The sequence below is a fragment of the uncultured Nocardioides sp. genome, assembly GCF_947489365.1.
In the GTDB taxonomy this organism is placed as follows: Bacteria; Actinomycetota; Actinomycetes; order Propionibacteriales; family Nocardioidaceae; genus Nocardioides.
Map to the genome: position 1 here is coordinate 230,687 of NZ_CANLDB010000006.1, position 54,872 is coordinate 285,558.

Sequence of the window (54,872 nt, forward strand, 5' to 3'; positions counted from 1 at the left end):
AGGGCCGGGGACAGCGAGTCGGCCGAGGCGGTCCGGGCGCGGACGACGAACGATCCGCTCCGCGAGGGTGCCTCCCGGACGAGGACGTCCGAGCCCTCGTCGGCGCGACCCTGGCCGGTCTCGTCGGCCGCGGCGCTCAGCGAGAACGCCGCGGTCAGCGACGCCGCGATCCCGAGCGTCGCGGTGACGGCCACGAGGCGCCGTCCTGCGGTGCGTGTGCTCCCCATAGGGGACCTCCAGTCTGGTGTGGCGCCCGAGGCGCCCGGTCTCTGCAGTACGAGCCGCGCCCCCGGGGGGCGGCTGTCCGGGGACACCCTGCCACGGCTCCTGCCCCGGATACCCGAGGTCGGGCGCGTCAAACCCCGGTGTCCACCGATCGCCTAGGATCGACTCCGGTGCGCCGGGAAGTCTGGTCGGCATGATGCCGCCGACCCCGCACGAGGGAGCTCCATGACCGAGCCCGACCACCGCCCGACCTCGAAGCAGCGCCTCCTGACCCGCGGGTCGTGGCTGGAGGACTCCCGCATCGCTCACGTGCTGCGGACCGAGACGGCGGGCGGCGTCCTGCTGATCCTCGGCGCGCTGGTCGCGATCGTGTGGGCCAACACCCCCTGGGGTGACCTGTACGAGGCGGCTCGCGACGTCACCGTCGGCCCCGCGGCGCTCCACCTCGACCTGTCGATCGGCACCTGGGCGGCCGACGGCCTCCTCGCGATCTTCTTCTTCGTGGTCGGGCTCGAGCTCAAGAGGGAGTTCGTCGCCGGCGACCTGCGGGACCCCCGCCGTGCGGCCCTGCCGATGGTGGCCGCGGTGGGCGGCATGACGGTGCCCGCCCTCATCTTCGTGGCGTGGAACCTCGGCGCGGACGGTGACCTGCGGGGCTGGGCGATCCCGACCGCCACCGACATCGCGTTCGCGGTCGCGATCCTCGCGGTGATCAGCACGCACCTGCCGACCGGTCTGCGGACCTTCCTGCTGACGCTGGCCGTCGTCGACGACCTGCTGGCCATCACCATCATCGCGCTCTTCTACACCGACGAGCTCGCGCCGCTGTTCCTCCTCGCCGCCCTGGTCCCCCTGGGTCTCTTCACGCTGCTGGTCCAGAAGCGGGTACGGCACCCGCTGCTGCTGATCCCGCTCGCCCTCCTCACCTGGGGCCTGGTGCACGAGTCCGGCGTGCACGCCACCGTCGCCGGCGTGCTCCTCGGGTTCGCCGTACCGGTGCTGGCCCGTGACGGCAGCGGACCCGACCACGGCATGGCCACCCACTTCGAGCACCTGGTGCGCCCGATCTCCGCGGGGATCGCGGTCCCGGTGTTCGCCTTCTTCGCCGCCGGGGTGTCGGTGGGCGGCCTGTCGGGACTGATCGACTCGGTGCGCGACCCGGTCGCGCTCGGCATCATCACCGGCCTCGTCGTCGGCAAGGTGGTCGGCATCGCCGGGTCGACCTGGCTCCTGGCGCGCTTCACGAAGGCCGACCTGGACGACGACCTGGCGTGGACCGACGTCATCGGCATCTCGATGCTCGCCGGGATCGGGTTCACCGTGTCGTTGCTCATCGGCGAGCTCGCGTTCGGCCAGGGCAGCGAGCGTGACGAGCACGTGAAGGTCGGCGTGCTGCTGGGGTCGCTGACCTCGGTCGCGCTCGCCTCGGTCGTCCTGCGCCTCCGCAACGGCGTCTACCGCAGGATCGAGGAGCGCGAAGCCCTCGACGAGGACGCCGACGGGGTACCGGACGTCTACCAGCGCGGGACCTGACCGCGCCCGCCACGGCCCACCTTCTGTAGGGTCGTGGCCGCACCACCGCCGCCGACTTGAGGACGCAGATGGCACACGCACCGGCTCCGGACACCGAGCCCACCATCGGCAAGCTCGTCGCCGACGTCAGCAGGGACGTCTCGACCCTGGTCTCCAAGGAGATCCAGCTCGCGAAGTCCGAGCTCAAGGTCTCCGTGACCAACGGCGCCGTGGGCGTCGGCTTCTTCGCCGCGGCCGCCTTCATCGGCGTCCTGGCGATCATCATGCTGTCGGTCGCCATCGCCTACTTCATCAACTGGAACGGCGACGGGCTCGCGCTGCACTGGGCGTTCCTCATCGTCTTCGGCGGCTACCTCCTGATCGCGGCCCTGCTCGGGCTGCTCGGCCTCCGCAAGGTCAAGAAGGTCCGCGGCCCCGAGCGCGCCATCAAGCAGGCGCAGGACACCAAGAAGGCGCTGACCAACCGCTCGTAGCACTGTGTGTCGTCTCCGACTCGCCCACTGAGTCAGGGACGACACGCAGAGGTGCGACGGCCGTCGCGACAGGGTGCGGGAGCTCGTGGCTCGGCCGTGGCCGGCCCCGCACCTCGATCTCCGGGCGGGTCAGCTGGTGCAGGTGCCGGTGTCGACCGGAGAGCCGTTGCTGACGCCGGTGGCGGCGGAGGCCGCGACCTGGTCGGCGGTCAGCGCGTAGCCGGTGTCGGCGTCGTTGACCGACGCCGCGAAGACCATGCCGAGCACGTTGCCGGTCGAGGACACGATGGGGCCGCCCGAGTTGCCGGGGCGGACCAGCGCGCGCAGCGAGAAGACGTCGCGGATGACGGTCCCCTCGCCGTAGATGTCGGGCGAGCGCAGCGACTGCTGGGCGCGGACGCGGCCCGGCTGGACGTCGTACGGGCCGTCCTCGGGGTAGCCGAGCACGGCGACGCCCTGGCCGCGGCGTCCCTCGGTGCTGAACTCCAGCGTCGGCCGGTCCTGGTCGTCGAGGGCGAGGACGGCGATGTCGAGGCCGGGGTCGTAGAGGACGACGTCCGCGGCGACCGTCGTGTCGCCGACCTCCACCTCGGGGTCGTCGACGCCGGCGACGACGTGGGCGTTGGTCATGAGCCGGTCGTCGGCGTACAGGAAGCCGCTGCCCTCCACGCCGCGCCCGCAGTCGTTCTGGCCGCGGACCTTCAGCACGCTCTCGGCGGCGTCCACGACGTCGGGGTCGGTGAGCAGGCGGCGCGGACCGGGGCCGACCTCACGGATCTGCTCGTCGGCGAACGGCTCGAGGTAGCGCGGGAAGAACGTCGTCCCGACGACGCCGTTGAAGGCCTGGAGCGCCTGGCCGGCCTGGCTCGGCAGCACGCGGTCGACCTCCGAGAGGATGGTCGAGTCGCGCACCAGCGGGGTGACCGCGCCGATGCGGCTGCCGGTCACCGCGAGGCCGAGGGCCCAGGCGACGACCAGGACCGCGGCGGCGGAGAGGACCGCACCGCCGACGGCGTCCAGTGCCCGGGCGGGCTGCCAGGTGACGCGGTCGCGGAGGCGGGCGCCGGTGTACTGCATCGACGCCTGGCCCAGCGTCGCGCCGAGGATGACGATGAACAGGGCGCCGAGCGAGACCCAGAGCGAGGGGTCGGCGTCGCCGAGCGCGATCGGGGCCAGCACGATCCCGAGCAGGCCACCGAGCAGCAGGCCCACCGTGGCGAAGGCGCCGGTGATGAAGCCCTGCCAGTAGCCGGAGAGCGCGTAGGCGCCGAGGAGGACGACGAGCAACCAGTCCAGCAGGTTCACCGTGCCTCCTCCGCCGGGCTCGCGCCGATCGTGCCAGACCGGACCGACGGTCCCGGCTCACCCCCCGTCGGCCTGTCGTCGGCGGGCGAGGCGGGGGCCTCGTGGCCGAGCTCGCGCAGCGCCCGCGGGCTGAGCCGGACGCGCTCGCCGTCGGGGACCATGTGGTCGGGGAGGTCCTCGACGACCGAGTCGTCCCAGGGCCGGGTCCAGCCGACGTGCTCGAAGGTCTTGGCCAGGATCCCGCCGGTGAAGCCCCACAGGACGACGTCGCGGTCGGGGCCGATGTGGAACGCCGGGCCCTGGAACCCGCTCGGGTGACGCACCGTGTAGCGGGTCGCGGGGTCGAGGAGGTGCGCCAGCGACTCCCGGTGGATCGCGTGGACCTCGGCGGGGCTGCGGACCTCCAGCGGCCCGGGGGTGTGCCAGTAGGCCAGCACGGGGGTGACGGCGGCGTTCGACGGCGGCATCCACAGCTCGGGCAGGCGGCCGAAGACCTCGACGCCGTCGGGCTGGAGCCCGATCTCCTCCCACGCCTCGCGGAGGGCCGCCTCCTCGACGGTCTCCCCCGGCTCGAGGGCGCCGCCGGCGAAGGAGACCTGCCCGGGGTGGGAGCGCATGCCGTGGGCGCGCTCGGTGAGGACCACCTCGGGGCCGTCGTCGCCGTCCGCGAACAGGACGAGGACCGCGCAGGGCCGCGCGTTCTCGCCGGGCGGGACGGTGAAGCGGGTGAGCTGCTCGGCGGTCATCGTGCGGGCGCCGTCCTCGATCGGGCGGAGCCAGTCCGGGATCACAGGCTGGTCCCGAGGTGCTCGTCGACCAGGTCCTTGAGCTCGTCCGGCGAGTCGATGATGACGAACTCCCGGTGCGCCACCCGGCCCTCGGCGTCGACGAACATGAGGAAGGGGATGCCGGCCAGCCGCGGGAACGGTTCCTGGCCGTCGACCGCCCCACCCGGGTCGGCGAGCTGCGGGTACGTCGCGCCGGTCTCGCCGAGGAAGCTCATCGCGTCGTCCACCTGCGGGTCCTGGTAGTCGATGCCGAGCACGGACACCTCGTCCCCGTAGCGCTGGTGGAACTTCTCGAGCTCGGGCATCTCGTCCCGACAGGGCTTGCACCACTGGGCCCAGACGCTGATCACCAGCGGGCCGCGCAGCTCGGACAGGTCGACCGAGGGGCCGCCCCCGAGGCACTCCAGGGTGAGCTCGGGCAGCTCCCCGTCGCCGTCGTCGGTCCTCGGACAGTCCTCGATGCCGGCGGCCTGCTTGGCCTCGCGCAGCGCCGGGGTGTCGACGTCCACGTCCGGAGGGCCCATCGCGGGGATGGACCAGTTGCTGCCACCGTCCTCGCCGGAGCAGGCGACGAGGCCCGCCCCGACGACGGCGAGGACGGCGACGAGGACGGCGACCCGGCGTACGGTCCGGCTCACGCGGGGCCCTGGGTCTTCACGAGCTTCTGGGCGGTCTCGGCGTCGGTCGGTCCCTCGCCGTACGACGGGCACCAGCGGGCGAGCGGGCAGGCGCCGCAGGCGGGCTTCTTCGCGTGGCAGCGGCGGCGGCCGTGCCAGATGACCTGGTGGTCGAGCTTCACCCAGTCCTTCTTCGGGAACAGCGCGCCGACCTCGTGCTCGACCTTGACCGGGTCGGTCTCGGTGGTCCAGCCGAAGCGGCGGGCGAGGCGCCCAAAGTGGGTGTCGACGGTGATCCCGGGGATCCCGAAGGCGTCGCCGAGGACGACGTTCGCGGTCTTGCGGCCGACGCCGGGGAGCTTGACCAGGTCCTCCATGCGCGGCGGGACCTCGCCGCCGTGGTGCTCGACGAGCTGCGCCGACAGCTTGAGCATCGACTCGGTCTTGGCGCGGAAGAACCCCAGCGGGCCGAGGATGCCCTCGAGCTTCTCGCGGTCCGCGGCCGCCATCGCCTCGGCGTCCGGGTAGGTCCCGAAGAGCACCGGCCGGACGGCGTTGACCCGCCGGTCGGTGGTCTGCGCGGAGAGCACGGTGACGCAGAGCAGCTCGAAGGGGTTCGCGAAGTCGAGCTCGCAGTGCGCGTCGGGGTAGGTCTCCGCGAGGACCCGGTTCATCTTCCGGGCCCGGCGGACCAAGGAGGTGTCGGGCACGGCCCCAGGGTACGGAGTGCGCCGAGGGGCCTCAGTCCACGACCCGCGAGCCACGCCGCAGCCACCACCGGGCGGCGCCGCGGACGTCGGGGCGCTCGTGGGACAGCCAGTCGGCGAGGACGGGGTGGCCGGTCATGCCGGCGCAGTAGATCGCCGCCGCGGGGAAGCCGGGCTGCGACGTCTCCGCCGCGAGCACCTCGGTGGGCACCGGGTGGCCCGCCGACCCCGCGATGCGCAGACCGGCGGAGCGCAGGTCCTCCTCGCCACCCGGGGCGATCCAGCGGTCGACCTGGGGCAGGACGGTGCCCGGCAGCATGCCCGGCAGCCGGCGCAGGATCCGCGCGCGCAGGACGCCGTCCTCCTCCGACTCGGCCATCGCGGCCAGCTCGCGACCGACCTCGTGGGCGAGGTCGGGCAGCCCGCCGAGGAGCATGTACGACGTCACCGCGTGCGTCTCCCGGGGACTCACCGCGGAGTCGAACAGCAGTCGGGCGAGCATCGGGTCCGCCGCCGGTAGGCCGATCCGCGCGGCCACGGCCTCCGCCCGGCCCCGGCAGTGCAGCCAGTGCGCGTTGGTGCGGCTGCGGCTCCAGTCGCGGACGACCGGCTTCGGCGCGAGGGTCCGCGTCAGGTGGACGTCGACGGCCCGCCAGGCCCCCGCCGGGACGAGCCGCAGGAGGTGGCTGAGCCACTCCCAGCGCGTCGACTGCGGGGTGGACGCGTCGAAGCGGCGGGCGAGCTCGGGCAGGAGCGACGTCCAGAAGTCGGGCTCGCTCGTGACCGCGGCGGACGCCTCGACCCCCAGCGCGCCGGCCACGACCAGGCGGTCACGGTCGGACTCGAGCAGCTCCAGGAACCACGCGATCGCCTCCGGCGTGTGGCGCTCGCCGACGGCGCTCACGAGGTCGGCGATGGCCTGCACGTCCGGGTCGGCCACCCACGCCCGGGCGCGGTCGATCACCAGGCCGCCGTACCCGCCGCAGCGCAGCAGTGCCAGCGCCTCGTAGCGGGCGACGTACCCCAGGCCGGCGGAGCGCGACAGCTCCCCGATGAGCCGCACGACGAGCGACGAGGCCATCGAGAAGGGCAGGCTGATGCCTCCGTGCACGGCCATGAGGCGCGCCCACCGCAGCCACTCGCCGGCCCGGGTGGGGATGCCGTCGTCCAGCAGACGCTCGGTGAGGGCCGACAGCACCGCCGGGTCCGGCGGGGGCCCGGGCGTGGCGCGCTCCTTCGGGCTCACCGTGGGGAAGGTGCGGCACAGCACCTCGACGGGGGCGAGCAGCTGGCCCTCCCGCAGGCCCAACGCGCGCTCGCAGGCCAGGACCACGTCCGCGTCGCGCAGCGTCCCGGCCTCCAGCCGCTGGACCCGCGCGGTCGGGTACTCGGTCGCCCGGGCCATGTCGTCGATCCGCCGCAGCGCGGTCCCGCCGTACAGGCGCCGAGCGGTGCGCATCAGCCAGCCCATCCGGGCGGCGACGTCCGGCAGGGCCCCGTTGAGAGGACTCTCGTCCTCGTGCTGGTTGGCGCTGCGACCGGCCGCCATGCGTCACCTCCCCCGACGACACCGGCCCCATACCGGTGTCTCGTGCACGCGACACCGATGATGCGCCACCCAGGTGCGCCCCGCCAGCCCCGCCGGGCGTTCGCCGGACCCGGCGGGCGCTGGATAGGATCATGAGAAGAGTCATACCGACGGTCGGTCCGATCACCGGGCCGCGTGAGTGGAGGCAGCGTGAACCACGACGTACTTCGTCAGGCGCCGCTGTTCAGCGCCCTGGACGACGAGGCGGCCACCGCGCTGCTCGGCAACCTCGCGGAGAGCACGCTGTCCCGCGGCGAGGCGCTCTTCCACGAGGGTGACGTCGGCGACAAGCTGTACGTCGTCCTGGACGGCAAGGTGAAGCTCGGCCGCACCTCCTCCGACGGTCGCGAGAACCTGCTGGCGGTCCTCGGGCCCGGCCAGATGTTCGGCGAGCTGTCGCTCTTCGACCCCGGCCCGCGCTCGGCCACGGTCACCGCGGTCACGGACGCGCGCTTCGCGTCGCTGTCCCACGAGGACCTGCTGCGCTGGCTCGAGGGTCGCCCGATGGTCGCCCGCGGCCTGCTCTCGCAGCTCGCCGCCCGCCTGCGCAAGGCGAACGACGTCGTCGCCGACCTCGTCTTCTCCGACGTGCCCGGCCGTGTCGCCAAGGCGCTGCTGGACCTCGCCGACCGCTTCGGCCGCACCGCCGACGACGGCGTCCACGTGCACCACGACCTCACGCAGGAGGAGCTCGCCCAGCTGGTCGGCGCCTCCCGCGAGACCGTCAACAAGGCGCTCGCCGATTTCGCCTCGCGCGGCTGGCTCCGCCTGGAGCCCCGCTCCGTGGTGATCATGGACATCGAGCGGCTGGGGCGTCGGTCGAGGTAGGTCCGCTCAGCGACGGGCGACCGGCATCCCCCACGCGAGCGCCGGGACGGCGACCGCAGCGACGAGCACGTGCATCACCATCAGCGCGCCCACGCCGAGGGCATCGGCGCCGGGTTCGCCGCTGACGAGCAGGAGCGCGTCGGGCACGAGGCTGACGGTGACGACGGTCGGGACGAGCCAGGTCAGGACCGCACGCGGGTCCCGCGCCCGCCGGCGTACGACGGCCCACCCGACGGCGCCCGCGAGGACGCCGACCGCGGTGGCGACGACGTAACCCGGCGCCTGCAGGGGCGCGAAGTCGGGCGAGGCGCCGAGCGCGGCCGCCGCGAGGGCGACGAGGGTGGTGACGACGGCGCCGGCCGCGACGGCGGCGGCGATGCCGGCGACGACGCGGCCGGTCGTCGTGGTGGTCGGGGTGCTGGTCTGCTGGAGAGTGGTCATGCCGACCAGCCTGGTCACCGTGGACGGCGGGCGCGTCCGACGCGGGGCGGTCCCGGCCTACGCAGATTCGCGTATGAGGGACTGCCCTGTCCGACTCCTCAGCGACCCTCAGCCAGGTACGCCAGCTGCGCCCGCACGGACAGCTCGGCGGGCACCCACAGCGAGCGGTCGACGTCGGCGTACACGACCTCGACGACGCGGCGCGGGAGCCCGTCGTCGTCGGAGTCGGCCGGCTCCCCCAGCTCGCGCAGCGCGGCCTCGACCTGGCCGAGGCGGTCGCGGCGGTGGGCGGCGTAGAAGTCGAGGACGCCGGCGGCGTCGTCGAGCACGGGACCGTGGGCGGGCCAGACGACGTCGACCTCGTCCTCGGCCAGGGCGCGCATCCTCGCGATCGAGTCGAGGTAGGGGCCGAGCACGCCGTCGGGGTGCGCCACCACGGTCGTGCCGCGACCCAGCACCATGTCGCCGCTCAGCAGCGCCCGGTCCGCGGGGACGACGAAGGAGACCGAGTCCGCGGTGTGGCCCGGGGTGGTGACGACGCGCAGGGCGAGGCCGTCGACCTCGATCTCCTCGCCGTCGCGCAGCGGGTCGCCGCCGTGGCACCAGTCGGGGTCGAGGGCGCGGACGGTGCAGTGCTTGCGGTCCGCGAAGGTGGCGGCCACCTCGGAGTGGTCGAGGTGGTGGTGGGTGAGCAGCACGAGGGCGACGTCGTCCAGGGACTCGGTCAGCCTCTCGAGGTGGCCGTCCTCGAGCGGGCCGGGGTCGATCACGACGCAGCGCTGGGCGCCGGGCTCGCGGAGCACCCAGGTGTTGGTGCCGTCCAGGGTCATCATCGAGGGGTTTGGGGCGAGCAGGCACTGCGCGCGCTCGCCGAAGGTCCCGCCGGCCCAGGGCTGCGCCTCGGCGCTCACGCCTCCACCCCGCGGGCGGCGAGCAGGTCCTCGAAGCCCGGCGGTGAGGAGAGTCGCCACTCGCCGTCGACCTGCACGGCCTGGGGCATGAACATCTCGACGGTGCGGTCGCGGGAGCCGGCGAGGACGGCGTCCGGGCCGTCGTACGCGTCGGCGTCGAGGACGTTGAACCAGGTCGGCGGCATCATCCCGACCTCGCCCTCGTCGGCCATCCGCAGCGCCTCCGCGGTCGGCACCCACATCACCTCGGACGACTCGGTGGAGACGTCGCGGGTGCGCTGGCCGTCCGGCAGGCGGGCGGCGAAGAACCAGGTGCGGTAGCGCCGCGGCTCGAACTCGGGGGTGCACCAGGCCGACCACGTGCCGAGCAGGTCGGTGCGCATCACCAGGCCGCGGCGCCCGAACAGCTCGGTCAGCGACACCTCACGGCCCTCCAGGGCGACCCGGTCTGCCTCCCAGTCGTCGCCCGAGGTGTCGGCGACGACGGAGTCGTGGCCCTCGCCGGCCAGCAGGACGCCGGACTCCTCGAACGTCTCCCGCACCGCGGCGCACACCAGCGCCCGGGCGAGGGGCACCTCGACGCCGAGGTGGGTCGCCCACTCCTGCGGCGACGGTCCGGCCCACCGCAGGTCGCCCTCGAAGTCGCGGGGGTCGACCCCGCCGCCGGGGAACACGCACATGCCGCCCGCGAACGCCATCGACGTCTGGCGGCGCAGCAGGTAGACCTCCGAGCCGCCGGCAGCAGCAGGGCGCAGCAGGACGACGGTCGCCGCGTTGCGGGGCTCCGCCGGCGTCGCCTCGCCGGAGGCGAAGGCGGCGGCCTGCTCGACCAGCTTCTGCGGCAGCGGCGGGCGTCGACCCGTCGACATCAGCCGACCTCGACGACCAGCTCGACCTCGACCGGCGCGTCCAGCGGCAGCACGGACACGCCGACCGCGGAGCGGGCGTGGACGCCGGCGTCGCCGAAGGCCTGCCCGAACAGCTCGGAGGCGCCGTTGGCGACCTGCGGCTGGCCGGTGAAGTCCGGCGTCGAGGCGACGAACACCACGACCTTGACCACCCGACGCACCTGGGTGAGGTCACCGATCACGGACTTCACGGCGGCGATGGCGTTGAGCGCGCACTGCTGGGCGCAGCGCTGCGCCTCCTCGAGCCCGACCTGGGCTCCCACCTTGCCGGTGAGCAGCAGCTCGCCGTACTGCATGGGCAGCTGGCCGGAGGTGAACACGTGGTCGCCGCTGCGGACCGCCGGCACGTACGACGCGACCGGCGCGGCCACCTCGGGGACGGCGAGGTCGAGCGCGGCCAGGCGCTCCTCGGGGGTCGTCACGACTGGACCGGGCGCTTGAAGTAGCCGACCAGGTTCTCCGGGTTCATGCCCGGGGCGACCTGCACGAGCTCCCACCCGTCGGCGCCGAAGTTGTCGAGGATCATCTTCGCGTTGTGCGTGAGGATCGGGGCGGTCAGGTACTCCCACTTGGTCATGGCGGTCACTATGCCGCACGTCATCCCGGGGGTGGACGCCTCGCCCGCCGTCCCGCCCTACCGTGGTGCGGTGGACCCGACCGCCCCGCTCACCCCGGTGCGCCCACCGCGGCGGCTGTCGCCCCGCGCCCGGGACGTGCTCGACCGGACGCTGGTCCTCGTGCTCCTGGCGCCCCTCGGGCTGGTCTTCGTCGTCATGGGCACCGAGCTCGTCTGGCTCGGCCTGGGCCTGCTGCAGATCGCCCCGCTGTGGTGGCGGCGCACCCACCCGGTCGCGGTCTTCGCGGTCGTCGTCCTCGGCAGCGCCCTGCAGGTGCTCGCGATCGACACCCCGCTGTGGAGCCAGGTGGCCTGGCCCGTGGCGCTGTACTCGGTCGCCCGCTTCGGCGGTGCGGTCACCGGGTGGGTCGCGCTCGGCGTCAGCCTGGTCGCGTCCCTGGTCGCCGCCGTCGACTGGCTCTTCGACCCCGCCGAGCTGACGGTCGGCAACGTCGTCCCGATGTTCGTCCTGGTCGCGGCGATCGTCGTCACCGCGTGGACGTTGGGCACGCTCGGCCGGGTGCGGGCGGCGTACGTCGACGGGCTGCTGGAGCGCAACCAGCGGATCGAGCGCGAGGCCGCCCAGCAGGTTGCGCTCGCCGCGACCGAGGAGCGCACCCGCATCGCCCGCGAGCTCCACGACGTCGTCGCGCACAGCCTGTCGGTGATCATCGTGCAGGCCGACGGGGCGCGGTACGCCGCCGAGCACGACCCCACGGTCGCCACCACGACCCTCGGCGCGATCTCCCGCACGGGCCGCGAGGCCCTGACGGACATGCGCCGGATGCTGGGGCTGCTGCGCTCCGGGGACACGGGGACGGCGCCCGTCCCCGACCTCGGCGAGCTGCGCCGCCTCGTCGACGAGGACGGCGTCGAGCACCGGCTCACCGGCCTCGAGCGGGAGGTTCCCGGGGCGGTCGCCCTGACGACGTACCGGGTGGTGCAGGAGGCGCTGACCAACGTCCGCAAGCACGCCGGGCCCGACGCCCGCGCGTCGGTCTCGGTGGCGGTGGGCGACACCGGTGTCGCCGTCGACGTCCGCGACCACGGCCGCGGCGCCGCTGCGGCGGCCCCGGTCGAGGGCGGCGGGCACGGACTGGTGGGGATGCGCGAGCGGGTGGCCGCCCTCGGCGGCGAGGTCAGCGCGGGTCCGGCCCCCGGTGGCGGCTTCGCGGTGTCCGCGAGGATCCCGCTGTGAGCCCGATCCGCGTGTTCCTCGTCGACGACCAGCAGATGGTGCGGGCGGGGTTCCGGATGCTGCTGGACTCCCAGCCCGACCTGGAGGTCGTCGGCGAGGCCGGGGACGGCCAGGAGGCGCTCGACCGGCTCGCGGACGTCGCCTGCGACGTCGTGCTCATGGACGTGCGCATGCCCCGCCTCGACGGGGTCGAGGCGACCCGCGCCCTCGTCGCCCGTCCCGCGGCGCCGCAGGTGCTGGTCCTGACCACCTTCGACCTGGACGAGTACGCCTTCGCCGCCATCAAGGCCGGCGCCTCCGGCTTCCTGCTGAAGGACGCCGCCCCGCCCGACCTGCTCGCCGCCGTCCGGGCGGTCCACGCGGGCGACGCCGTGGTGGCGCCCTCCACCACGCGGCGCCTCCTCGACCACGTCGCCGCCGGTCTGCCCGACGGCGGCGCCACGCCTGCCGCGCCTGCCGCGTCCGCCCCCGCGGACGACGCCCGCCTCGCCGCGCTCACCGAGCGGGAGCGTGAGGTGCTGGTCCTCGTCGCCCGCGGCCGCTCCAACACCGAGATCGCCGCCGACCTCGTCGTCGCCGAGGCGACGGTCAAGACCCACGTCTCGCGGCTGCTGCAAAAGACCGGCTCCCGCGACCGCGTCCACCTCGTCGTCCTCGGCCACGAGACGGGCCTGGTGACTCCTCGGCCGTAGGGGGCGAGCACCCCCGGAGATCGAGGTGCGAGGCCGGCCACGGCCGAGCCACGAGATCCCGCAAGACGGCCCTCGGTCCGGTCACCGGGCCTCGTGGCCCCTGCGCTCGTCCCTCGCTCCGGAGCACCTCGACCACCGGAGATCGAGGTGCGAGGCCGGCCACGGCCGAGCCACGAGATCCCGCAAGACGGCCCTCGGTCCGGTCACCGGGCCTCGTGGCCCCTGCGCTCGTGCCTCGCTCCGGAGCACCTCGACCACCGGAGATCGAGGTGCGAGGCCGGCCACGGCCGAGCCACGAGATCCCGCAAGACGGCCCTCGGTCCGGTCACCGGGCCTCGTGGCTCCTGCGCTCGTCCCTCGCTCCGGAGCACCTCGACCACCGGAGATCGAGGTGCGAGGCCGGCCACGGCCGAGCCACGAGATCCCGTGGGACGGCCGTCGGTCCGGTCACCGGGTGCACGACGTACGACCTGGGGATGACACGACCGGTCCTCAGGTGCCGCGGAACCATCCCGTCGCCGGACGCGCCGGACCTCCGCCCGTACATAGCGTCCCGGACATGACGACGACGTACTCGGGAGCACCGTCCCGCCCCACCCGTCCGGACGACCGCATGGCCGCCCAGGCCCGCGGTCTCACCAAGACCTACGGCTCCGGCACCGCCGAGGTGCACGCCCTGCGCGGGGTCGACCTCGACCTGCCCGCGGGCCGCTTCACGGCCGTGATGGGCCCCTCGGGGTCGGGCAAGTCGACGCTGATGCACTGCCTCGCCGGCCTCGACGTCCCCTCGGCCGGCAGCGTCACCGTCGCTGGCCAGCCGCTGCACGAGATGGACGACGCCGCGCTCACGCGCTTCCGCCGCGAGCAGCTGGGCTTCGTGTTCCAGGCGTTCAACCTGCTGCCGACCATGACCGCGGAGCAGAACATCGCGCTGCCCGCCGCCCTCGGCGGCGCGAAGCCGGACCCCGCGCTGCTCGCGCAGGTGGTCGAGGTGCTCGGCCTGACGGACCGCCTCGGCCACCGGCCGGGCGAGCTGTCCGGCGGGCAGCAGCAGCGCGTCGCGATCGCCCGTGCCCTCGTCGGCCGGCCCTCGATCGTGTTCGCCGACGAGCCGACCGGCAACCTCGACTCGACCACGTCCGCGGAGGTGCTCGGCTTCCTGCGCCGCTGCGTCAAGGAGATGGGCCAGACCGTCGTGATGGTCACCCACGAGCTCGAGGCCGCGGCGTACGCCGACGACGTGGTCGTCCTCGCCGACGGCCGGGTGCGCGAGCACCTCGCGACCCCCGACCGCGACCTGCTGGTCGCCGCGCTGGCCGGGGAGGTCCGCTGATGAGGAGCGTGCTGCTGGCCGCCCTGCGGTCGAACCTGCGCCGCTACGTCGCGGTGGGCCTCGCGGTCGGGATCGGAGTGGCGTTCGTGGTGGTCACGGGGGCCATCACGAGCGCCACCCGCGACGGGCTGTCCGCGGGCGTCGGAGCGCCGTACGAGGGGGCCGACGTGGTCGCCACCGACGTGAACCCCCGACGCCTCGACCGCGTCCACGAGCTCGCCGCCGACGACGGCGCCCGCCTCTCGGTCATCGGGGCCGCCCAGGTGCCGGTGAAGCCCGAGGGCGGGGTGAGCGAGGACCTGTTCGTCGGGGAGGCGCCCGGCCTGTCCGACTCCCCCGCCTGGCCCGTCCTCGTCGACGGCCGTTTCCCCACCGTCGACGGCGAGGCCCTCGTCGACGAGCGCTCCGCCGAGGTCGCGCAGGTCGCCATCGGCGACACCCTGCGCGTGGGCGAGGGCGCCGCCGCGGTCGACGTCACCGTCGTCGGCACCTCCGACCCCGGGCCGACGTCCGCCGCGAACGCGGTCTACCTGCGCTGGGACGACCTGCGCGGCTTCACCGACACCATGTACGTCGACGCCGTCGCGTGGGCCGGACCCGGCTCGATCGCCGCCCAGAGCCGGACGCTGGGCACCGTCGTGCCGTCGGAGTCCGTCCAGCCCGCCGAGCAGTACGTCGACGACATGGTCGTCGAGGCCAACAACGGCGTCGACGTCCTCGCGACGATGCTGCTGCTGTTCGCGGCGGTCGCGCTGTTCGTCGCCGTCCTGGTCATCGCCAACACCTTCACGATCCTCTTCGCCCAGCGCCGCCGCGAGCTCGCACTGCTGCGCTGCGTCGGCGCGACCCGCGCCCAGCTCCGTCGCGCGGTGCGCCTCGAGGCGCTCGCCGTCGGCTCGCTGGCGACGGTGGCCGGGATCGCCGCCGGCGTGGGCCTCGGTCAGCTGGTGGTCGCCGTGGTCCGCGACCGTTTCCCGGCCGCCGGGTTGGGCGATGCCTCGCCCGGCTGGGCCTGGTACGCCGGTGCCGCGGCGGTCGGCGTCCTGGTCACCCTCGCCGCCGCGTGGCTGCCGACGCGGCGCGCCGTGAAGGTCCCCCCGGTCGCCGCGCTGGGCCCGGACGACGGCACGCGCCTGGCCACCGGCGCCGGACGCCTCCGCCTCGCCTGCGGCGTCGTCGGGGTCCTCGGCGGCGCGGTGCTGCTGGGTGTGGCGATCGCGCTGGCCGAGGAGCCCACGCCCGCGCTGCTCGTGATGATCGCGGGAGGCACCGTCTCGTTCGCCGGTCTGGTGCTGCTCGGGCCCGTGCTGGTCCCGACCCTGGTGCGCCTCACCGGTGCTGTCTCCTCGCGGGTCGTCGGCCCGACCGCCCGCCTCGCCGCCGACAACGCGGTGCGGGACCCCCGCCGTACCGGCGCCGCGACGGCCTCCCTGCTGGTCGGGGTCACGCTGACGACGGCCGTGCTCGTCGGCATCGCCAGCGCCCGGTCCGTCACCGACGACGAGATGGCGGCGCAGCACCCGCTCGACGCCACCGTGACCCGGACGGCCGGCACCCTGCCCGCCGACGCGGCCCGGCGACTCGGCGCCCTGCCGGGCGTCGAGCGGGCCGCAGCGGTCCCCGGCGCGGTCGCCCGGGTGAGCGGCGGGGTCGGGAAGGTGACGGTCCTGGCGCCCGACGAGGTGGACGACGCCGGTCAGCTGTCCCTGGACACGTCGGTGACCGGCGGGCTCGCCGACGACGAGATCCGGCTGCCCCAGTCGGCCTTCAACGGCCTGCGCGTCGACCGGCCGCTCGAGGTGAGCGTCGGCGACCGGACCGTGACGCTGCGGCCCGAGATCGGTGGCGTGGCCGGGGAGGCCGCGCTGGTCTCCCCCGCGGTCCTGGACCGGCTCGCCCCCGACGCGGCCACCGGCGCGGTGTGGCTGCTCGCGGACGACGGCACCGCGGGCGACGACCTGGCCGCGGACGCCACCGCCGTCGCCGCGTCGTACGACGCCGAGCTGACGGTGGGTCTCGCGAACCGCGACTACGTCGACCTGCAGCTGACGATCGTCACCGCCGCCGTGGTCGGGCTGCTCGGCATCGCCGTGGTCATCGCCCTCGCCGGCATCGCGAACACCCTCGGGCTGTCCGTGCTCGAGCGGACCCGGGAGCTGGCGCTCCTGCGGGCCCTCGGCCTGACCCGCGCCCGGCTGCGCGCCACCCTGGCGCTGGAGGGCGTCCTGCTCGCGGTCGTCGCGACCGTGCTCGGCACGGCAGTCGGGACCGTCTTCGCCTGGGTGGGGCTGCAGACCATCATCGCTCCGGTCGTGGCCTCGACGCCGCTGGTGATGCCGCTGGGTCAGCTCGGCCTGGTCGTCCTCGCGGCGGCGCTCGCCGGTCTGCTCGCCGCCGTCCTGCCCGCGCGCCGGGCGGCGCGGATCGCCCCGGCGGTGGGGCTCACCGCGGACTGACCCCGGGGTCGGGGTCCGGCGTCAGAACGGCCAGTTGGTGGTGACCTGCTTGACGATCTCGTTGATCATCAGCCCGGCGAAGAGCAGGGCGCAGACGGCCATCCCGGTGTTCGACAGCCAGCCGTTGCGCCACTCGGCGGGCACGATGCCGTCGGTCGCCGCCCGGGGGTCCACCTCGGCGGCGATCGACGGGTCCGGCTCGTTGAGCGGAGCTTCCTTGCCGGCGCCCTTCCGGTTCAGCAGGATCAGCAGCGTGACGGCGAGGAACGGCATGAAGAACGCGCCGAGGACGCCGTACGCGAGGATCAGGCCGACCGGCTGGCCGAGCAGCAGGAGCAGCATCGGCGGGAAGGTCAGCCACAGCAGGTAGATCCGGAACCACTTGCCGCCCGTGCGGGTGTCGGGGTGTCCGGAGCGCAGGCCGCGGAGGTTGCCGATGAAGTCGGCGAACATCAGGCTCACCCCGCTCCACACCCCGATCAGCGAGCTGAACGACGCGGCGAAGAAGCCGACGAGGAAGACCACGCCGTACGTCTCGCCGTAGCGGTCGGTGAGGACGTCGCCAATCTGGATCAGGCCCTGGTCACCCGTGTCGATCGCGATGCCGGCGGAGTAGAGCAGCTCGGCGCCGACCACGAGCATCCCGACGACGAACAGGCCGGTCATCGCGTACGCCGCCCCGTTGTCGAGCCGCATGATCCGCATGAAGCGCGGGGTGGACCAGCCCTTCTCGCGCAGCCAGTAGCCGTAGGCCGCGAGCGTGATCGTGCCGCCCACGCCACCCATGACGGTCAGCGCGTAGACGATCGACCCGTCCGGCAGCGTCGGCACGAGGCCGGTGAGCACCTCACCGAGATTCGGCAGCGTGAGGATCGCGGCACCCATGACGGCGACGAACATGATCCCGATCAGGACCGCCATGATCTTCTCGAACGAGTGGTAGGTCCCGAACCACACCATCGCCAGCCCGAGCAGGCCGGTGACGACCGCGACGGCGCTGAGGTTGAGCGACGGGAACAGGGCGACCACCGGCAGCGCGGACGACGACATCGCCGTGGCGCCGTACACGAAGCCCCAGATCATGATGTACGGCGCGAAGTAGAACGTCGTCCAATTCCCCAGGCTGCGCCAGCCCTCGAAGATCGTGCGCCCGGTGGCCAGGGAGTACCGCCCCGCACCCTCGACGAGGACCACCTTGATGATCGAGCCGAGGACCGCGACCCACAGCAGGGCGTAGCCGTACATCGAGCCGGCCACCGCGGTGGCGACCAGGTCGGCGGCTCCGACGCCCGTCGCGGCGACCACCAGGCCGGGCCCGACGACCTTCCAGCGCGGCGGGGCCTCCGCCGCCGTCCCGTCGTTCTTGTCCAGGTCGGTCATGGGGGCGCCTCCCGATCGGCGGTGCAGGTGGCGGCCCACTATGTCAGCGCGGCGCCGCCCAGTTCGACCACCGCGTGCACGGAGGACAGGAGAGATCGCCCGGATCAGGCGCAGGAGCGGCAGCTCCGGCGCATCTCTCCTGTCCTTCGCGCACTGTCCACGCAGTCGCGGACCCAGGCGGGCTCCCGGGTGACGTGGTGGTGCCCGAACCGCAGCACCGTCAGCGGCGCCACCGCCATCAGGGTGTAGCGCTCCAGGTCGAGCGCGAACTGCTCCGGGTTGCCGTGGTAGAGCCAGCCCTCCGCCTCGACGACCAGCCCCAGCCTCTCGTCGTAGAGGTCCGGGTGGACGTCGATCCCACCCACCCGCAGCCGGGCCTGGGGGCGGAGGTCGAGACCGGGAATGTCCAGGCACAGCGCGCGGACGGCGGACTCCAGCGGTGACATGGCGAGCGGGGTCGCCGCCGCGGCCAGTCGCCGGGCCGTTGGCGACCCCGGGCCCCGGAGCGCGGCGGCGGCGTGGACGAGCTCGTCGGGATCGACCACCCCGGTGCGCAGCGCGGAGTCCGCCACCGCGAGCGCCTCGGGCGCCGCCAGCCGGGTCAGGCAGTCGAGGACCGTGCGCAACGGCGAGGTGACGGTGCCCTCGACGTCGGCCCAGACGAGGTGCACGCCCCGACGGCGCCGCGGGTCCACCCGGCGCTTCGTCGGCACGGCGATCCAGGGACGGTCCGGGGGCACGAGGACTCCCAGCCCGTGCTCGACCGCTGCCGAGAGGCAGCAGATGGTCCCGGACAGGAGCGTGCGCCGGCGGTGGGCCTCGCTCACGGACGGCAGGCCGTAGCGCCCCCGCCCGAGCGTCTCCACGCGGCCGGAGGCGACCGCCGCCGCCAGGTCGCGACGACTGACGCGCCCTCGGAGCTGGTCGGCGCGTGCCGTGCCGCCGAGCATCGCGAGCACCTCGTCCGGAGCCATGCGTCCAGCCTGCCCCGCCCACGACCGCGGTGCGCGCGGTCGTCCACAGGCCTCAGCGCAGGCGCGGCAGCAGGAGGCGGCCGATGCGCTCGACCTCCCGCTCGTACGGCGTGTCCGAGAGGATGAAGTGGGTGATGCCGAGGTCGCCGTACCGGCCCAGGGCCTTCGCGACGTCCTCGGCGGAGCCGACGAGCCAGGTGCTGCCGGCGCCACCGCCGCCGTGGCGGGCGGGGGCGACGTACAGGCACTCGTCGAGGACGTCGCCGCGGGCGGCGAGGTCGACGAGCCGCTGCTGGCCGTACGCCTGGTCACGCCGGGGGTCGCGGGCGAACTCGGCCGGACGCTTCGCCATCCGCTCGACGCGGGCCTCGGCCTCGGCCCAGGCCTCCTCGCGGGTCTCGCGCACGACGGTCGTGATGCGCAGGCCGAACTGGAGCGGCGGCAGGTCGCGCTCGAGCTCGGTCTCCAGCCCGCGGAGGGTGGCGATGCGCTCGGCGACGCCCTCGAGGGGCTCGCCCCAGAACAGCTGGACGTCGGCCTCGGTGGCGCCGACGCGGGCGGCGGCGTCGGAGGCGCCGCCGAAGTACAGGCGGGGGTGCGGTCGCCCCTCGCGGACGACGGGCCGCAGGGCGATCGAGGCGTCCTCGACGTGGTAGTTCTCGCCGTGGTGGGTGACGGACTCCTCGGTCCACAGCCGGCGCACCAGCCGCATGAACTCCTTGGTGCGGGCGTAGCGCTGGGTCTGGTCCCCCTCGTCGTCGCCGTACTCGGCCTGGTGGTCCTGGCCGGAGACGACGTTGACGAGCACCCGGCCCCCCGAGAGGTGGTCCAGCGTCGCGGCCGACGCGGCGAAGTGCCCGGGCTGCCAGTAGCCGGGGCGGATCGCGATCAGCGGCTGGAAGGTCGTCGTGGCCGCGGCCAGGGCGGTGCCGACCGTGAAGGTGTCCGGACGCCGCCAGCCCGTGCCGATCAGCGCACCGCCCCACCCGGCGTCCTCGACGCCCTGCGCGAGCGTCGCAAGCCGCGGGAGGCTGTTGTGGCCCTCGACGGTGTCGTCGCCGCGGTGGCCCGCCTCGGCCTCGTTGGGGATGTACCAGAGGAGCTCGTCGACCACGGTGTGCCTTCCGTCGGGGTTATCCGTACTAAACCAGTACGATAACTAGGTCCGATGGTGGTGCCGAATCGACCCGCGGGGTCACCCGTCCAGCAGGGCCAGGACCTCCCGCGCGAGCTCGGCGGGCTTCTCCTCCGGCACGAAGTGGCCGCAGTCGGGCAGGACGACGCCGCGCACCCGCGTGGCCTTGCGTGACAACGACGCCTCGACCTCGGACCCGCGGCCCCACGAGGCGCCCCCACCGACGGCCAGGCACGGGATGTCGAGCGGCGCCAGCGGCTCGTTGTCGGCGACGTCCTGGCCGATCGCCCGGTAGTAGGCGAAGCCGGCGCGTAGCGCGCCGGGCGTGGTGTAGGTCCGCAAGTACTCCGCCACCGACACCGCGTCGATCGCGTCGGGGTGGGCGGGGTAGGTCTCGTAGAACCAGCGCACCCACACCTCCTCGCGGCCCGCGACCAGCGCCTCGGGCAGGTCGAGGGTGCGCAGGAACGCGTGGTGCCAGCGCTGCCCGCCCGCCCCGATGTCGGGGTTGCCGTCGCCGGGGATCGCGACGTCGACGACGGCGAGGTGGGTCGCCGTCCCCGGGAAGTGGGCGGCGAGCGCGTAGGCGACGGCGCCGCCCCAGTCGTGGCCGACGACGCCGAGCGAGTCGATCCCGAGGTGGTCCAGCAGGGCGCGGACGTCGCCCGCGACCGTCCGCTTGTCGTAGCCGCCCGCGGGCCGGGTGGTGTCGCCGAGCCCGCGCAGGTCGGGGACGACGCACCGCTTGCCCGCCGCGACCAGCCGCGGGACGACGTCGCGCCAGCACCACCACGACTGCGGATACCCGTGCAGCAGGACCACCGGCTCGCCGTCCTCGGGGCCGGCCAGGACGTAGTGGACGTCCAGCCCGTCGCGCTCGCCCAGCCGCAGCCGGTGGTGGGTCCCACCAACGGTGCTCGCCCGGACTTGGGACCCCGGCCGCTCCTCGTTCATCCTGGGAGTATGAGCACCGACAGCGGCACCGACACCAGCACCTCCCGCGTCAAGCGCGGCCTCGCCGAGATGCTCAAGGGCGGCGTGATCATGGACGTCGTCACACCCGAGCAGGCGAAGATCGCCGAGGACGCCGGCGCCGTCGCGGTCATGGCGCTCGAGCGCGTCCCCGCCGACATCCGCGCGCAGGGCGGCGTGGCCCGCATGAGCGACCCCGACATGATCGAGGGCATCATCGGCGCGGTCTCGATCCCGGTGATGGCGAAGGCCCGCATCGGACACTTCGTCGAGGCCCGCGTCCTGCAGAGCCTCGGCGTCGACTACATCGACGAGTCCGAGGTGCTGACCCCCGCGGACTACGCCCACCACATCGACAAGGCCGGCTTCCGGGTGCCGTTCGTGTGCGGCGCCACCGACCTCGGCGAGGCGCTGCGCCGCCTCAGCGAGGGCGCGGCCATGATCCGCTCGAAGGGCGAGGCCGGCACGGGCGACGTCTCGAACGCGACGACCCACATGCGGACGATCCGCTCGCAGATCGCCCGCCTCGCCGCCATCCCCGCCGACGAGCTGCACGTCGCCGCGAAGGAGCTCGGCGCGCCGTACGACCTGGTCGCCGAGGTGGCCCGCACCGGCACGCTCCCCGTCGTCCTCTTCACCGCCGGCGGGATCGCGACCCCGGCCGACGCGGCGATGATGATGCAGCTCGGCGCGGACGGCGTCTTCGTCGGCTCCGGCATCTTCGCCTCGGGCGACCCCGTCGCCCGCGCGGCCGCGATCGTGCAGGCGACGACCTTCCACGACGACCCCGACGTCATCGCGAAGGTCTCCCGCGGGCTCGGTGCGGCGATGGTCGGCATCAACGTCGACGACCTCCCGGTCGCGCACCGCCTCGCCGACCGCGGGTGGTGACGGGCCCCGACGGTCCGCTGGTCGGCGTCCTCGCGCTGCAGGGAGCCGTCGCCGAGCACGTCGCCGCGCTGGCGGCGTGCGGTGCCCGCACCCGCGCCGTACGACGACCCGCCGAGCTCGCCGGCCTCGACGGCCTGGTGCTGCCGGGCGGGGAGTCCACGACGATGGACCTGCTGCTGCGCACCGTCGGTCTCGACGAGCCGCTGCGGACGGCGATCGCCGACGGGCTGCCCGTCTACGGGTCCTGCGCCGGCATGATCCTGCTCGCCGATCGTCTCGTGGACGGCGTCGCGGGCCAGCGCACCCTCGGCGGTCTGGACGTCACCTGCCGCCGCAACGCCTTCGGCCGCCAGGTCGACTCCTTCGAGACCGACCTCGACGTCGTCGGCCTCGACGAGCCGGTGCACGCGGTCTTCATCCGCGCGCCCTGGGTCGAGGAGGCCGGTGGTGACGTCGAGGTGCTCGCCGCGGTCGAGGTCGACGGCGGGACCCGCCCGGTCCTCGTCCGTCAGGGCCGGGTGCTGGCGTCGGCCTTCCACCCCGAGCTCACGGGTGACCACCGCCTGCACCGGCTCTTCCTCGACGGAGTGGCCCGGGGCTGAGACCCCTCAGCGGGCGGGCCACCGGTCGTCGGGACGTTCCAGGCCGTAGTGCTCGCGCAGGGTGCGGCCGGCGTACTCGTGGCGGAACAGGCCGCGACGCTGCAGCAGGGGGACGACGTAGTCGACGAAGTCCTCGAGCCCCGCGGGCAGCAGGGGCGGCATGATGTTGAAGCCGTCGGCCGCGCCGCTGGTGAACCACTCCTCGATGACGTCGGCGATCCGCTCCGGGCTGCCGGTCACCGTGAAGTGGCCGCGGGCGCCCGCGAGCTTGTCGAGCAGCTCGCGCAGCGTCGGCTTCTCCGCGGCCACGAAGTCCCGGATCAGCACCGCGCGGCTGCGGGAGCCCTCGACCTGCTCGGCGGGCGGGAGGTCGGCCGGGGTGAGCCGCTGGTCGAGCTCGAGGTGCGAGAGGTCGGCGCCACCGAAGCGGGAGGAGAGGTGGTGCAGCCCGACGGAGGTCAGCGACAGCTCGCTGAGCTCGCGGGCGAGCTGCTCGGCCTCGGCGTCGGTCGAGCCCAGGACCGGGGACAGCCCGGGCAGGACGAGCAGGCCGGACTCGGGGCGCCCGTGGCCGCGCACCCGCGCCTTGAGGTCGGCGTAGAACTCGCGGGCGGAGCCCACGTGCATGTGCGCGGTGAAGACGGCCTCGGCCCACCGGGCGGCGAAGTCCTTGCCCGGCCCGGACGACCCGGCCTGCACCAGGACGGGGTGGCCCTGGGGCGGCCGCGGGATGTTGAGCGGGCCGCGGACCTGCTGGTGCGGGCCGACGTGGTCGACCCGGCGGATGCGGTCGACGTCGGCGTACGTGCCGGTCACCGGGTCGTCGACGACCGCGTCGTCGGCCCAGCTGTCCCACAGCGCGGTGACGACCTCCATCACCTCGTGGGCGCGGACGTAGCGCTCGTCGTGCCCCAGCTCCTCGTCTCGGCTGAAGTTGGCGCCCGCCTCCTTGGCCCAGGAGGTGACGATGTTCCACCCTGCACGACCGCCGCTGAGGTGGTCGACGGAGGCGAACTGCCGGGCCAGGTTGAAGGGCTCGGTGTAGGTGCTCGACACCGTGCCGATGAGTCCGAGCCGGGTGGTGGCGCCGGCCAGGGCCGCCAGTGCGGTGATCGGCTCGAGCCCGGCCGTGGCGCGGTTGCCGACGTGCTCGCCCAGGACCAGGTGGTCGGCGAGGAACATCGAGTCGAAGCGGCCGCGCTCGGCGACCTGCGCCAGCTTCGCGTAGTAGCCGAGGTCGGTCAGTGACTCCCCCGTCGACCGGGGGTGCCGCCAGGAGGCCTCGTGGTGGCCACGGCCGTGGATGAACAGGTTGAGGTGCAGCTCGCGGGTGCTCATGCGGTCTCCCTGAGTCGGGTGGAGGTGTCCTCGTCGACACCGAGGGCGGCGAGGAGGCGCCGCCTCTCGGCCAGCAGGTCGTCGGCGGTACGAGGGGTCGGACGGTGGTCGAGGACGACGCGGCCGTCCTCCAGGACGAGCACCCGCTCGGCGAGCGCGAGGGCCTCGTCGACGTCGTGGGTGACGAGGACGACGGTGGGCCGGTGCTCGGCCACGAGCCGGCGCAGCAGCGCGTGCATGCGCAGCCGGGTGAGGGCGTCGAGCGCCCCGAACGGCTCGTCGGCGAGCAGCAGCTCGGGCTCGCGGACCAGGGCGCGGGCGAGGGCCACGCGCTGCTGCTCTCCCCCGGACAGCGCGCTCGGCCAGTCCTTCTCCCGTCCGGCGAGACCGACGTCGGCCAGTGCCGTCGCCGCGGCATCGCCGACGCCGTCGCCGCGCAGCCCGAGGGTCACGTTGTCGGCGACCGAGGCCCAGGGGAGCAGCCGGGAGTCCTGGAAGAGGACCGAGCGGCGCGCGGGCACCTGGATCCGTCCGTCGCCGGCGACGTCCCCGTCGAGACCTGCGAGGGCCCGCAGCAGGGTCGACTTGCCCGATCCGGACCGACCGATCAGGCAGACGAACTCCCCCTGCTCGATGTCGAGGCCCGCGACGTCGAGCACGGTCCTGGGCCCGTAGCTGCGGGTCAGGTCACGCAGGCGCACCGCACTCATGAGCCCATCCCCTTCCGGTAGGACAGCGCTCGGCCCTGGACGACGCGCACCAGCGCGTCGGAGGCGAGGCCCAGCACGGCGTAGATGACGAGGCCGACGACGATGACGTCGGTCTGCCCGAAGTCGCGGGCGCGGTTCATGACGTAGCCGATGCCCTCGGTGGCGTTGATCTGCTCGAGGACGACGAGCGAGGTCCAGCACATCGTCACGGCGAGCCGCAGGCCGGTGAGGAAGCCGGGCAGGGAGCCCGGCAGCGCGATGCGGCGGATGAACTCCGCGCGGCCGACGTCGGTGGTCTGGGCGAGCTCGACGTACCGCTGGTCGATGCTGCGCAGGCCGGCGTGGGTGTTGAGGTAGATCGGCACCAGCACCGCGGTGGCGATGACGGCGACCTTCATGGTCTCGCCGATGCCGAGCCAGAGGATGGCCAGCGGGATCAGCGCGAGGGTCGGGATCGCCCGCTTGATCTGCACGAGGCTGTCGACCGCGGCCTCGCCGCTGCGGGTGAGGCCCGAGAGCAGCGCGAGGCCCAGGCCGAGCGCCACCCCGATGCCGAGGCCGAGGTAGGCGCGCCGGGCGGAGGCCGCGACGTGCGGCAGGAGCTCACCGGTGGTGAGCATCTCCCACCCGGTGGTGACGGCGGTGAGCGGCGAGGCGAGCTGCTGCTCGGGCAGCAGGCCGGTCGAGGAGGCGACCTGCCACACCACGAGGGCGACCAGCGGGCCGATCCCGAGGCCCAGCGCGCCGAGCTGACGTGGGGCCAGCCGTCGCAGCCGGACGTGGGAGTCCGCGCCGGCCAGGGCGTCGTGGCGGACCTCGGGCGCGGGACGGATCGGGGTCGTGGTCATCGCGTGGCCTCCCCGTCCTCGGTCCGACCCGCCCCGCCGGCCCCGCCCTGCTCCATCTCCGCGACCGTCTCGGTCACCACATCGTTGAAGGTGGTGGCGAACTGCTCGGAGGCGTCGAGCGGCTCGGGGAGCTCACCGGCGTCGTAGATCGCGTCGACGAGCACCTGCTGGTCCGCGATCAGGTCGTCGTCGAGCTCGGGGAAGCTGAGGTCGCCCTCCGCCTCGACGATCTCCCGCCCCTCCTCGGGCGTCAGGGCCTGGGTGTCGACGTAGTAGGCCTGCACCCACTCGTCGGGGTTGTCCTCGGTCCACCGGCTGGCGAGCATCCAGTGCTTGACGAAGTCGCGGATCGCCGCGGCCTTGGCGTCGTCCGCGAGGGCGTCACCGCTCGCGTAGAGGTAGGACAGCCCGGAGGACACGTCCGCGATCTCCGACTCCGGCACCTGCGAGGCGCCCGGCAGCTCGAGGTAGCGCGAGAGGTACGGCTCGTTGAGGGCGGCGACGTCGACCTGCCCGTCCTTCAGCGCGTCGGGGCTGGTGGCGACGTCGAGCGGGACGAGCTCGACGTCGTCGGTGCTCAGGCCCGCCTTCTCGAGGGCGCGGAGCACGTAGGGCTGACGACCCGTGCCCTCGGAGTAGGCGATCTCGAGGCCCTCGAGGTCGTCGAGGGTCTGTACCTCGACGCCGGGGGCCACCGCGAGCTGGTAGTCCGGCGAGGTGTAGCGGTTGGCCGCCACGATGGGCACCACCTCGCCCGCGGCCTGCGCCTGGATCGGCGGGGTGTCCCCGACGAACGCGAGGTCGACGGCGTCCGCGCGGATCGCCTCCAGGATCTCGGGGCCGCCGCGGAAGTTCGCGAACTCGACGTCGGCCGCGAGCTGGTCCTGCTCGCCGGAGGCGTCCAGCTGGGTCTGCACCAGCTCGCTCTGGTCCGCGAACGTGAGTGCGGTGCCGTCCGGCACCTCGGTGGGGACCGGCTCGGAGTTCAGGGCGGCGAGGTCGAGCTCCTCGCCCTGGCCCGCGCACCCGGTGAGGCCCGCCACCAGGAGGAGCGCGGCCAGCGGGCCGGCACCCCGGGCGGTGCCGCGCCGGGCGGGGCGGCGGGTGGGCGTGGGTCGAAAGGACATGCGGTCGTCTCCCGAGATCGTCGTACCGAGCGAATCTCGACAGTAGCCATCGACTTAGTGGGAAAATCAAACCCGGACGGCCCGATCGCCATCGGCGTCACCTGTGGGGGCGCCAAGGGGTGCCAACCGACCGCGAGCGGGGCAGACTCCCGCCATGCCGTACGACGAGGCGCTGGCCGACCGGGTCCGTGAGCTGCTGCCCGGGGCACGGGAGCAGTCGATGTTCGGCGGCCTCGGGTTCCTGCTGCCGAGCGGTCACATGGCGGTCTGCGTGAGCGGGCGGAACACCGGCCTGCTCGTCCGCGTGGAGCGCGAGGACGCCGAGACGCTGTCCGCCGTGGACGGCGTCGAGCCGATGGAGATGGGCGGGCGGGCCTCACGGACCTGGCTGGTCGTCGCCCCCGGCCTGCTCGGCGAGGACGACGACCTGGAGGCGTGGGTGCGCCGCGGCGAGTCCGTCGCCGCGGCGCTCCCACCCAAGGAGTAGCCCGAGCAGCAGCTCAGACGAGCTCGACGCCCGTCGCCTCCCGGATCTGCTCCTCGGTGACACCGTCCGCCAGCTCGACGAGCTTCAGCGCGCGGTCGCCGATCGTCCCCGAGGGGGCGACCTCGCCGGTGGCGGGGTCGATCACGTCGATGACGCCGAGGTCGGTGATGATCCGCTGCACGACCCGTTTGCCGGTGAACGGCAGGGTGCACTCCGACACGATCTTGTGCGCGCCGTCCTTGGCGGTGTGCTCCATCAGGACGATCACGCGCTTGGCGCCGTGGACGAGGTCCATCGCGCCGCCCATGCCCTTGACCATCTTCCCGGGGATCATCCAGTTGGCGATGTCGCCGACCGCCGAGACCTGCATCGCGCCGAGGATCGCGGCGTCGATCTTGCCGCCGCGGATCATCGCGAAGGAGGTCGCGGAGTCGAAGAACGACGCCCCGGCGCGCAGGGTGACCGTCTCCTTGCCGGCGTTGATGAGGTCGGGGTCCTCGTCGCCGTCGTACGGGTAGGGGCCGACCCCGAGGATCCCGTTCTCCGACTGCAGCACCAGCTCGACGCCGTCCGGCACGTGGTTCGGCACGAGCGTCGGCAGGCCGATGCCGAGGTTCACGTAGGAGCCGTCGGTCAGCTCCGAGGCCGCCCGCGCGGCCATCTGGTCCCTGTCCCACGCCATGTCAGGCCCCCTCGCCGCGCTCGCGCACGGTCTTCTTCTCGATCTTCTTGTCGGCGGCCTGCCCGGGCGTGAGCGCGACGACCCGCTGCACGTGGACGCCCGGGGTGTGGATGCTGTTGGGGTCGAGCTCGCCCGGCTCGACCAGCTCCTCGACCTCGGCGATCGTCACCCGGCCGCACATCGCGGCGAGCGGGTTGAAGTTCTGCGCGGAGTCGCGGAAGACCAGGTTGCCGTGACGGTCGCCCCGCCAGGCCCGCACCAGGCCGAAGTCGGCGACGATCGCCTCCTCCAGCACGTACTGCCTGTCGCCCTCGGGTGTCGCGAACACCCGGACCTCCTTCGGCGGCGAGGCGAGGACGACGGTCCCGTCGGCGTCGTACCGCCAGGGCAGGCCGCCCTCGGCGATCTGCGTGCCGACGCCCGTCGCGGTGTAGAACGCCGGGATGCCGGAGCCGCCGGCGCGCATGCGCTCGGCGAGGGTGCCCTGCGGCGTGAGCTCGACCTCGAGCTCGCCGGAGAGGTACTGCCGGGCGAACTCCTTGTTCTCCCCGACGTACGAGCTGATCATCCGGCGCAGCCGCCCCTGCATCAGCAGCCGGCCGAGGCCCCACTCGTCGACGCCGCAGTTGTTCGACACCGCCTCGAGGTCGTCGGCGCCCTGGTCGAGCACCGCCTCGATCAGCACCGACGGCACGCCGCACAGCCCGAAGCCGCCGACCGCCAACCGCGAGCCGGGGCCGATGTCGGCCACGGCCTCGGCCGCGCTCGCCACCACCTTGTCCACGCTGGTCCTCCCTCGTTGGATCCGTGGGCCCGAGCGTGGTCCACGTCACCGACAACGGTCAACGGAGCGCCACGGCACCTCTCGGACGGCGGACCGTGGTGGACGTCGGCGTCCGCCCACCGGACGCTAGGGTCGGCCGGGTGGAGTCCCCCGCTCACGTCGTCGGCCGCGCCGCGGGCCTGCTGCGGGCCCTCGCCGCCGGGGAGCCCGACGGCCTGAGCACCACCCGGGCTGGCCAGGAGGGCGACCTCCCCCGACCGACCGCCCACCGCCTGCTCGGCGACCTCGCCGCCGAGGGTCTCGTCGAGCGCGGGGACGACGGCCGCTGGCGGCTCGGTCCCGAGCTGTGGCTGCTGGGTCGCGCCGCCGCCCGCCGGTACGACGTCGTCGGCCTCGCGCGCCCCGCCCTCGCGCGACTCACCGAGGCGACCGGCGAGAGCGCCTTCCTCTCCGCTCGTCGCGGCGAGGAGACGGTCTGCCTGGCCCAGCAGGACGGCAGCTTCCCGATCCGCAGCCATGTCCTCCACGAGGGCATCCGCTTCCCGCTCGGCGTCGCCTCCGCGGGCCTGGTGATCCTGGCCCACCTCCCGGCGCCGCAGCGGACGGCGTACCTCGACGCCGTCGACCTCGCCGCCGACTTCGGCGTCGCCCACGACCGCCCGGGCCTGGAGCGGCGCGTCCGGGCCACCCGTCGCACCGGGTACGCCGTCAACCCCGGCCTGCTCGTCGAGGGCAGCTGGGGCATGGGCGCCGCGGTGTTCGACGCCGACGGCGCGCCCGCGTGGGCGCTGTCGCTCACCGGCGTCGCCTCCCGCTTCGGCCCCGCCCGCCGCGCGTCCTACGGCGAGATGCTGCTCCGCGAGGCCCACGACCTCACCCAGCGTCTGCAGCGCTGACCGGTCCCGGCGCACCGGGGCGGACGTCAGTAGGGTCGCCGGGTGAGCGACTGGCCCGACGTGAGGCTCCACGTCGTCACCGGCAAGGGCGGCACGGGCAAGTCGACGGTCGCGGCGGCCCTCGCCCTGGCCCTCGCCCACGGCGGACGCGACGTCCTGCTGTGCGAGGTCGAGGGGCGGCAGGGCATCGCGCGGATGTTCGACGTCGAGCCGCTGCCCTACGAGGAGCGGCGCCTCGCCACGGGCCTGCCGGGCCGCCGGGGCCGGGCGGGGACGGTCCACGCGCTGCACGTCGACCCCGAGTCGGCGCTGCTGGAGTACCTCGCGCTCTACTACCACCTCGGCCGCGCCGGGCGGCTGCTCGACCGGTTCGGGGTCGTCGACTTCGCCACCACGCTGGCGCCCGGGGTCCGCGACGTCCTGCTCACCGGCAAGGTCTTCGAGGCCGCCAAGCCCGGCGGGCGCCGCGGGGGCGGCCGGGCGTACGACGCCGTCGTCCTCGACGCGCCCCCGACCGGCCGGATCGTGCAGTTCCTCGGGGTCAGCTCCGAGCTCGCCGGGCTCGCGAAGGTCGGCCCGGTCAAGCACCAGTCGGACCTGATGATGGGGCTGTTCCGCTCCGAGGCGACCGCCGTGCACCTCACCACCGTCCTCGAGGAGATGCCCGTGCAGGAGACGGCCGACGGGATCACCGAGCTACGCGCGGCCGGGCTGCCGGTGGGCGGCGTCGTGGTCGACATGGTCCGTCCCCGCGACCTCGACGACGAGCACCTCGCCGCCGCCGGGGCGGGCGCCCTCGACCCCGGCGGCGTCGAGCACGACCTGCGCGCGGCCGGCCTGGACGACGAGGTCGCCGACGGCCTCGTCGACGTGCTGCTGGCCGACGGCCGCGACCACGCCGTACGACGGCGCCTCGAGGACGCCCAGCGGGAGCGGCTCGCCACGCTGGGCCGGCCGACGTACGAGCTGCCCCGCCTGGCCGGCGGCGTCGACCTCGGCGCCCTCTACGAGCTCGCCGGCCTGCTGCGCGAGCAGGGGATGTCGTGAGCCGGCACCGGCCCCGCGTCGGCCCGCGCTCCAGCGGCGGCGAGCAGTCGCCCCACCTGGACGTCGACGCGCTGCTCGCCGACCCGACCACCCGGATCGTCGTCTGCTGCGGCTCCGGGGGCGTCGGCAAGACGACCACCTCGGCGGCGCTCGCCCTGCGGGCCGCCGAGCAGGGCCGGAAGGTCGTCGTCCTCACCATCGACCCGGCGCGCCGGCTGGCCCAGTCGATGGGCATCGAGGAGCTCGACAACACCCCGCGGCCCGTGGTCGGGATCGACGCCGCGGCGGGCGGCACGCTCGACGCGATGATGCTCGACATGAAGCGCACCTTCGACGAGGTGGTCGAGTCCCAGGCCAGCCCCGACAAGGCCGCGCAGATCCTGGCCAACCCGTTCTACGTCGCGCTGTCGAGCTCGTTCGCGGGCACGCAGGAGTACATGGCGATGGAGAAGCTCGGCCAGGTGCACCGCGACGCCGAGGCCGACGGCACCTACGACCTCGTCGTCGTCGACACCCCGCCGTCCCGCTCCGCTCTGGACTTCCTCGACGCCCCCGAGCGGCTCAGCTCGTTCCTCGACGGCCGCTTCATCCGGCTGCTGCTCGCCCCCGCGCGCGGGCCGGCCCGGTTCATGACCGCGGGCCTCGGGCTGGTCACCGGCGCCGTCACCAAGCTGATCGGCGCCCAGGTGCTGCGCGACATGCAGACGTTCGTCGCCGCCTTCGACACCCTCTTCGGCGGCTTCCGGGCCCGCGCGGAGCGGACCTTCGCGCTGCTGCAGGCCGACGGGACGGCGTTCCTCGTCGTCGCCTCGCCCGAGCCGGACGCGCTGCGCGAGGCGGCGTACTTCACCGAGCGGCTGGCGGACGACGCGATGCCGCTCGCGGGCCTCGTGGTGAACCGGTGCAGCGCCCGACCCGGCGGAGGGGCCGCGGTGCTGAGCGCCGACGAGGCGGTGGCGGCGGCGACCCGGGTCGGCAAGCGCGACCCCCGCTCGGTGACGACGGGGCTGCTGCGCCTGCACGCCGACCGGGCGCGGGCGGTGGAGCGGGAGGAGCGGCTGGTGGAGCGGTTCGGTGCCGCCCACCCCGACGTCCCGGTGGTGGCGGTGGCGGCCCTGGCGGGCGACGTCCACGACCTCGACGGGCTGCGGGCGGTGGGCCGGCTCCTCGCCGGCGGCTGAGGCCCCTCTCCCAGCCGCCGACGGGGCCGTCTCGCAACCGCACTGAGGCGGGCGAGGCTCAGGTGGTCCGGGCGGACCTCAGGTCGCTGACCTCAGGTCGCGGGGACCGTGTGCTGGGCGCGGGCGGTCTCGAGGACCTCGCGCCACGAGGAGACCTTGCGGCGACGCAGGAGGGCGCGGCGCTCGCGCTCCGTCATGCCGCCCCACACGCCCCACTCGATCTCGTTGTCGAGCGCCTCCGCGAGGCACTCGGTCCGGACGGGGCAGCTGGCGCACAGCTGCTTGGCCTTGTTCTGCTCGGCCCCCCGGACGAAGAGCTGGTCGGGCTGCGCCTGCCTGCAGAGAGCGGCGGGCGCCCAGTCCTCAACCCACATGATGGTCCTCATTCCCCACGACGCTTGCCCGAGATGCTGGCCAGGTCTCTCCCGGCGTGAATCAAGATTAAGTTCCGCAAGGAATCCTCAACATTCACCGAACGGTTCTGCATCTCTAGTCACAAAGGACTAGGCGACACCGCGACGATCCGGGGTACCTGGACCCGCTCCCGTATTCTCGGCGGCATGTCACGGCCAGCATCCGAGCGTCCGCGCCCGCTCCGCATCCTCTCCCACCTCGGGGTGATGGTGGCGGTGGCGGCAGTCATGGGCGTGATCGTCGCCGGGCTGGCCATCCCCTTCGCCGGCGTCCTCGGCCTGGGTGCGCGCAACGTCGCCCAGTCCATGGAGGACCTGCCGGAGGAGCTGGAGACCGAGGCTCTCCCCCAGCGCAGCAAGATCGTGGACGGCGCCGGCAACACGATCGCGAACGTCTTCGACGAGAACCGCATGTCGATCAAGCTCACCGACGTGTCGCCGAAGATGCGTGAGGCGATCGTCGCGATCGAGGACTACCGCTTCTACCAGCACGGCGCGCTCGACCTGCGCGGCACGCTGCGCGCGCTCGTGACGAACCAGGCCAGCGCGGGCGTCGTCCAGGGTGGCTCCTCCATCACCCAGCAGATGGTGAAGCTGACCCTGCAGCAGCAGGCCGACACCCCCGAGGAGCGGGCCGCGGCGAGCGACGACACGTACGCGCGCAAGCTCCGCGAGCTCCGCTACGCCATCGCCTTCGAGGACAGCTACTCCAAGGACTGGATCCTCGAGCGCTACCTGAACCTCGCCTACTTCGGCGACGGTGCCTACGGCATCCAGGCCGCCTCGGAGACCTACTTCGACAAGGACGCGGGCGACCTCAACGTCAAGGAGTCGGCGATGCTCGCCGGCCTCGTGCAGAACCCGTCGAACTACGACCCGACGAACTCCCCCGACCGCGCCCTGCAGCGCCGCAACATCGTTCTGCAGCGCATGGCCGACCTCGACGTCATCAGCCAGAAGCAGGCCCGCAAGACCAAGAAGCGTGACCTCGGGCTGAACGTCAACAAGCTGCAGAACGGCTGCGTGAGCTCCAAGGCGGCCTTCTTCTGCGACTACGTCCTGAAGTACCTCGCCGACGACCCCGACCTCGGCAAGAACCCGGCCGAGCGTCGCGAGACGATCCTCACCGGCGGGCTGACCATCCGGACGACGATCGACCAGCGCTTCCAGGCCGCGGCCGACGAGGCCGTCGCCGGCACGGTGTTCCCGACCGACCAGGCCATCGGCGGCATGGCGATGGTGGAGCCCGGCACCGGCGCGGTCCGCGCCCTCGCCCAGTCCCGTCCGATGGGCGCCGACCAAGCGGCCGGCGAGACGTACCTCAACTACGTCGTCCCCCAGCGGTACGGCGACTCGAACGGCTTCCAGCCGGGTTCGACGTTCAAGCTCTTCGTCATCGCCGCCGCCCTCGAGCAGGGCATGTCGCCGTACGAGTCGATCAGCTCGCCGGAGACGGTGTCGGTCGACCTCGGCACCTTCCCGACCTGCGACGGCGACTACTACCCCAGCACCGAGATCTGGAGCCCGTCGAACTCGACCTCCAGCGGTTCGATGAACATGTACTCCGGCACGCAGAACTCGGTGAACACGTACTTCGTCCAGCTCGAGCAGCGGACCGGTCTGTGCGACCCGTACAACCTGGCCAAGGAGATGGGCGTCGAGTTCGATCCGGCCGACATCGACAAGGAGATGGTGCCGGCGTTCACGCTCGGTACCGGCAACGTGAGCCCGCTGGAGATGGCCGAGGCCTACGCCACCTTCGCGGCCCGCGGCGAGCACTGCGCCTCACGCCCCGTCATCGACATCGCGGACGCCGGCGGCACCGTGCTGAAGACCTACGACGAGGACTGCAGCCAGGTCCTCGAGGAGAACACCGCCGACCGCATCAACGACATCCTCCGCGGCGTCATGGAGGGCGGCTTCGGCTCGGGCCTCCAGCTGACTCAGCCCTCGGCCGGCAAGACCGGGACGACGCAGGACGGCAAGTCGGTGTGGTTCAACGGCTACACCCCGAACCTCGCCACCGCCGCGATGATCGCCGGCGCCAACGAGTTCGGCGAGCCCATCCCGCTGGGCGGCATCCCGGTCGGCGGCGCGTACCGCAGCATCTCCGGCTCCGGCTTCGCCGGCCCGATGTGGGCCGAGGCCATGCGCCAGGTCGACCCGCTGATCGACGACCCGGACTTCGTCCCGCCCGCGGGCTGACGGGACGTTCCCGGAGATCGAGGCGCGAGGCCGGCCACGGCCGAGCCACGAGATCCCGTGAGCGACCTCACCGGGTCTCGTGGCTCGGGCCTGGCGGCCCTCACACCTCGACCACCGGACGAGAGCCTGGCGGCCCTCACACCTCGACCGCCGGGGTCGGCGGTCGGCCCTCAGCCCAGCTGGCGGCGTACCTCCGCGGCGACGGCGCCGCCGTCGGCGCGGCCCTTGGTCTGCGGGGTCACGACGCCCATGACGCGGCCCATGGCCTTCATGCCCTCGTCGGCGACGCCGGCGTCCGCGATGGCCTTCTCGACCAGCGCGGCGATCTCCGCGTCGGTGAGCGGGGTGGGCAGGTAGTCGGCCAGCACCCCGGCCTCGGCCCGCTCGCGCTCGGCGCGCTCGGGGCGGTCACCGTCGTCGAAGGCGGTGGCGGCCTCGCGGCGGCGCTTCGCCTCGCTGCTCAGGACGCCGACGACCTCGTCGTCGGTGAGCTCCTTGGCCTCCTTGCCGGCGACCTCGGCGTTGGTGATCGCGGTCAGCGCCATGCGCAGGGTCGAGGCCCGCAGCTCCTCCCGGGCCTTCATGGCCGTGGTGAGGTCGGTGCGGAGTCGGTCCTTCAGGGCACTCATGGTGCTCATTGTGACAGCCTGGCCCGATGGCTCCCACGCGGTTTCTGGCCCGCTCCGCCCTGGCGCTGGGGGCCGTCGGGACGGGGGTCGCGGCGTACGCCGCCGCCGAGGCGCGGGCCTACACGCTGCGCCGCTGGGACGTGCCGGTCCTGCCCCCCGGCCACGCGCCCCTGCGGGTCCTGCACCTCTCCGACCTCCACCTGACGCCCGACCAGAGGGCCAAGCGCGAGTGGGTACGACGCCTCGCCGACCTCGGCCCCGACATCGTCGTCGACACCGGCGACAACCTCGCGAGCCTGAAGGCCCTCGACCCGCTGCTGGACGCGCTCGGCCCGCTGCTGGCCGTCCCCGGCGTCTTCGTGCTGGGCTCGAACGACTACTTCGCGCCGGGCTTCCGCAACCCGCTGCGCTACCTCCTGCCGGACGACGGCCGCCGCAACACCCGCACCGCCCCGCTGCCGTGGCGGGAGATGAAGGCCGCGATGACCACCGCGGGCTGGCTGGACCTCACCAACACCGGCGGCGCCCTGACGGTCGGCGGCACCCGGCTGAGCTTCGTCGGCGTCGACGACCCCCACCTGTCGTACGACGACCTCGCCGCGGTCCGTGGCGGCGCCGACCACGACGCCGACGTGCGGGTCGCGGTGGCGCACGCGCCGTACCTGCGGGTGCTGGACGCGTTCGCCGCCGACGACCACGACCTGGTCCTCGCCGGCCACACCCACGGCGGCCAGGTCTGCTTGCCGTACGTCGGGGCGCTGACCACCAACTGCGACCTCGAGCCCGCCCGGGTCAAGGGCCTGCACCGCCACCCCGCGGACTCGGTCCCCGGACAGCCCGGGTCGTCGTACCTGCACGTCAGCGCCGGTCTCGGCACCAACCCGTGGCTACGCTTCCGCACCGCCTGCCGCCCCGAGGCCAGCCTGATCACCCTCCTGCCGCGGACCGGCTGAGGGCGATGCCGGGAGCACCCCGCGGCTCGGGTATGCTCGCGGACGCCCGCGCTGGTGCGATCGTGCGGGCATCGGGCTGTGGCGCAGCTTGGTAGCGCGCCTCGTTCGGGACGAGGAGGCCGCAGGTTCAAATCCTGTCAGCCCGACTTCACGGTGGAGGATCCCCTCGGGGGTCCTCCACCGTCACGTCCGGGGCGTCACGGCCCTCCTGGGCCGCCGCTCAGGTCGTCGGTGAGACCACGGTGAGCGGGTTGTTGCAGATCGGGTCGCAGCTCCAGGTGGCCCACTCCTCCGCCTCCTCGTACGACGACCCGGTCGAGCGGGCGACGTCGAGCGCGACGGTGCCGTCCCCGACGAGCCGCCACAGCACGAGGTCGTCGTACCCGTCGCCGTCGACATCGCTGACCGCCGGCGTCAGCTGGACCTCGGACAGCGGGTCGACCTCGCCGGAGAACCACTCCGTGTCGGCGACCTCGCCGTCCTGGACCTGCCACACCCGGATCGTGCGACGACCTCCGGTCGTGGTCACCTGGACGAGCTCGTCGACGCCGTCGCCGTCCGCGTCGCCGGTCCGGGTCAGCACGAGGTCCCGCGGCCCGAGCGAGGGTCGCGGCTCCCCGGCGGCCTCGAACCCGTCGTCGGTGCGCAGCAGGACCTGCACGGTGCCGGTCTCGCCGTCGGCGGGCTGCAGGTGGGCGAGGTCGACGCGGCCGTCCCCGTCGTAGTCGCCGGGCTGGAGGTAGCCGCCGGACAGGTCGGGCAGCTCGACCTGCTCGCGGGGGCCGAACTCGCCGTCCCCGGTGCTCGGTGAGGTCTGGAAGACCAGCCGTCCCGCGGTGTCGGTCCCCCAGAACGAGAGGTCGTCGAGCCCGTCGCCGTCGACGTCCCGGACGACGGTGTACAGCTGCGTGAGCGCCAGCGGCGGCGTCGAGGAGTCGACCGTCTCCCCGCTGCCGAGCTCGACGGAGACCCGCGACGTGACGTCGGCACCGCGGGAGACGACGACGAGGTCGGGCAGGCCGTCGCCGTCGACGTCCCCGCGCAGCGGCAGCCCGCGGGTCCCGGCGGAGTCCTCGGGGCCCAGGAACCGCGAGCCGTCCGAGACGAACGTGAACCGTTGCGCGTCGCGTGAGCGCCCGATCTGCAGCACCAGGTCGCCCAGCCCGTCGCCGTTGATGTCGGCGCCCGGGTCGGGGGCCGGTTCCTCGGTCTCCTCGCCCGCGGCGACCTCGGTCGTCTCGTCGTCCGTCGGGTCGCCGCCCTCCCCGCGCGGCCACAGCGCGACGCCGGTGGCGAGACCGGCGACGAGCAGGACCGCGGCGGCCCCGGCGAGCACCAGGCGGCCGCGTCGGGGTGGGCCGGAGGCGAGGGCCGCTGCCCCGGGCTCGCGGCCCGCGGCGATGTCGGCCAGCGCGGCCCGCACCACCTCGGCGGACGCCGGCCGCTGCTGCGGGTGCTTCGCCATCGTCGCGGCCAGCAGCCGGTCGACCGCCCGGACCAGCGGGTCGGAGCCGCCGAGCTGCGGCACGGGCGCACGGTGGTGGGCGTCGGCGACGGCGTACTCGCTGCCCGTGTACGGCGGCCGCCCGGTGAGGGTCGCCCACAGCAGGCAGCCGAGGGCGTAGAGGTCGGACGCCGGGGTGCCGGGTCCGCCGTCGATGCGCTCGGGGGCCATGTAGCCCCAGGTCCCGGACACCCCGCCGGTCCGGGTGAGGGGAGCCGCCTGGGCCGTCGGTCCGGTGACCGTGGCGATGCCGAAGTCGCACAGCGTGGCGAACAGCCGCGGCTCATCGGGGTCGCGGAGCAGCACGTTGGCGGGCTTCACGTCGCGGTGGACCACGCCCGCCGCGTGCGCGTCACGCAGCGCCTCGGCGACCTGCGCGACGACGTCCGCGGCCATCCGCAGGGGCAGCGGCCCGCGGGTGCGCAGCAGGGAGTCCAGGTCCCCACCGCGGACCAGGCGGGTGACCAGGTACGGCGCCCCCTGCGGCCCGGGAGGGTGCTCGCCGTGGTCGAAGACATCGATCACGTGCGGCGACTCGAGCCGCGCCAGCGCGGTCGCCTCCCGGTCGAAGCGGGCCCGGAACGCCGGGTCCTGCGCCAGGGCCCGGGACATCACCTTCACCGCGACCTCGCGCTGCAACCGCGTGTCCGTGGCGGTCATGACCACGCCCATGCCGCCCTCGCCGAGGACGCCGTCCAGCCGGTAGCGCCCGACCATGTCGCCCACCTGGGGGTGTGCCATCCGTCCTCCCGCTCCGCCGCACGTCGGGACAACCCTGCCCCACGGCGTACGGGCCCACACCTCCGCGCGACGCCTCGGGCCGCGGTCGGACGCCAGTGGAGGAAAGCAGGTGTGAGGACGCCGCGGGGTGGGAAGGTGACGGGTGTCCGCCCACGACCCGCACCCGCGGGCCCACGAGAGGTCACCATGTCGCTCACCCGCCGTCTCGCCGCCATCGGCGCCCCCGTCCTGCTCGCGTCCGCCCTCACCGGGTGCGGCGTCGGCGGCCCGCCGACCGACGCCAGCGCCGAGGACTACTGCAACGCGCAGATCGGTCTCTTCCAGTACATCGTCGAGAACTCCACCGGCGGCGAGCAGCCGCCGGCCGACGAGGTCTTCGACGAGCTCCAGAGCTCCGTCGACGAGCAGGAGGAGGTCGGCACCCCCGAGGACATGCCGGACGACGCCCGCGCCGCCTGGGAGGAGCAGATCGAGGCGACCCAGGAGGTCGACGAGGATGACTTCACCGAGGCCTACGAAGGCGGGGACCCGCAGGACCTCGAGGAGGAGCTCGGCGGTGACGAGGAGGGCGCCGACGCCCTCAACGACTACAACCAGGACACCTGCGCCAGCCAGCTGCAGGACCTGATGGGTGACGTCCCCACCCCCTGATCGACCTGGTCCACCTCGTCGACTGATCGACGCCCGGCACCACGCCGGACCGAGCCACGGCCGCTGGCGCCGCCCTCGCGGGTGGCGTCAGCGGCCGTCGTACGCCGCCTGGAGCTCGCCGATGTCGAACGCCCGGCCGTCGACGGCCATGAAGCAGGCGGTCACCCGCGCCACCCGCTCCGGGTCGGGGTCGCGCAGCATGTCGTTCAGCACCCGCGGCACGACCTGCCACGAGAAGCCGTAGCGGTCGGCGATCCACCCGCACGGGCCGGGCCGGCCCTCCTTCGCGAGGTGGTCCCAGATCCGGTTGACCTCGGCCTGGTCGTCGAGGCTGAGCTCGAACGACACCGACTCGTTGGGCGTGAAGTGGGTGTCGGTGCCGTTGAGCAGGCAGAACTGCTGGCCCGCCAGGGTGAGGACGACGACCATCCGCGTCCCGGCGTGCTCGCCGGCGTCCGGCCCGTAGTCGAGCGTGTGCACGACCTCGCCCCCGAACGCGTCGAGGTAGTACTGCGCGGCGGCGTCCATGTCCTCGCCGTTGATCCACAGCGTGGGGGTGATCGGTCCCATCTCGTCCTCCTGGTGTCGGGTGTGGAGGAATGGACCAGCGTGTCGTCCGTGACTCATCGGACACGTCACGGACGACACGCTCCGGCTTCTCCACAGGTGAGCCGGCGTCACGGAGCAGGGAGGCGCCCGGTCGGGCCACCCTGTCGGCGTGACCGATCCGACCGACCCACCCGCGCTGCGCGCGCTCATCGCGTCGCAGGACGGCGTCGTCGCGCGGTGGCAGGTCGAGGCGCACGGGCTGCGGCCGCACGAGATCGAGCGGCGTCTGCGACGACGACTGTGGGTGCGCCAGGCGCCGGGTGTCTACCTCGACCACACGGGCGTGCCGACCTGGCGGCAGCGGGCGTGGGCGGCGGTGCTGCCGTGCTGGCCGGCGGCACTGCTCGGTCGCTCGGCGGTCCACGCGGCCGAGGGAGCAGGGCCCGACGACGAGGTGATCCTCGTCGCGATCGACCGCACCCGCTGCCGCCGGGCGGACCCTCCCGGCGCGAAGGTCCGACGTGTGGTCGACCTCGACCGGCGGGTCCAGTGGAACACCGGGCCTCCCCGCCAGCGGTACGAGGACGCCGTCCTCGAGGTCGCCGCCTGCGCCAGGGACGAGGCGTCCGCGGTGGCCGCGCTCACCCGCGCGGTCGGGAGTCGCCGGACGACGGCCGCCCGGCTCTCCGCGGCGCTGGCCTCGCTGCGCCGGGCACCGCGACGCGCGTTCCTGGAGGCGGTGCTCGACGACATCGCCGGAGGCGTGTCCTCCGTGCTGGAGCGGGCCTACCTGCAGCGGATCGAGCGCGCGCACGGCCTGCCGCGCTCGAGGTGGCAGGTGCGTGCCGACACTGCCGCCGGCGTCGTCTACCGCGACGCGACGTACGAGGGCGGAGCCGTCGTCGAGCTGGACGGCCTCGCGCACCACACCTCACGGGAGGACCGGGACGCCGACCTCCAGCGCGACCTCCTCCACGCGGTGGACGGCGGCGCCACCACCCGCCTCGGCTCCCGCCAGGTGCTCGTCGACTCCTGCGCCACCACGGTCCTGCTCGTGCGGTTCCTGCGTCGGCACGGCGTGGCGGTCACCCCGCACCCCTGCGGGAGCGGTTGTCCCGTCCCGGGAGCGTGTCGTCCCTGACTCATCCGGTGCGTCACGGACGACACACTCCGCGGTCGGCGGCCGTACACCTGCCGTTCGACACGGTGGGCCACGGTGCTCCGGGCCGCCGAGAGCCGGCGGCCGCTCTCGGGAAAGAAGACCCTGCATGCGCCTGCGCACCCGCGCCCTGTCCGTCTCGCTCACCGCCGTGCTCGCCGGCGTCGCGACCACCCTCAGCCTCGCCCCGGCGTACGCCGCCCCCGGTGGCCCCGGTGGCCCCGGTGGCCCCGGCAAGGACGACGTCGTGGTCGTCGCCCACCGCGGCTCGTCGGGCGCGGCGCCGGAGAACACGCTCGCCTCCGCCCGGCAGGCGCTGCGCGACCGCGCCGACGAGATCGAGAACGACATCCAGCGCACGTCCGACGGCGTGCTGATCCTCGTGCACGACGCGACCCTGGCCCGGACGACGGACGCGGAGCAGGTCTTCCCCGACCGCGCCCCCTGGACCGTCGGCGACTTCACCCTCGCCGAGATCAAGAAGCTCGACGCCGGGTCGTGGTTCTCGCCCGCGTTCGCCGGCGAGAGGGTCCCCACGCTCGCCGAGTGGAGCAGGGTCGTCGGCCAGCGCGCGCGGATGCTGCTCGAGATGAAGAACCCCGGCCTCTACCCGGGCATCGAGCAGGACCTCGAGCGCGCGCTGGCCACCGACCCCCACCTGCGCACCGCCGAGAAGCGCGACCGGCTCGTCGTGCAGTCCTTCGACATCGCCTGGATGCGGGGTTACGAGCAGGTGGACCCGGCCGTCGAGAAGGGCCTGCTCTACGGCCGTACGCCCACCGCCGCCGACATCGCCGCCGCCCGTCCGTGGGCGGAGTGGATCAACCCCTCGCAGCGGGTGATCACCGAGGCCGACGTCGACGCCATCCACGCCGCGGGCCTGGAGACCAGCGTCTACACCGTCAACGCCGAGGCCGACATGCGCCGCCTCATCGCCTGGGACGTCGACGCGATCATCACCGACGTCCCGCCCGTGCTGCAGCGGGTGCTGCGCGAGAAGCGCTGAGCCCGGCCCCGTCCGGGGCCGCTACGGTGCTGCGATGACGCTCGCCGACTTCAACGCGGCCCCGGACGACGAGGCGACGGCGCTGCTGCTGGCCTGCTGCGACGTGCCGCGGTGGGCGGACGCCGTCCGCGCGGGTCGCCCGTACGACGACGTGGCCGGCGCGCTCGCCACCGCCGACGCCGCGGCGCGGGCGTTCAGCGCCGACGAGGTCACCCGTGCCCTGGCCGCCCACCCGCGCATCGGGGAGCGGGCGAGCGGTGGGAGCTCCGAGGCGGCGTTCTCCCGTCGGGAGCAGTCGGGCGTCTCGACCGCGGCCGACGTCCAGCAGGCGCTCCTCGAGGCCAACGTCGCCTACGAGGAGCGCTTCGACCGCATCTTCCTCGTCTGCGCGAGCGGGCTGTCCGCCGAGGAGGTCCTCACCGCGGCCCGGACCCGCCTCGGCAACGACGACGAGACGGAGGCCGCGGTCGTCGCCGACGAGCTGCGGCGCATCGCCCTGCTGCGCCTCGAGCGCAGCCTCGACCCCGAGGAGCAGCCGTGAGCGAGTCGTCGAGCAGCCGGGGCGTGCACCTCGGCGCGAACCAGTACGGCAAGGCCGAGAACCGCGTGGTCCGCGTCGTCCGCGACACCGCGCGCCACGAGGTCCGCGACCTCACCGTGTCGACCTCGCTGCGCGGCGACTTCGCCGCCGCGCACACCACGGGCGACCAGGCCGACGTCCTGCCGACCGACACCCAGAAGAACACCGCCTTCGCGTTCGCCAAGGAGAAGGGCATCGGCGCGATCGAGGACTACGCCCTCACCCTCGCCGACCACTTCCTGGAGGCCACCCCCGCCGCCACCGGCGCCCGCATCGAGGTCCTCGAGCACACCTGGGCCCGGCTCGAGGTGGACGGCGCCGGGCACGACCACGCCTTCGCCCGGGCCGGGTCCGACGTGCGGACGACGGTCGTCAACGTCGAGGGCCGCGGCGAGGAGCGGGTCGCCCAGGTGCTGTCGGGGATCTCCGACCTCGTGGTCATGAAGACGACCGGGTCGGCGTTCCGGGGGTTCCTGAAGGACCGCTACACGACCCTGCCCGAGACCGACGACCGCATCCTCGCGACCTCGCTCGTCGTCCGGTGGCGCCACGACCCCGCGGCGGTCGCGGCGGCCGGCGTCGCCTGGGACGCGTCGTACGCCGAGGTGCGCCGGGTGATGCTCGAGGCGTTCGCCACCACCCACAGCGAGGCGCTGCAGCAGACCCTGTACGCGATGGGCGAGGCCGCGATCGCCGCCCGCGACGAGGTGGTCGAGGTGCGGTTCTCCGCGCCCAACAAACACCACTTCCTGGTGGACCTGGCGCCGTTCGGCCTGGAGAACCCCGGGGAGGTGTTCATCGCCGCCGACCGGCCGTACGGCCTCATCGAGGCCTCGGTGCTGCGTGACGGTGCGCCGGACCCGGGCGCGGCGTGGCACGCGGTGCCCGGCTTCTGCTGACTGCTCCCCCGGGTCCCGGGGCACCTCTGACTCGATTCCTCACCGCATCCGACCTACGGTGTAAGCCGGATGTGTGAAGCAGACCCGAGCGGGGGACCGTCCTCGACGATGGACACGCACTACTGGCAGGCCGTGGCCGCCGGCGACCGGCGATCCGCCCTCGCCGCGGTCAAGCGACTGCGCGCCGACGGCGTCAGTACGGCGGAGATCCTGCGCGACCACCTCCTGGTCGCCCAGCACCGCGTCGGCGAGCTGTGGATGACCGGCGAGTGGACCGTCGCCCAGGAGCACACCGCCACCTCGGTCAACGAGGGCCTGCTGCTCTGGCTCGGCTCGTTCAACGCCCAGCCACGCAAGGACGGGCCGCTGGTGCTCGTGGCCTGCGTCGAGGACGAGCAGCACGCCTTCGCCTCCCTCGTGGTCTCCGAGATCCTCATGGCCCACGGGCTCCGCGTCGACCACGTCGGCGGCAGCCCGGACGCGGACGCCCTGCTCGAGCGGGCCGTGTCCCAGCGGAGCGACGCGGTCCTGCTGAGCGCCTCGCTGACCTCCTCCCTGGGCCGCGCGGCCGGGCTCGTCAAGCGCCTGCGCGACCAGGGCCTGCGGGTCGTCGTCGGCGGGCAGGCCTTCGGGGACGACGAGAAGCGCGCACGGGCGATCGGCGCCAGCGCCTGGTGCGCCGGCCCCGAGGAGGCCGTCGCCTGGCTGAACGCCATCGCCGAGGACCCCCAGGCGGCCCGCCTGACCGGTCCCGCGGCCATCGCCGCCTCCGAGGACGTGGCCTGGCTCGAGACCTACCGCGAGCAGATGGTCTCCTACGTGACCGTCGGGCTGCGCCGCTCCGGCGCGGCCCCGGCCGCCGACGCCGGCGACCTCGAGGGGTGGGTCGACCACCTCGTGGGCTGCCTGTCGGCCACCCTGGCCACCGACGACGAGACGATCCTGCTCGAGGCCAACGACTGGCTCGCCCGCGTGCTGGCCGCCCGCGGGTTCGACCCCGGCCTCGTGGACCGCATCTACGAGCTGCTGCGGGAGCCGGCCGGCAGCCGTGCCGCCGTCGGGGGCCTCGTGCGCAGCGCCCGCGGTCTCATCGTCGCCGCCAACGAGCCCACCGGGCCGATGGAGACCCCGGTCCGCGCCTCCTTGCGCGCAGACCGTCCCGCGACGGGTGCGGGCGAGACCTCAGTCGACGCCTGACGACGCCGGCGCGGGGCGATCGAGCACCTGCTCCCCGTCGACCCACACCGACCGCACGTCGGCCGACGTCCCCAGCGCGAACACCGTCGCGAGCGCCGCGTCCGGGCTCGCGGCGTGCCGCAGGCCGACGTCGAGGGTGGAGCCGGCGGCGGGTCGCAGGTGCTGCGCGTCGAAGCGCATCCCGACACCGAGGTGCCCGACGTCGGGCAGCCGCAGCGCGGCCGCCCCGGCGGTGGTCGCGAGGTGCAGCAGGTGCGCGGGCGTCAGGGGGTGGCCGGCGTCGCCGAGCAGCTGCTGGGCGAAGGACGCCTGCAGGCCCTCCTTCAGGAGCGAGAAGCCGGTGCCCGCCCCGACGTCGGATCCGAGGGCCACACCCACCCCGGCGGCGAGGTGCTGCGCGAGCGGGAACAGCCCGCTGCCCAGCGCGGCGTTGGACGTCGGGCAGTGCGCGACCGCGGTGCCGCGGGCCGCGAGCAGGGCGAGCTCGTCGTCGGTGGGGTGGACGTCGTGGGCCAGCACCGCGGGGCCGTCGAGCAGGCCGTGCCGGTCGTAGCTCTCGACGTACGACGTCCCGCACGCCTCGGCCACCGCCGCGACCTCGGCGGGGTTCTCGTTGACGTGGCTGGTCACGAACGCCCCGTCGACCTCCCGGGCGAGCGCCGCGCAGGCGTCCATCAGCGGCTCGCCGCACGACAGGGAGAAGCGGGGGGTGACGGCGTACCGGGCCCGGTCGACGCCGTGCCACCGCTGCGCCAGGCCCAGTCCCTCGTCGTACGCCGTCTGCGGGGTGGTCCGGAGGTCCTCGCGCAGCAGCCGGTCGCTGACGACGAGACCGGCCGTCACCCGGAGGCCGGCGACGGCGGCCTCGGCGAACAGCAGGTCGACGGCCGGCGCGAAGTGGGCGCCGAAGACCAGCGCGGACGTCGTCCCCGCCTGCACCAGCCCGGACACGAAGTCGGCCGCCACCCCGGCGGCGTACGACGGGTCGACGAGGCGGGCCTCCTCCGGGAGGGCGCAGCGCTCCAACCACTCGAGCAGCGGCATCCCCAGCCCGCCGATGACGCGCACCTGCGGGAAGTGGACGTGGGTGTCGACGAACCCCGGCAGCAGGAGCCCGTCACGCAGGTCGACGACCTCGGCGTCGGGGTGGGCGGCGCGCACCTGCGCGAACGGCCCGCGGGCCGCGACGACGCCGTCGAGGACGAGCAGGCCGGCGTCCTCGTCGCTGCGCAGGCCGGTGCCGTCGACCCCGCCGGTGAACGGGTCGTCGGGGGTGTCGAGCACCCGGGCGCGGACCAGCACTAGACGCTCGCCCGGTCGGTGCGCTCGGTCGCGAAGCGCTGCAGGAGGTCGGCCGCGACGCTGACGGCGATGACGGCGGGCTCCTTGCCGACCAGCTCGGGGAGGCCGATGGGGGTGCGGATCGCCGCCACCCGCGCCGGGTCGTGGCCCTCCTCGGCGAGGCGCGCGGTGAAGCGCGCCCACTTGCCGGCGGACCCGATCAGCCCGACCGAGGCGAGGTGGTCGGCGCGCAGGGCGGCGTCGCAGAGGGCGACGTCCTCGGCGTGGTCGTGGGTCATGACGAGCACGTGGGTGCCGGGCGGCAGCTCGGCGACGACGAGCTCGGGCAGCACCGGGACGCGGTGGACGTGGACGTCGGCGACAGCGTCGTCCAGGACGGCCAGCCGCTCGGCGGCGAGCTGCTCGGGCCGGGAGTCGACGAGGTGGAGGTCGAGGTCGTGGCGGGCGAGGACCCGGGCGAGCTCGAGCCCGACGTGGCCCACCCCGAAGACGGCGACGGCCGGGACGACGGCCAGCGGCTCCAGCAGCAGCGTCACCTCGCCGCCGCAGCACTGCACCCCGTGGCGGTACGGCGCCCGGTCCGACAGCGCGACCGTCTCCAGGGCCACGTCGGTCGCGCCGGCGGCGAGGAGCTCCCGGGCGCGCTCGGTCGCGACGGCCTCGAGGTTGCCGCCACCGACGGTCCCCCACGCGGCGTCGGCGGCGACGACCAGCTTCGCCCCGGCGGCGCGGGGTGCGTGCCCGCGCGCGGCGGCGACGGTGACGAGGACGCCGGGGCGTCGCTCGGCGCGCAGCCGGCGGACGGCCTGCTCCCACCTCACTGCTGGGCCAGCCTCTCGGACTCCGGCCGGTACGCCGGGCCGTCCGGCTGCGGTGGCTCCGTCCCGGTCGCCCCGGCGCCGCCGACCACCAGGCGGTCGTCGCCGCCGGCGCGGGCACGCTCGATCGCCCACCACACGGCCTCGGGGGTGGCGGGCGAGGCGAGGTCGACGCCGGGCCCGGGCCCCTCGTCGTCCGGGCCGAACGCGGCGACGGCCTCGCGCAGCGCCTCTCGGGTCGCGAAGGCGAGCATGAGCGGCGGCTCGCCGACGGCCTTGCCGCCGTACACGGCGCCGTCCTCGGAGGCGTCGGGCAGCAGCGTGACGCGGAAGTCCTCGGGCATCTCCGACAGGCTCGGCAGCTTGTAGGTGCTCGCCGCCTGGGTCAGCAGCCGCCCGCGGCCGGGCCCGTCGCCCTCGTCCCAGCGCAGGTCCTCCAGCGTCAGCCAGCCCGCCCCCTGCACGTAGCCGCCCTCGATCTGCCCGACGTCCACCAGTGGCGACAGGCTGGCGCCGACGTCGTGGACGACGTCCACCCGCCGCGTGCGGTAGCCGCCGGTGAACCCGTCGACCTCCACCTCGGCCGCGGCGACGCCGTACGCGAAGTACTTGAAGGGCTCCCCGCGCATGATGCTGGAGTCCCAGTGCAGGCCCTCGGTCTTGTAGAAGCCGGCGGCGAAGAGCTGCACGCGCGACATGTACGCCGTCCGGACCCGGTCCTCCCACGACATCGAGCCGTCGGGGTCCACCTCGAGCAGGCGGGCGGTGATCTGCTCGCAGGCGTCGCGGACGGCGGCGCCGTTGAGGTCGGCGCCGGAGCTGGCCGCGGTGGCGGAGGTGTTGGGGACCTTGTCGGTCCGGGTCGGGGCGAGCCGGACCCGCGACAGCGGCACCCCGAGCGCGGTCGCCGCGACCTGGAGCATCTTGGTGTGGAGCCCCTGGCCCATCTCGGTGCCGCCGTGGTTCACCAGGACGGAGCCGTCCTTGTAGACGTGCACGAGGGCGCCGGCCTGGTTGAAGGCGGTGAGGTTGAAGGAGATCCCGAACTTCACCGGCGTCGTCGCCAGGCCCCGCTTGGCGTGGGGGTGGGCGGCGTTGAAGGCGGCGACCTCGGCGCGGCGGGCGTCGAGGTCGGCCTCGCTGCTCAGCGTCGTCCAGGCCCGGTGGAGGCGCTCGGGCTGCTTCACCGGCTGGCCGTAGGGCGTGTCCTGCCCGTCGGCGTAGAAGTTGCGCTCGCGCACCACCTGGGCGGGCACGCCGAGGCGGGGCGCGCAGCGGCCGAGGACGTCCTCCACCACGAGCATCCCCTGCGGGCCGCCGAACCCCCGGAACGCGGTCTGCGAGGTCTTGTGGGTCCGCGCGACGCGGCCGTTCACCCGCACGTGCGGGATCCAGTAGGCGTTGTCGACGTGGCACAGCGCCCGCGCGAGCACGGGCTCGGAGAGGTCGAGGCTCCACCCGCCGTCGGAGGTGAGGGTGGCGTCGAGGGCGACGAGCCGGGCGTCGTCGTCGAACCCGGCGCGCCAGGCGGCGTGGAAGCCGTGTCGCTTGCCGGTCATCGTCATGTCCTGGCTGCGGGTCAGCCGCACGCGCACCGGGCGGCCGGTGAGGCGCGCGCCGAGGGCCGCGACGGCGGCGTACCCGTGCGGCTGCATCTCCTTGCCGCCGAAGCCGCCGCCCATGCGCAGGCACTGGACGGTCACCTCGTGGCTGGCGATCCCGAGGACGTGGGCGACGATCTCCTGCGTCTCGGTGGGGTGCTGCGTGCTGGACTGCACGAACATCTGCCCGGCCTCGTCGACGAGCGCGAGCGAGCAGTGGGTCTCGAGGTAGAAGTGCTCCTGCCCGGCCATCTCGGTCTCGCCGGAGAAGACGTGGGTCGCCTCCGCGAGCGCGGTCTCGACGTCGCCGCGGGCCAGGGTGGGCTGGCCGCCCTGGAAGCTGCCGGCCTCGATGGCGTCGTGGATGCTGACCAGCGCCGGCAGCTCCTCGACGTCGACCTCGACGGCCAGGGCACCCCGCCGGGCGGCCTCGAGGGTCTCGCCGAGCACCCAGGCGACGGCGTGGCCGTGGAACATCACCTCGTCACCGAACAGGGGCTCGTCGTGCTTGATCCCCGCGTCGTTGACGCCGGGGACGTCGGCGGCGGTGAGCACGCGGACGACGCCCGGGACGTCGTACGCCGGGTCGACGCGCATCGCCGTGACGCGGGCGTGCGCGACGGGGACCTGGACGGGGTGGGCGTGCAGGCAGCCGGGCGTGCGGCCGACGAGGTCGTCGGTGTAGAGCGCGGTGCCGGTGACGTGGCCGGCGGCGCTCTCGTGGGGCAGGGACTCCCCCACCACGACACCGCGGGCGGGCCGTTGGGCGAGGCCCTCCGACAGGTGCTCGGGTGCGCGGCTCATGCGGTCGCCCTCTCGCTGGTCCCGGGGTGCTCCGCGTGGAGCTTGAGCAGGGAGGTGCGCAGCATCGCGGCGCGGTAGGCCGCACTGGCGCGGTGGTCGTCGAGCGGCGTGCCCTCGCCCCCGAGGACGTCGGCGGCCGCGGCGACGGTGTCGGCGTTCCAGGCACGGCCCTCGAGCGCGGTCTCGGTGGCGCGGGCTCGGATCGGGGTGGCGGCCACCCCGCCGAGCCCGATGCGGGCGGCGGTCACGACGCCGTCCTCCAGGTCGAGCGCGAACCCGACGGCGACGCTGGAGATGTCGTCGAAGCGGCGCTTGGCGATCTTGTGGAACGCGGTCAGCCCGCGGGCGGGCAGCGGGATCCTCACCGCGCGGATGACCTCCCCGGGCTCGCGGACGCTGGTGCGGTAGCCGGTGAAGTAGTCGGCGAGCCTCACGGTCCGGTCGCCGGCGGCGGACGCGAGGACGACCTCGGCCTCCAGGGCGAGCAGCGCCGGGGCGGCGTCCCCGATGGGCGAGCCGGTGCCGAGGTTGCCGCCGAGCGTGGCGCCGTTGCGGATCAGCCGGGACGCGAACTGCGCCGTCATCTGGCCGATCAGCGGCAGCCGGCCGGCGAGGCGGCGCTCGATCTCGGTGAGGGTGAGGGCCGCGCCGAGCTCGACGTGGTCGTCGGCGAGCGTGAAGCCGCGCAGCTCGTCGAGCCGGTCGACGGCGACGGTGAGCGGCGGGCGGGCGCCGCGCAGGTTCACCTCGACGCCGTGGTCGGTGCTGCCGGCGACCAGGACGGCGTCCGGCTCCTCGGCGAGCAGGTCCAGCAGGGCCGGCAGGTCCGCGGGCCGGACGAAGCGGGCCCCGTCGGCGCTGACCTCGGCGTACGTGGTGGCGGGGGGGTGCTGCCGCGTGCGGGCGGTGAGCGGGTCGGCGTCGTCCGCCTGCCCGACGGCGTACGCCGCCTCCCGGATGGGCCGGTAGCCGGTGCAGCGGCACAGGTTGCCGCTGAGGGCGTGGAGGTCGAACCCGTTGGGTCCGCACTCGTGGTCGGCGTCGTCCTCGCCGGCCTCCTCGGTGGTCGAGCTCGTCGGGACCCGACCCGGTCGGTAGAACTCGGCCGCCATGGAGCAGACGAACCCCGGGGTGCAGTAGCCGCACTGCGACCCGCCCCGCGCCGCCATCTCCGCCTGGACGGGGTGGAGCACGTCCCCGTCGGCCAGCCCCTCGGCGGTGACGACCTCCTGCCCGGCGAGCTGGGCGGCGGGCATGAGGCAGGCGTTGAGCGCCGTCCACTCGGTCGGGCTGTCCACCCCGGGGCGGGCGACCATCACGGAGCAGGCCCCGCACTCCCCCTCCGCGCACCCCTCCTTGGCGCCGGTCAGGCCGAGCCCACGCAGCCAGTCGAGGGCGGTGGTGTGGGGCGTGGCCCCGGCGAACGGGACCGCGCGCCCGTTGACGGTCACGTCGGGGGCGTCCATGCACCGATCCTGCCTCGCCGCCCCGCCCGGACGCCGCACCCGTCGTCGGATCGTTGTGAAACCGCGAGCCACCGACACCACCGGAGGTCGAGGTGCCCCGGAGCGACGCAGGAGCGCAGGGGCCACGAGACCCGGCGAGTGGTCTGGGTGACCGATCGGTGTCGCTGCGAGACACCGGTAGGTCATCTCACTCGCGCCGGGGGTGCGCCGGGGGTGGTCTGGTCTCGTAGACGTGGCCAGTGGGGGTGGTGGTCTCCACGACGTGGGCGCCGTCGGGATCGATCCGGGTCTTGGACCGCCAGCCGGGCGCCTGCTTGGCGTAGTTGCACGCCTCGCACAGGCCCTGGCCGTTGTCAGCGCTGGTGGGTCCACCTTCCTCGACGCCGACGGCGTGGTCGGTGTGACGGATGGGGGCTCCGCACCAGGGGTTGCGGCAGTACCTGTCTCGGCGACGCAGGAACAGCGCGAGGAGCAGCGGGAAGCAGCGGGCCGCGGACTCCATCGCGACCAGCTGGCCGGTGGCGGGGTCGGTGAACAGGCGCCGGAACACCCCGAGGGTCTCCACGGCGTCGGCGGTCAGGGAGCGGGCGAGGTCGGCGGGGACCTCGCCGTACCCGTCGACCCACCCGAACGCGTTCGAGTGCTGACCCTCGTGACTGCCGTCGGGGAGCAGCGCGTCCAGCGGGACGGTCACGTCGACGTGCACCGGGACCGGCTCGGCGACCGGGTCACGGCCGGTGACGCGGCCGACGAGGGTGTCGGCCATGACCTGACCCCGCGACCGCCCGTCACCCGCAGCGCGGGCCTGGTCCGCAGCCAGCTTCAGCGCCACGATCACCGCGACGCCTTCCTTGACGGGCAGCAACGCCGAGAGCCGCAGCATGGTGTCCGGCGCGGGTCGGGACGACACGTGGCGGTCGGCCTCCGCGGCAGCGCGACGCCGGACCGCACCCGCGGGGTCCGCGGCACACGCCAGGGCTTCGGCGGCACCGCGGGCCTGCCAGTCGTTCATCTGACACAACCGCTCGGCCCGCTCCGGGTCACCGGCGAGCTGGGCGTCCACCCCACGGCGGTCGTCCAGGTCGAGCCACACGATGCGGCCCAGGATCAGCGACACCCGCCGCTCGGTCAGACGACCCTGCCGCCACAACGCTTCGAGGTGCGGCAGCGCCGCGACCTCACGCGCCAGACCCAGGTGCGCGGACCCCCGCGACGGCGGCTCACGGCGCGCCAGCGCGATCTGGTGCCCGATCCCACGACCCACCCGCGACCCACGCACGCCCGCGGCCTCCTGACGAGCGACCGCGGCGGCGTACACACCCCGCGCCGCCGTCGCCTGCGCCGACTCCGCGACACACTTCAGGGTCTCCAGCTCACCGATCACGTCGATCAGGTCCACCTCGCAGGCACCCCGCGAATCGAGCGCGCCGAGACCACGGACGAAGGCCCGCGCAGCAGCCACGGGGTCCTCCCGCACCATCGTCTCGATCACTGACTGTTCGCTCATGTGTTCGATTCTAGATCTGACCACCGACAACGCAGGGCCCGACAATGCCTCCTACCGGTGTCTGTGGAGAAGTTCTCGCCCCGACCTCCGGGGACTGATCTGCCGCAGCGTGCGGGGGTAGGTGCGAGAATCGCGACCATGGCCGAGAACGACGAGGACCGCTTCGAGCCCTCCCTCGAGCTGCCCTCGCTGCGTCGGTGGGGCCGCCGACGCAAGGACCGCCCCGGGACCGCCCCGGAGCCCGAGGCGACCGCCCCGATCCCCGAGCCCACCCCGGTGCCGGAGCCCGAACCCGTCCCCGAGCCCACCCCGGTGCCGGAGCCGGCGCCCGTCCGGGAGCCGGAGCCGGTCGAGCCTGCACCCGTCCCCGAGCCGGAGCCGATACCGGAGCCCGAGCCCGTCCCCGAGCCGGAGCCCGTCCCCGAGCCGGAGCCGGTCGCCGTCGTGCCCGAGCCGGTTGAGCCCGAGCCGGTCGAGCCCGAGCCCGCAGCCGAACCGACGCCCACACGCCGGCTGCCGGCGCTGGGCCGCTGGCGACGCCGGACGCCCGCCGCCACCCCGACGGACGACGAGGCCACTGCCGAGACGGAGGTCTTCCTCCCCGCCGACGAGACCCCGCCGCTGGTCGCGGACGAGGTCGACCCCGTCGAGACGCAGGACGAGGACACCCCCAGGGAGCCGAAGCCGAGGCGCCGTCCCGTCGACCTCGCGTCGATGGCGTCGCTGCGCCTGCCGCCGCTCCCCGCGGTCGCCCCCCGTGCCGCCGCCGCGCTCACCGGCGCGGCGGTGGGCCTCCTGACCGTTGCCCTCACCATCGCCGGCCTGAACGGCTGCCAGCTCGTCCGCGGGACGTCGTCCTGCGGGAGCATCGGCTACCTGGTGATCCTCGCGATCGTGCTCGCCGGGTTCCTGCTCGGCGCGGCGCTGCTGCGCTCGTGGGCGCAGCCCGACCCCGCCAGCACCAGCCTGCTCGCGGTCGCGCTGATGTGCGTGGTGCTGATGCTGCTGCTGGTCGACGTGCTCACGTCGTGGTGGATGCTGCTCGTCGTCCCCGCCGTGGGCGCGCTGGCGTTCCTCGGGTCGCACGCCATCACGACGACGTACGGCAGCGAGTCCACCGTCACCGAGGACGACGAGGACCGCGCCGAGGCGCCCATGCCCCGCTGAGCCGGCTCAGCGCTGGAGCAGCAGCTCCGCGATCTGGATCGTGTTCAGCGCCGCGCCCTTGCGCAGGTTGTCGCCGCTGACGAACAGCGCCAGCCCGCGCTGGTCCGGCACGCCCTCGTCCTGACGCAGCCGCCCGACGTACGACGGGTCGCGGCCGGCCGCCTGGAGCGGCGTCGGGACGTCCGACAGCTCGACGCCAGGGGCCGCGGCCAGCAGCTCGCGGGCCCGCTCGACGGGCATGGGCTCGGCGAACTCCGCGTTGATCGCGAGGCTGTGACCGCTGAAGACGGGCACCCGGACGCAGATGCCGGAGACCGGCAGGTCCGGGACGTCGAGGATCTTGCGGGTCTCGAAGCGGAGCTTCTGCTCCTCGACGGTCTCGCCGAGGCCGTCGTCGACGAAGGAGCCCGCCTCGGGGAGCACGTTGTAGGCGATCGGCTGGGTGTAGACCGTGGGCTCGGGCATCGCGACCGCGCTGCCGTCGTGGGTCAGCTCGGTGGCCTTCTCCCCCGCGGCGGCGACCTGGCCGGCGAGCTCGGCGACGCCGGCGACGCCGGAGCCGGAGACGGCCTGGTACGTCGAGACGATCAGGCGCTTCAGCCCGGCCGCGTCGTGCAGCGGCTTGAGGACCGGCATCGCGGCCATCGTGGTGCAGTTCGGGTTGGCGATGATCCCCTTGGGCCGCTGCCGGGCCGCGCCGGGGTTGACCTCGGAGACGACGAGCGGGACCTCGGGGTCCATGCGGAAGGCCGAGGAGTTGTCGACCACGACGACCCCGGCCGCGCCCCAGGCGGGCGCCAGCGCCCGCGAGGTGGTGGCGCCGGCGGAGAACAGCGCGACGTCGAGCCCGCTGGGGTCGGCGGTCGAGGCGTCCTCGACGGTGATCTCGGTGTCACCGAACGGCAGGGTCGTGCCCGCCGAGCGCGCCGAGGCGAAGAAGCGCAGCTCGGCGATCGGGAACGAGCGCTCCTCGAGCAGGCGACGCATGACGACGCCGACCTGGCCTGTGGCGCCGACGACGCCGACGCGGAGGCCGCCCTCCGACGCGGGGGTGGGGTTCGCGGGCATCAGCGACCACTCCCGCCGTACACGACGGCCTCGACCTCGCTGGCGTCCAGGTCGAAGGCGGTGTGGGTGGCGGCGACGGCCGCGTCCACGTCGTCCTCGTCGACCACGACGCTGATGCGGATCTCGGAGGTGGAGATCATGCCGATGTTGACGCCCGCGTCCGCCAAGGCGGTGAAGAACTTCGCCGTCACGCCGGGGTGCGACCGCATGCCGGCGCCGATGAGCGACACCTTGCCGATCTTGTCGTCGTACAGCAGGGAGTCGAAGCCGACGACGCTCTGCAGCGCCGCGAGCGCCGCCATCGCGGTCTGCCCGTCGGTGCGGGGCAGCGTGAAGGAGATGTCGGTGAGGTTCGTGGCCGCCGCGGAGACGTTCTGGACGATCATGTCCAGGTTGATCTGCGCGTTGGCGAGGGCCTCGAACAGCCGCGCGGCCTCGCCCACCTTGTCGGGCACGCCGACGACGGTGACCTTGGCCTCGCTGCGGTCGTGGGCGACGCCGGCGATGATCGCCTGCTCCATGCCTGGCTCCTCCTCGGGGCCGGGAGCCCCCTGGGTGTGGACGGGGAGGTCGTCGATGCTGCCGCTGACGCGGGTGCCCTCGAGCTGGCTGAACGACGACCGCACGTGGATCGGGATGTTGTGGTTGCGGGCGTACTCGACGCAACGCAGGTGCAGGATCTTCGCGCCGCACGCGGCGAGCTCGAGCATCTCCTCATAGGTGACGCGGTCGAGCTTGCGGGCCGCGGGGACGATGCGCGGGTCGGCGGTGAAGACGCCGTCGACGTCGGTGTAGATCTCGCAGACCTCGGCCTCGAGGGCGGCGGCCAGCGCGACGGCGGTGGTGTCCGTGCCGCCACGGCCCAGCGTCGTGATCTCCTTCGTGTCCGCGGAGACGCCCTGGAAGCCGGCGACGATGACGATGTGGCCGTCGCCGAGGGCGTCGGAGATCCGGCCCGGGGTGACGTCGATGATCTTCGC

Annotated in this window: 54 protein-coding genes and 1 tRNA gene (2 of these 55 running past the window's edge); 23 read left to right on the forward strand and 32 right to left on the reverse strand. The window is 74.1% G+C overall.

The genetic code is table 11. The annotated features are described in order from the left end of the window. On the reverse strand, window positions 1–227 hold the start of the coding sequence (locus tag Q0858_RS16950; RefSeq protein WP_299056886.1) for a S1 family peptidase. The gene continues 1,096 nt to the left of window position 1, outside the view; the window shows 227 of its 1,323 coding nt (coding positions 1–227); the start codon lies at window positions 225–227; its stop codon lies off the left edge, out of view. 223 nt (window positions 228–450) lie between these two features. Between Q0858_RS16950 and nhaA the strand changes: the two genes are divergently transcribed. Then, window positions 451–1,758 (forward strand): Na+/H+ antiporter NhaA, encoded by a 1,308-nt coding sequence (gene nhaA, locus Q0858_RS16955; protein ID WP_299056888.1) that lies wholly within the window; start codon window positions 451–453, stop codon window positions 1,756–1,758. A 68-nt stretch (window positions 1,759–1,826) separates the two neighbouring features. Next, window positions 1,827–2,231: a phage holin family protein gene (locus tag Q0858_RS16960; protein ID WP_299056891.1), complete on the forward strand. Its 405-nt coding sequence runs from the start codon at window positions 1,827–1,829 to the stop codon at window positions 2,229–2,231. 129 nt (window positions 2,232–2,360) lie between these two features. Here Q0858_RS16960 and Q0858_RS16965 read toward each other — a convergent pair whose 3' ends face one another. The 5 genes from Q0858_RS16965 to Q0858_RS16985 all read right to left on the reverse strand — a co-directional run bounded on the left by Q0858_RS16965 (window position 2,361) and on the right by Q0858_RS16985 (window position 7,197). After that, window positions 2,361–3,536: a MarP family serine protease gene (locus Q0858_RS16965; protein ID WP_299056893.1), complete on the reverse strand. Its 1,176-nt coding sequence runs from the start codon at window positions 3,534–3,536 to the stop codon at window positions 2,361–2,363. Beyond that, window positions 3,533–4,327, reverse strand: a complete 795-nt coding sequence (locus Q0858_RS16970; protein WP_299056895.1) for a CoA pyrophosphatase — start codon at window positions 4,325–4,327, stop codon at window positions 3,533–3,535. The genes Q0858_RS16965 and Q0858_RS16970 overlap by 4 nt, the downstream gene beginning before the upstream one ends. Next, complete coding sequence (locus Q0858_RS16975; protein WP_299056898.1) at window positions 4,324–4,962, reverse strand: TlpA disulfide reductase family protein; 639 nt, start codon at window positions 4,960–4,962, stop codon at window positions 4,324–4,326. The genes Q0858_RS16970 and Q0858_RS16975 overlap by 4 nt, the downstream gene beginning before the upstream one ends. Next, entirely contained in the window at window positions 4,959–5,615 is a 657-nt protein-coding gene (gene nth, locus Q0858_RS16980) for an endonuclease III (RefSeq protein ID WP_299057048.1), read from the reverse strand. Before nth ends, Q0858_RS16975 begins: the two co-directional genes overlap by 4 nt. A gap of 67 nt (window positions 5,616–5,682) precedes the next feature. Beyond that, a complete protein-coding gene (locus tag Q0858_RS16985) occupies window positions 5,683–7,197 on the reverse strand; it encodes a hypothetical protein (RefSeq protein ID WP_299056901.1) in 1,515 nt (504 codons plus the stop codon). A 189-nt stretch (window positions 7,198–7,386) separates the two neighbouring features. Here Q0858_RS16985 and Q0858_RS16990 point away from each other — a divergent pair, with 189 nt between their 5' ends. Continuing rightward, window positions 7,387–8,064 carry a Crp/Fnr family transcriptional regulator gene (locus tag Q0858_RS16990; RefSeq protein ID WP_299056903.1) on the forward strand — a complete coding sequence of 226 codons (678 nt, stop codon included), beginning with the start codon at window positions 7,387–7,389 and terminating at the stop codon, window positions 8,062–8,064. 6 nt (window positions 8,065–8,070) lie between these two features. Here the strand turns inward: Q0858_RS16990 and Q0858_RS16995 are convergent, their stop codons facing one another. From Q0858_RS16995 to Q0858_RS17015, 5 genes are all read right to left on the reverse strand, one after another. Further along, entirely contained in the window at window positions 8,071–8,505 is a 435-nt protein-coding gene (locus Q0858_RS16995) for a DUF6069 family protein (RefSeq protein ID WP_299056904.1), read from the reverse strand. 98 nt (window positions 8,506–8,603) lie between these two features. Next, a complete protein-coding gene (locus Q0858_RS17000; protein WP_299056906.1) occupies window positions 8,604–9,416 on the reverse strand; it encodes an MBL fold metallo-hydrolase in 813 nt (270 codons plus the stop codon). Continuing rightward, window positions 9,413–10,285 (reverse strand): NUDIX domain-containing protein, encoded by an 873-nt coding sequence (locus Q0858_RS17005; protein WP_299056908.1) that lies wholly within the window; start codon window positions 10,283–10,285, stop codon window positions 9,413–9,415. Before Q0858_RS17005 ends, Q0858_RS17000 begins: the two co-directional genes overlap by 4 nt. Continuing rightward, window positions 10,285–10,746 carry a RidA family protein gene (locus Q0858_RS17010; protein ID WP_299056910.1) on the reverse strand — a complete coding sequence of 154 codons (462 nt, stop codon included), beginning with the start codon at window positions 10,744–10,746 and terminating at the stop codon, window positions 10,285–10,287. Before Q0858_RS17010 ends, Q0858_RS17005 begins: the two co-directional genes overlap by 1 nt. Further along, complete coding sequence (locus Q0858_RS17015) at window positions 10,743–10,901, reverse strand: hypothetical protein (protein ID WP_299056913.1); 159 nt, start codon at window positions 10,899–10,901, stop codon at window positions 10,743–10,745. Before Q0858_RS17015 ends, Q0858_RS17010 begins: the two co-directional genes overlap by 4 nt. Before the next feature lie 70 nt (window positions 10,902–10,971). Between Q0858_RS17015 and Q0858_RS17020 the strand changes: the two genes are divergently transcribed. The 4 genes from Q0858_RS17020 to Q0858_RS17035 all read left to right on the forward strand — a co-directional run bounded on the left by Q0858_RS17020 (window position 10,972) and on the right by Q0858_RS17035 (window position 16,619). After that, on the forward strand, window positions 10,972–12,138 hold the full coding sequence (locus Q0858_RS17020; RefSeq protein ID WP_299056915.1) for a sensor histidine kinase: 1,167 nt from the start codon (window positions 10,972–10,974) through the stop codon (window positions 12,136–12,138). Beyond that, window positions 12,135–12,830 carry a response regulator transcription factor gene (locus Q0858_RS17025; protein WP_299056917.1) on the forward strand — a complete coding sequence of 232 codons (696 nt, stop codon included), beginning with the start codon at window positions 12,135–12,137 and terminating at the stop codon, window positions 12,828–12,830. The genes Q0858_RS17020 and Q0858_RS17025 overlap by 4 nt, the downstream gene beginning before the upstream one ends. Before the next feature lie 559 nt (window positions 12,831–13,389). Beyond that, on the forward strand, window positions 13,390–14,163 hold the full coding sequence (locus Q0858_RS17030) for an ABC transporter ATP-binding protein (protein ID WP_299056920.1): 774 nt from the start codon (window positions 13,390–13,392) through the stop codon (window positions 14,161–14,163). Further along, a complete protein-coding gene (locus Q0858_RS17035; protein ID WP_299056922.1) occupies window positions 14,163–16,619 on the forward strand; it encodes an ABC transporter permease in 2,457 nt (818 codons plus the stop codon). Before Q0858_RS17030 ends, Q0858_RS17035 begins: the two co-directional genes overlap by 1 nt. A 21-nt stretch (window positions 16,620–16,640) precedes the next feature. Here the strand turns inward: Q0858_RS17035 and Q0858_RS17040 are convergent, their stop codons facing one another. From Q0858_RS17040 to Q0858_RS17055, 4 genes are all read right to left on the reverse strand, one after another. After that, window positions 16,641–17,999, reverse strand: coding sequence for an Nramp family divalent metal transporter (locus Q0858_RS17040; protein WP_299056925.1), 1,359 nt, complete (start codon window positions 17,997–17,999; stop codon window positions 16,641–16,643). Between the two features lie 104 nt (window positions 18,000–18,103). Continuing rightward, window positions 18,104–18,973 carry a hypothetical protein gene (locus Q0858_RS17045; protein ID WP_299056927.1) on the reverse strand — a complete coding sequence of 290 codons (870 nt, stop codon included), beginning with the start codon at window positions 18,971–18,973 and terminating at the stop codon, window positions 18,104–18,106. A gap of 52 nt (window positions 18,974–19,025) precedes the next feature. After that, window positions 19,026–20,087 (reverse strand): LLM class flavin-dependent oxidoreductase, encoded by a 1,062-nt coding sequence (locus Q0858_RS17050; RefSeq protein WP_299056930.1) that lies wholly within the window; start codon window positions 20,085–20,087, stop codon window positions 19,026–19,028. A gap of 81 nt (window positions 20,088–20,168) precedes the next feature. Next, window positions 20,169–21,062 carry an alpha/beta hydrolase gene (locus Q0858_RS17055; RefSeq protein WP_299056932.1) on the reverse strand — a complete coding sequence of 298 codons (894 nt, stop codon included), beginning with the start codon at window positions 21,060–21,062 and terminating at the stop codon, window positions 20,169–20,171. 9 nt (window positions 21,063–21,071) lie between these two features. Here Q0858_RS17055 and pdxS point away from each other — a divergent pair, with 9 nt between their 5' ends. Both pdxS and pdxT read left to right on the forward strand, forming a co-directional pair. Continuing rightward, window positions 21,072–21,971 carry a pyridoxal 5'-phosphate synthase lyase subunit PdxS gene (gene pdxS / locus Q0858_RS17060; RefSeq protein ID WP_299056935.1) on the forward strand — a complete coding sequence of 300 codons (900 nt, stop codon included), beginning with the start codon at window positions 21,072–21,074 and terminating at the stop codon, window positions 21,969–21,971. Next, window positions 21,968–22,573, forward strand: a complete 606-nt coding sequence (pdxT, locus tag Q0858_RS17065; RefSeq protein WP_299056938.1) for a pyridoxal 5'-phosphate synthase glutaminase subunit PdxT — start codon at window positions 21,968–21,970, stop codon at window positions 22,571–22,573. The genes pdxS and pdxT overlap by 4 nt, the downstream gene beginning before the upstream one ends. 6 nt (window positions 22,574–22,579) lie before the next feature. On the opposite strand, the gene Q0858_RS17070 is transcribed toward pdxT, so the two are convergent. From Q0858_RS17070 to Q0858_RS17085, 4 genes are read right to left on the reverse strand one after another with little or no spacing between them, the layout of a single operon-like run. Then, a complete protein-coding gene (locus Q0858_RS17070; protein ID WP_299056941.1) occupies window positions 22,580–23,911 on the reverse strand; it encodes an LLM class flavin-dependent oxidoreductase in 1,332 nt (443 codons plus the stop codon). Further along, window positions 23,908–24,621, reverse strand: coding sequence for an ABC transporter ATP-binding protein (locus Q0858_RS17075; RefSeq protein WP_299056944.1), 714 nt, complete (start codon window positions 24,619–24,621; stop codon window positions 23,908–23,910). Before Q0858_RS17075 ends, Q0858_RS17070 begins: the two co-directional genes overlap by 4 nt. Then, window positions 24,618–25,469, reverse strand: coding sequence for an ABC transporter permease (locus tag Q0858_RS17080; RefSeq protein WP_299056947.1), 852 nt, complete (start codon window positions 25,467–25,469; stop codon window positions 24,618–24,620). The genes Q0858_RS17075 and Q0858_RS17080 overlap by 4 nt, the downstream gene beginning before the upstream one ends. Next, window positions 25,466–26,596, reverse strand: a complete 1,131-nt coding sequence (locus Q0858_RS17085; protein WP_299056949.1) for an ABC transporter substrate-binding protein — start codon at window positions 26,594–26,596, stop codon at window positions 25,466–25,468. The genes Q0858_RS17080 and Q0858_RS17085 overlap by 4 nt, the downstream gene beginning before the upstream one ends. A 154-nt stretch (window positions 26,597–26,750) precedes the next feature. On the opposite strand from Q0858_RS17085, the gene Q0858_RS17090 reads away from it, so the two are divergent. Continuing rightward, complete coding sequence (locus tag Q0858_RS17090; RefSeq protein WP_299056951.1) at window positions 26,751–27,083, forward strand: TfoX/Sxy family protein; 333 nt, start codon at window positions 26,751–26,753, stop codon at window positions 27,081–27,083. Window positions 27,084–27,096: 13 nt separating this feature from the next. Here Q0858_RS17090 and Q0858_RS17095 read toward each other — a convergent pair whose 3' ends face one another. Beyond that, window positions 27,097–27,765, reverse strand: a complete 669-nt coding sequence (locus tag Q0858_RS17095) for a 3-oxoacid CoA-transferase subunit B (RefSeq protein WP_299056954.1) — start codon at window positions 27,763–27,765, stop codon at window positions 27,097–27,099. Between the two features lies 1 nt (window position 27,766). Continuing rightward, on the reverse strand, window positions 27,767–28,549 hold the full coding sequence (locus Q0858_RS17100) for a CoA transferase subunit A (RefSeq protein ID WP_299056957.1): 783 nt from the start codon (window positions 28,547–28,549) through the stop codon (window positions 27,767–27,769). 140 nt (window positions 28,550–28,689) lie between these two features. Between Q0858_RS17100 and Q0858_RS17105 the strand changes: the two genes are divergently transcribed. Genes Q0858_RS17105 through Q0858_RS17115 form a run of 3 tightly spaced genes read left to right on the forward strand, consistent with a single transcriptional unit; the run spans window position 28,690 to window position 31,673 of the window. Then, window positions 28,690–29,445: an IclR family transcriptional regulator gene (locus tag Q0858_RS17105; RefSeq protein WP_299056960.1), complete on the forward strand. Its 756-nt coding sequence runs from the start codon at window positions 28,690–28,692 to the stop codon at window positions 29,443–29,445. 42 nt (window positions 29,446–29,487) lie between these two features. Then, window positions 29,488–30,492 (forward strand): ArsA-related P-loop ATPase, encoded by a 1,005-nt coding sequence (locus tag Q0858_RS17110; protein ID WP_299056963.1) that lies wholly within the window; start codon window positions 29,488–29,490, stop codon window positions 30,490–30,492. After that, on the forward strand, window positions 30,489–31,673 hold the full coding sequence (locus Q0858_RS17115) for an ArsA family ATPase (protein ID WP_299056965.1): 1,185 nt from the start codon (window positions 30,489–30,491) through the stop codon (window positions 31,671–31,673). Before Q0858_RS17110 ends, Q0858_RS17115 begins: the two co-directional genes overlap by 4 nt. 92 nt (window positions 31,674–31,765) lie before the next feature. On the opposite strand, the gene Q0858_RS17120 is transcribed toward Q0858_RS17115, so the two are convergent. Then, window positions 31,766–32,047 (reverse strand): WhiB family transcriptional regulator, encoded by a 282-nt coding sequence (locus Q0858_RS17120; protein WP_299056968.1) that lies wholly within the window; start codon window positions 32,045–32,047, stop codon window positions 31,766–31,768. A 186-nt stretch (window positions 32,048–32,233) separates the two neighbouring features. On the opposite strand from Q0858_RS17120, the gene Q0858_RS17125 reads away from it, so the two are divergent. Continuing rightward, a complete protein-coding gene (locus Q0858_RS17125) occupies window positions 32,234–34,291 on the forward strand; it encodes a transglycosylase domain-containing protein (protein ID WP_299056971.1) in 2,058 nt (685 codons plus the stop codon). A gap of 170 nt (window positions 34,292–34,461) precedes the next feature. On the opposite strand, the gene Q0858_RS17130 is transcribed toward Q0858_RS17125, so the two are convergent. Beyond that, a complete protein-coding gene (locus Q0858_RS17130) occupies window positions 34,462–34,920 on the reverse strand; it encodes a GatB/YqeY domain-containing protein (RefSeq protein ID WP_299056973.1) in 459 nt (152 codons plus the stop codon). Between the two features lie 26 nt (window positions 34,921–34,946). Between Q0858_RS17130 and Q0858_RS17135 the strand changes: the two genes are divergently transcribed. Further along, the gene (locus tag Q0858_RS17135; RefSeq protein ID WP_299056975.1) at window positions 34,947–35,873 is read left to right on the forward strand and encodes a metallophosphoesterase; all 927 of its coding nucleotides are present in this window, start codon (window positions 34,947–34,949) and stop codon (window positions 35,871–35,873) included. Window positions 35,874–35,945: 72 nt separating this feature from the next. Continuing rightward, window positions 35,946–36,019: transfer RNA gene (locus tag Q0858_RS17140), tRNA-Pro, on the forward strand. Between the two features lie 74 nt (window positions 36,020–36,093). On the opposite strand, the gene Q0858_RS17145 is transcribed toward Q0858_RS17140, so the two are convergent. After that, on the reverse strand, window positions 36,094–38,118 hold the full coding sequence (locus Q0858_RS17145; RefSeq protein WP_299056977.1) for a protein kinase: 2,025 nt from the start codon (window positions 38,116–38,118) through the stop codon (window positions 36,094–36,096). Window positions 38,119–38,304: 186 nt separating this feature from the next. On the opposite strand from Q0858_RS17145, the gene Q0858_RS17150 reads away from it, so the two are divergent. Next, window positions 38,305–38,769 carry a hypothetical protein gene (locus Q0858_RS17150; protein WP_299056979.1) on the forward strand — a complete coding sequence of 155 codons (465 nt, stop codon included), beginning with the start codon at window positions 38,305–38,307 and terminating at the stop codon, window positions 38,767–38,769. An 87-nt stretch (window positions 38,770–38,856) separates the two neighbouring features. Here Q0858_RS17150 and Q0858_RS17155 read toward each other — a convergent pair whose 3' ends face one another. Continuing rightward, window positions 38,857–39,339, reverse strand: coding sequence for a VOC family protein (locus tag Q0858_RS17155; protein WP_299056981.1), 483 nt, complete (start codon window positions 39,337–39,339; stop codon window positions 38,857–38,859). A 148-nt stretch (window positions 39,340–39,487) separates the two neighbouring features. On the opposite strand from Q0858_RS17155, the gene Q0858_RS17160 reads away from it, so the two are divergent. The 5 genes from Q0858_RS17160 to Q0858_RS17180 all read left to right on the forward strand — a co-directional run bounded on the left by Q0858_RS17160 (window position 39,488) and on the right by Q0858_RS17180 (window position 44,159). Further along, on the forward strand, window positions 39,488–40,459 hold the full coding sequence (locus Q0858_RS17160) for a hypothetical protein (RefSeq protein WP_299056982.1): 972 nt from the start codon (window positions 39,488–39,490) through the stop codon (window positions 40,457–40,459). A 127-nt stretch (window positions 40,460–40,586) separates the two neighbouring features. Next, window positions 40,587–41,483, forward strand: a complete 897-nt coding sequence (locus Q0858_RS17165) for a glycerophosphodiester phosphodiesterase family protein (RefSeq protein ID WP_299056984.1) — start codon at window positions 40,587–40,589, stop codon at window positions 41,481–41,483. A 34-nt stretch (window positions 41,484–41,517) separates the two neighbouring features. After that, entirely contained in the window at window positions 41,518–42,024 is a 507-nt protein-coding gene (uraD, locus tag Q0858_RS17170; RefSeq protein WP_299056987.1) for a 2-oxo-4-hydroxy-4-carboxy-5-ureidoimidazoline decarboxylase, read from the forward strand. Further along, window positions 42,021–42,962 carry a factor-independent urate hydroxylase gene (gene pucL, locus Q0858_RS17175; protein WP_299056995.1) on the forward strand — a complete coding sequence of 314 codons (942 nt, stop codon included), beginning with the start codon at window positions 42,021–42,023 and terminating at the stop codon, window positions 42,960–42,962. The genes uraD and pucL overlap by 4 nt, the downstream gene beginning before the upstream one ends. 108 nt (window positions 42,963–43,070) lie before the next feature. Then, a complete protein-coding gene (locus tag Q0858_RS17180) occupies window positions 43,071–44,159 on the forward strand; it encodes a cobalamin-dependent protein (protein WP_299056997.1) in 1,089 nt (362 codons plus the stop codon). Here Q0858_RS17180 and Q0858_RS17185 read toward each other — a convergent pair. The 5 genes from Q0858_RS17185 to Q0858_RS17205 all read right to left on the reverse strand — a co-directional run bounded on the left by Q0858_RS17185 (window position 44,145) and on the right by Q0858_RS17205 (window position 51,657). Then, complete coding sequence (locus tag Q0858_RS17185) at window positions 44,145–45,461, reverse strand: guanine deaminase (protein WP_299056998.1); 1,317 nt, start codon at window positions 45,459–45,461, stop codon at window positions 44,145–44,147. The two genes, Q0858_RS17180 and Q0858_RS17185, sit on opposite strands and share 15 nt — an antisense overlap. After that, on the reverse strand, window positions 45,461–46,282 hold the full coding sequence (gene xdhC, locus Q0858_RS17190; RefSeq protein ID WP_299056999.1) for a xanthine dehydrogenase accessory protein XdhC: 822 nt from the start codon (window positions 46,280–46,282) through the stop codon (window positions 45,461–45,463). Before xdhC ends, Q0858_RS17185 begins: the two co-directional genes overlap by 1 nt. Further along, window positions 46,279–48,684 (reverse strand): molybdopterin cofactor-binding domain-containing protein, encoded by a 2,406-nt coding sequence (locus Q0858_RS17195; RefSeq protein ID WP_299057000.1) that lies wholly within the window; start codon window positions 48,682–48,684, stop codon window positions 46,279–46,281. The genes xdhC and Q0858_RS17195 overlap by 4 nt, the downstream gene beginning before the upstream one ends. Beyond that, a complete protein-coding gene (locus Q0858_RS17200; protein ID WP_299057001.1) occupies window positions 48,681–50,150 on the reverse strand; it encodes an FAD binding domain-containing protein in 1,470 nt (489 codons plus the stop codon). The genes Q0858_RS17195 and Q0858_RS17200 overlap by 4 nt, the downstream gene beginning before the upstream one ends. Before the next feature lie 187 nt (window positions 50,151–50,337). Then, window positions 50,338–51,657 carry an HNH endonuclease signature motif containing protein gene (locus Q0858_RS17205; RefSeq protein ID WP_299057012.1) on the reverse strand — a complete coding sequence of 440 codons (1,320 nt, stop codon included), beginning with the start codon at window positions 51,655–51,657 and terminating at the stop codon, window positions 50,338–50,340. Window positions 51,658–51,795: 138 nt separating this feature from the next. Between Q0858_RS17205 and Q0858_RS17210 the strand changes: the two genes are divergently transcribed. Next, the gene (locus Q0858_RS17210) at window positions 51,796–52,824 is read left to right on the forward strand and encodes a hypothetical protein (RefSeq protein WP_299057014.1); all 1,029 of its coding nucleotides are present in this window, start codon (window positions 51,796–51,798) and stop codon (window positions 52,822–52,824) included. 6 nt (window positions 52,825–52,830) lie between these two features. Here Q0858_RS17210 and Q0858_RS17215 read toward each other — a convergent pair whose 3' ends face one another. Together Q0858_RS17215 and Q0858_RS17220 are read right to left on the reverse strand one after the other, a co-directional pair. Then, window positions 52,831–53,892, reverse strand: a complete 1,062-nt coding sequence (locus Q0858_RS17215; RefSeq protein ID WP_299057016.1) for an aspartate-semialdehyde dehydrogenase — start codon at window positions 53,890–53,892, stop codon at window positions 52,831–52,833. Further along, window positions 53,892–54,872, reverse strand: the 3' portion of a protein-coding gene (locus Q0858_RS17220; protein ID WP_299057018.1) for an aspartate kinase. Its footprint extends 330 nt past the window's final position; the window shows 981 of its 1,311 coding nt (coding positions 331–1,311); its start codon lies off the right edge, out of view; its stop codon occupies window positions 53,892–53,894. Before Q0858_RS17220 ends, Q0858_RS17215 begins: the two co-directional genes overlap by 1 nt.

Excerpts from the sequence above, each read along its gene's own strand:
- nhaA (WP_299056888.1), top strand. The coding sequence starts at position 451 with ATGACCGAGCCCGACCACCGCCCGACCTCGAAGCAGCGCCTCCTGACC.
- Q0858_RS16960 (WP_299056891.1), top strand. The coding sequence starts at position 1,827 with ATGGCACACGCACCGGCTCCGGACACCGAGCCCACCATCGGCAAGCTC.
- nth (WP_299057048.1), bottom strand. The coding sequence starts at position 5,615 with ATGAACCGGGTCCTCGCGGAGACCTACCCCGACGCGCACTGCGAGCTC.
- Q0858_RS16985 (WP_299056901.1), bottom strand. The coding sequence starts at position 7,197 with ATGGCGGCCGGTCGCAGCGCCAACCAGCACGAGGACGAGAGTCCTCTC.
- Q0858_RS16995 (WP_299056904.1), bottom strand. The coding sequence starts at position 8,505 with ATGACCACTCTCCAGCAGACCAGCACCCCGACCACCACGACGACCGGC.
- Q0858_RS17005 (WP_299056908.1), bottom strand. The coding sequence starts at position 10,285 with ATGTCGACGGGTCGACGCCCGCCGCTGCCGCAGAAGCTGGTCGAGCAG.
- Q0858_RS17015 (WP_299056913.1), bottom strand. The coding sequence starts at position 10,901 with ATGACCAAGTGGGAGTACCTGACCGCCCCGATCCTCACGCACAACGCG.
- Q0858_RS17030 (WP_299056920.1), top strand. The coding sequence starts at position 13,390 with ATGACGACGACGTACTCGGGAGCACCGTCCCGCCCCACCCGTCCGGAC.
- Q0858_RS17035 (WP_299056922.1), top strand. The coding sequence starts at position 14,163 with ATGAGGAGCGTGCTGCTGGCCGCCCTGCGGTCGAACCTGCGCCGCTAC.
- Q0858_RS17040 (WP_299056925.1), bottom strand. The coding sequence starts at position 17,999 with ATGACCGACCTGGACAAGAACGACGGGACGGCGGCGGAGGCCCCGCCG.
- Q0858_RS17045 (WP_299056927.1), bottom strand. The coding sequence starts at position 18,973 with ATGGCTCCGGACGAGGTGCTCGCGATGCTCGGCGGCACGGCACGCGCC.
- Q0858_RS17055 (WP_299056932.1), bottom strand. The coding sequence starts at position 21,062 with ATGAACGAGGAGCGGCCGGGGTCCCAAGTCCGGGCGAGCACCGTTGGT.
- pdxS (WP_299056935.1), top strand. The coding sequence starts at position 21,072 with ATGAGCACCGACAGCGGCACCGACACCAGCACCTCCCGCGTCAAGCGC.
- Q0858_RS17070 (WP_299056941.1), bottom strand. The coding sequence starts at position 23,911 with ATGAGCACCCGCGAGCTGCACCTCAACCTGTTCATCCACGGCCGTGGC.
- Q0858_RS17075 (WP_299056944.1), bottom strand. The coding sequence starts at position 24,621 with ATGAGTGCGGTGCGCCTGCGTGACCTGACCCGCAGCTACGGGCCCAGG.
- Q0858_RS17080 (WP_299056947.1), bottom strand. The coding sequence starts at position 25,469 with ATGACCACGACCCCGATCCGTCCCGCGCCCGAGGTCCGCCACGACGCC.
- Q0858_RS17085 (WP_299056949.1), bottom strand. The coding sequence starts at position 26,596 with ATGTCCTTTCGACCCACGCCCACCCGCCGCCCCGCCCGGCGCGGCACC.
- Q0858_RS17090 (WP_299056951.1), top strand. The coding sequence starts at position 26,751 with ATGCCGTACGACGAGGCGCTGGCCGACCGGGTCCGTGAGCTGCTGCCC.
- Q0858_RS17095 (WP_299056954.1), bottom strand. The coding sequence starts at position 27,765 with ATGGCGTGGGACAGGGACCAGATGGCCGCGCGGGCGGCCTCGGAGCTG.
- Q0858_RS17120 (WP_299056968.1), bottom strand. The coding sequence starts at position 32,047 with ATGTGGGTTGAGGACTGGGCGCCCGCCGCTCTCTGCAGGCAGGCGCAG.
- Q0858_RS17125 (WP_299056971.1), top strand. The coding sequence starts at position 32,234 with ATGTCACGGCCAGCATCCGAGCGTCCGCGCCCGCTCCGCATCCTCTCC.
- Q0858_RS17130 (WP_299056973.1), bottom strand. The coding sequence starts at position 34,920 with ATGAGTGCCCTGAAGGACCGACTCCGCACCGACCTCACCACGGCCATG.
- Q0858_RS17135 (WP_299056975.1), top strand. The coding sequence starts at position 34,947 with ATGGCTCCCACGCGGTTTCTGGCCCGCTCCGCCCTGGCGCTGGGGGCC.
- Q0858_RS17145 (WP_299056977.1), bottom strand. The coding sequence starts at position 38,118 with ATGGCACACCCCCAGGTGGGCGACATGGTCGGGCGCTACCGGCTGGAC.
- Q0858_RS17150 (WP_299056979.1), top strand. The coding sequence starts at position 38,305 with ATGTCGCTCACCCGCCGTCTCGCCGCCATCGGCGCCCCCGTCCTGCTC.
- Q0858_RS17155 (WP_299056981.1), bottom strand. The coding sequence starts at position 39,339 with ATGGGACCGATCACCCCCACGCTGTGGATCAACGGCGAGGACATGGAC.
- Q0858_RS17165 (WP_299056984.1), top strand. The coding sequence starts at position 40,587 with ATGCGCCTGCGCACCCGCGCCCTGTCCGTCTCGCTCACCGCCGTGCTC.
- uraD (WP_299056987.1), top strand. The coding sequence starts at position 41,518 with ATGACGCTCGCCGACTTCAACGCGGCCCCGGACGACGAGGCGACGGCG.
- Q0858_RS17180 (WP_299056997.1), top strand. The coding sequence starts at position 43,071 with ATGGACACGCACTACTGGCAGGCCGTGGCCGCCGGCGACCGGCGATCC.
- Q0858_RS17195 (WP_299057000.1), bottom strand. The coding sequence starts at position 48,684 with ATGAGCCGCGCACCCGAGCACCTGTCGGAGGGCCTCGCCCAACGGCCC.
- Q0858_RS17200 (WP_299057001.1), bottom strand. The coding sequence starts at position 50,150 with ATGGACGCCCCCGACGTGACCGTCAACGGGCGCGCGGTCCCGTTCGCC.
- Q0858_RS17205 (WP_299057012.1), bottom strand. The coding sequence starts at position 51,657 with ATGAGCGAACAGTCAGTGATCGAGACGATGGTGCGGGAGGACCCCGTG.
- Q0858_RS17210 (WP_299057014.1), top strand. The coding sequence starts at position 51,796 with ATGGCCGAGAACGACGAGGACCGCTTCGAGCCCTCCCTCGAGCTGCCC.
- Q0858_RS17215 (WP_299057016.1), bottom strand. The coding sequence starts at position 53,892 with ATGCCCGCGAACCCCACCCCCGCGTCGGAGGGCGGCCTCCGCGTCGGC.